Here is a 57,671-nt window from a genome sequence, read left to right on the forward strand (position 1 = left end):
GCTCAATCGTGAAAAACGGGAAATCATAACTGCCGCTCAGCAAGAATTGAACAAAGAAATTACCAAGCTGGAACGAAAATTGACGACTGATCTCTCCAAAGAAGAACGTCAAAGAATAACAGCAAAGCTGGAAGCGCACCGCGAATCGTCCAAGCATTTTCAGCAAATCGAAGTCAATTCGCTTCGTAATGAGCAAAAAGCGCGAGAAAATCAAGCAGATGCAATTATAGACAACTACAAAAAAATGCTGAACAAGCGCAAAGAGCTTGAACTGAAAGCCCTTCAAGAACGCGAAAACATGCTTGACGAGGCTCATCGCAACAATATGCAGCGTCTTGATGATGAGCTTAAAAAATTCGAACAAGCGACGGCCGATCAGCTAAAAACCATTGACCGTCAAGACGAAGAAGATACATTTGAGAAAGAACGCGGTAAAAAACAGAATGAAAAACAGGATATCGAACGTAAAATTTCCGAAATATCTCTCGACGATTCTATTGAAGCGAAGGAAAAAAGAAAAGAACTTGAAAAAGAACTCGCCGACAAAGTCTTGGAAATCGAAGAGTTCAATCATCAAAGAATTAAACAACTTCGTAAAGATGCCCTGAATGACAAGCTGGAAGAAAAACGGCGGGAAATTGAGCTTGAAAAAGAAACGGCCAATACCAACCATGAAAACATGAAAAAGGCCTTTGAACAAGCTCGAGAATATATTAACACCACTTACGAAGAGATGCTCAATGATGAACAGAAATTTCATCAAATGAAGCAAGATCTAATGAGCGGCGATCTGAATGTTGTTAAAACTGTTATCGGTGATATCAAAGGCGAGTATGAAAAACTATTTGAGTTTGTAAGAAACAACCAGGATGTTTTAAAAATTGGCGAAAAAACGTTAAGCAACTGGCAATATGATTTTAATCAGGATCAAAGCAAGTTGGATGACCACTTAACTTCCACTCCTTTTTTCCAACAGCAAGAGCAGCAGAAGCAAACAAGAGAAGATGCCTGGAAGACCTATCTTGACAACAAAAAAGAAGCAGAAGCGATTAAAAATAATAAAGATCCGCGTTTTAACGAACTGAAAAAAGCGAATGATGGGCTCAGGAAAATTTGGGGCTTTCAAGACGGATCTTATAACACTTTGAAAGACCTGCAAAAATTCAACACAGGCGGCTACACTGGTGATTCACAAGGATTGGCCTGGCTGGACAAGAAAGAGCTGGTACTTAATGACAAGCAGACGGCCGATGCCCTTAGCATTTTTAATATTGCAAGCAATATTATCGACAAAATCAGAACCTTTGACCTGAATAATCTGTTCAAAAAAACGGATTTTGAAAGCCGCTCCAGCCAAACGCTGCAGTTCAACAAACTGATTCATATCGACAAAATAGAAAAAAACGCCGACGTCGACTATTTGCTCGACAAAATCAATACACAATTTAAACAATGGGGCTTCGTTTTAAAATAAGCTCCCTTCGCGATCAGGTGGTGATAACATGTCTTTTAACAGTATGAACTTCTCTTATGACGGGATTCGCAACGATGTGATGGGCGTATCGCTTATTAGTATGTCTTCCGGGTTTATCGAAAAGTCCTTCTTTGGCGACCGCGAGATTATATCCGCCTCTGTTCCCGGCAACCATACTCCTTATATTTATGGGGAAAGGATTCAGCCCTTTCGGATCAAATTGCAGCTCTCTCCATTGGACGGCTGCTGGACAAGCGAATTAAAATCGAAAATAGCCCGCTGGTTAAACAACGGGAAATTTAATGAGTTCTATTCAACCGATGATATCAACCGGCGCTACTTTGTAACCTATGTCGGCTCCCCTGCCCTATTTACGACCGCGCTGAATCAAGGCTATATCGAAGTTGAATTTTCCAATATAGATTGCTACGTAAGAAGCCCTGTTATGGAAAAAATTTATCATAATACAACGGGCGCCATAGAAGTTGAAATAACTAATCTGGGCGATACAACAATCTTTCCCAATCTTCACATCCATAAAGTCGGCACCGGAAAGATTGAAATCAGAAATCGCTCCAACGGCAATAGCTTAAGTTCCATTAACGGCTTATTGGACAAAGAACTGCTTTATATCAATGGCAAAGAAAAATATATAGAATCATCAATTTCCAATACGTACCGTTACAAAGACTTCAACGGCAACTACCCTTCGCTGGTTTACGGCGTAAACCGCATCCAAATTAACGGTGCATGCAAAATCAAATTTGATTATCGCTATGAATTCCTGTCGCAATAATCAAGGTCTTTTAGGGGGAGAAATCATTGTATGAAATAAATTTTAATGACCTTTCTTATAAAGACACTCGTTTTTTTCTGTGCAAGCCGAATCGGGAGCCAATCGCTCAATTGCATTTCACGCTGAATGAAAAAATCATTATGAACTATGGCGGAGTCAATGAATTGCAGCTGACCATCCCCTACTCGATCACCACAGAGACAGGCCAGAGCAAACGCAATCCAATTATCGATCTGATTACCGGCGACTATTTGGTCCGGCATGATTTTAAAGGAAAAACCATCGATTATTACATCATAACCAATCCTGAAGATCATGCCTCCGAAGATGATCAGCAAGATAAGACGATTACCTGCTACCAGCTTCATTATGAGTGGAAAAACAAGCTCGTCCGCATTTTGAAAGGCACCATGCCCCTGTACGATCCGGTCGGAGACAATGGTGTACTCAACAAGACCTTGTTGTATAAAACAGACTGGACCATCGACTATATGGATGGCTCCCTGCTTACCAAATACCGCACATTCGATACTGGCGAAAAAGATTTGCTCTCTTTCATCTTCGAAGCCATCGATACTTACGGCTTCTACATTCCGGTTGTCGATACGGTCAACAAACGTCTTTCGATTTATTTGGACGAGAATTACGGACGAGATGAAGGACTCACGATCGAATACGGAAAATATTTAAAATCAATCAACGGCAAAGAAAACTTTGACGATGTCGTGACCCGCCTGTATGTCTACGGCAAAGATGAAATTTCAATTAATCGGCTTACTCCGGCCGGAACTGACTATATCGAGTCATTGGATTATTACATGCATCCCTACGCTCAAGATGCGAACGGCAACACTTTTCAGCATTCCCGCTACTTGAGTGACGAACTATGCGAAGCGTTAATGAAATATAACAAGCTGCTGGATGAGAAATCAAAACAATTCCAGTCGCTGCTCGCCGACGAAGAAGCTCAGGTCAACGAGCGCACAAAGCGGGAAAATGAACTGACAGCACTGCAAACGGAGCTTTACAAGCTGCAAGACAGAAAAGATGTCCTGGTCAGTTTGGGCGAAGACCTTACTCAAATTAACCTGCAAATCACAGCGCAGCAAGCGCAAATTGACAGCAAAAACAAGGAAATTACCGCGATCCAAAACAAGCTCGCATCGATTGATTCCCAAAAACAATCGCTAAGAAAGCAAATTGCGATCGAGAACAATTTTACTTCCGTGCAAATCAAAGAACGCAACTACTATATTCGCGAGCGCGTCTGGCGCGATGCCAACTACTCCTCGCCCGAAGATTTGCTGGAGCAGGCCAAAAAGAATTTGCTGCTGTGGAGTCAGCCGCAAGTCGCTTATGAAATCAATGCCATCGACATTATCAATCAGCTTAATCTTACCTACGATCGCGATCGTCTTAAATTGGGGAGCATCATTACAATCCGTTATCCGGATTTTGGAATTGACATTCAAGCCAAAATCATCGTCATCGATCACGATATTCGCAACAACGGCCTGACCCTTACCATCGCCAATTCCAAGGACATCAAATCCGGTTTCCATAAAATCAAAGACCTGCTCAATCGCAGCGTCAATACAAGCACACAAGTCGACATGTCGCGCTACAAATGGGATCTATCCGAAGAAAACAACACCGAAATCGATAAAATATTGAACAACGCCTGGAACGCCAACAAAAACGCCATCGAAGGCGGCGACAACCTCCAATACTTGCTCGACCGCAGAGGCCTGACCATCAAAAAGCCTGACGATCCACTCAAGTTTCTGAGGGCTGTAAACTCTGTCTTAGCGATCACCAATGATGGCGGGAATACTTATAAGAATGCCATTACTTCGAATGGTATTACTGGTGAATTGATTATAGGTAAAATTATCGCTGGCGAACTGTTGGTTATTCAGAATAAAGCAGGTTCAGTCAAGATAGATAATGACGGTTTAACTGTTACAAATATGGATCTTACCATAACGCGAGATGATAAGAAATCACGAATCGTTATAAATGCTAAAAATGATGCCACAACAGGTGGATTTAGGATTCAAAGTTCTAGTAATGGCACAACCTGGACAGATAAGCTGTATGCAGATACTACAGGAAACCTGATAATGACTGGTAATATCTCTATTGGTACAGGAAATGAGATTTTTAAGGCTGATGATAAGGGGATTTACTTAGGAAGTCCTTCATTTGCAAATGCTCCTTTTTCTGTTTCTCCAGCGGGATTCTTGAAAGCAACAAATGGATCATTTGAAGGTAATATAACTGCTAAAGGAACAATAACAGGTGGTAAATACAAGGATGGAGAAATAGTAGGTAGCTCAATTAATGTTAACGATGGTGTATTCAAAGTTGAAAAAGATGGTAGTATGACTGCTACATCTGGAAGATTTACAGGAACTATTTCAGGTTCAACAATAAGTGGCTCATTGTTCATTACTTCTCCAATACCTGTTGGACGAAGAATTGAAATGGATTCAAATGGATTTAGGACATTTGATTCTGGGAATAAATTAAGAGTTAGTATTAATACTAGTGATGATAAAGGGATATCTGGGATTACTTTTTATGACCAGCTTGGCAACTTTGCGGGTGAGATCAATACGTACACAGAAAATAATTACCAGAGACTTGGTATTGGAGCGACTAAATTCCATCTCTCATCAAACGAGATTTTTATGGGTTCAAATGACACCACAAACCCTATAACTTTACAAGGGACAACTAAAATGATGGGTAATGCAAGTGTACAGTTTGATTTGACCGTTCGTAAAAGAGATCTGTTGAAAGAATTAGATGGACTTGATACAAGAATTTCCGCTGTTGAGAGAAAGTTAGATACCAAGGCAAGCAACACTCACAAGCACACAGTTAAAACAAATGACCACAATCACGGCAATACACAAAACTCGAACAGTGGCGGTGGCACTTGGACATCATCAGAACCAATTTAATGTTCTACCATCATCATTTCCAATATGATACAATTATAATTGAATCATAATAGGAGGGATTTAAATGAAAAAAATTGGATATCTAGTGACTGGTGTTGCTATTGGATGTGTATTAAGTATTGGTGTTTCAGTATCAGCGGCAAGTATTAAATCTATGATTGGACAGAAAATTCAAGCAGAGGTGCCTGTTACAATCAATAATAAAGCATTATCTCAGGATGCTATTATTGTGAATAACACATCTTACATTCCTTTAAGAGTTGCTTCTAATGAAGTTGGATTAAAGGTTAATAGTGCGAACAATAAAGGAATTTCACTTTCAGGTGATAGTGGAGCGAAAGGAGGAACTAGTGTGACTACAACAATGGATAAAACACAAGCTAAAACTGAATTGAATAAAGTAAACTCGGAAATAGATAAGTTAAATAAAGCTCTTGCGGAAGAGACAGAAATACTTGAATTAACGAAAGAGAATTTGAAAGGTGTGAAGGAAAATTATGAGCAGGCTAAAAAGTATCATGAAGAGAATTACCCAAATCAGCCGTTTGAGGAAAGTGATAGATATAAAGTTACTAGTGGATCAGTAAAATCAGTAGAAGGATTAGCTAAAAGTACTGAAAACGACATAAAATCAATCCAAAACCAACTTGCCGAACTCGAAAAGAAAAAAGCTGAACTTGAGAAAATTGTGAATTCATAAGACTCGCTTATGCGGGTCTTTTTTGTCGAGCAAAATGTATACAATTTTTGACTTTGATCCGACTCCCGAACTTGACATGTATACGTTCTTGTCGATATTGGAAAAAGTGCTATTATGAATGTATACAAATTGGTATTTTTCCAAACTTGCGTTTTATCCATTTCGATGAAAGTGTATACATGAGAATTTACTTGTGATCATATACTACCACTAGAATAGTTCTAGGAGGTGGAGATGATGAACAAGAGGAGAGTGAAGAAGATGGCAGTTAACATGAGAGAAAGACCAAAACTGCAAGGTAAAGATTTGGAGAGATTCTTATATAATGCTAAAAAAAATGAAGAGTTTATGAAAAATTTTGCCGCCAAAAAGGTTAAAGAATATAATGACCGTTTCTCTAAGTCCTAGTATCGACCCACAGAGATTGATCTATAAAATTATTTCGATTGACGACATAGGCGCAATTAAGCAATTTAGATGTGGCAATGGTTCTATGGAGACATTCCTGCATACCGAGCCTATCCATCTCATATAGAACGTGAATCAAGTACAACGCTAGTATACTATGAAGATGTGTTAGCCGGTTATTTTACCATTAAACATGAGGAAACGAATTATCCACCTTGGTTAGACGGAAGCAGCTACAGCTCCTCGCTTGACATAGCCAGACTGGCTGTTTGTAGTGATTTTCAGAATAATAGATTAGGGACTTACATTATTAAATATATCATTAATATGGCCATCCAAGTAAATGAACGCTTTATTACACTTGACTCGCTATACGAGCGTTGGGAATGGTATAAAAGATTCGGGTTCAACTACCTTTTCGAAGAGGATGTTCGTAAACCGTCAGAGATTGTTACAATGATTTTGGATTTATATGATGAAGATTTAGTCATGCATATTACAATCAGTAGCCCTTTTCTTTCTAGGAACGTCTTTTGCTATTCTTAAATGACTCGCTTATGAAATAGTATTTCTAACAAAACAATCTTCACCAAAGACATCAACTACTTGATGTCTTTTTTGCATTTACTAAAAAGAAAGGCGGGAATAAATTGTCCAATATATTCGAGTATAAAGATCCCATCATCTACAATTTACGGGCTGGCACATCAAACGATCAGTTCAGACCATTTACCAACTACCCTTATAAAGTGGTCGACAATGTATGTTTACTCGAAGAGCTACCTGATCCTGTAAATCGCGTACAAATCCACGATCCTGCAACAAATCAAACCTACTATGAAGTGGAGTATGATGATGTTGGTCAATATGAATTTAAAGTAAACTATACGATTGGTTTCGTGAGATTCAATCCCGCGGCTAACGGAAAAACACTCTCCGTCTCCTATTTTGGCCGTGGGCAGGCTTTAATTCCAGCCGCACGAATTTGGCTTAAGGAAGTCGGGGGCACAGTTACTGAAAATCTCCAAGATATTATAAATAACGTCATTGAATTCAAATACGTCGGCGAGTACGCTTCCAATCAACAGTACAAGCGTTATAACATCGTGTCTTACCAAGGCGCCGCTTACATCGCCAAAAGAGACGCTACCGCCCTCCCTACTCACACCGGATTTTGGGGCAGACTTTCCGGCTTCAAAATGACTGGCCAATATAATGCCGCTACCTCCTATCTTGCCGGCGACATCGTGAGCAATGAGGGTAACAATAGCTTATACTATTCGTTAATCAGCAATAACAAGGGCAACCCCTTATCCGACTCAACTAAATGGATGCTCTTGATTGATGCCCAGCCTGCAATTGACAATGCTAACCGCGCCGCGGAACATGCGGACGAACGCGCTGAATTAGCCCATCAGGCAGCGATTAGGGCAGATGAAGCAACTGAACGCGCTAATGCAGCCACAGCTAATGCCGACTTGGCCACTGAAGCGGCTAATACTGCTACTAGAAATGCAAATACCGCTGCTGATAACGCTAATAATAAAGCCGAATTCGCTCAAACTCAAGGTGATTACGCCAAGACTCAAGGAGACTATGCAAAAGAACAAGGTGATTATGCAAAGAGTAAAGCTGAAGAAGCTATCGAAGCTAAAGAGAACGCTGATCTAGCTACAGAAGATGCAATAAAAGCAACAATAGATGCTATTGCTGCAACTGAGAATGCAAACAAAGCTGCTGATAGCGCGAATATGTCTGCCGATAATGCTGACGTTGCAACTGATCATGCAAATACTGCCGCTGATAACGCACAGAACAAGGCTGACAGTTTCGAGTATATGGGTGATTATGATCCCTCGAAAGAATATAAGGTGAATAATCAAGTCACATACAATGGAACTACATGGATTTGTGTTCAGGATTCTGTAGGTAATGAGCCAGGTACCGCTTCATCCTATTGGAGACCATTTGCTTTAGGTGGGGAAGCAAAATTAATGCGTTACATAAATACTGTAACTCTTAGTGATTCTGCAAACACTGTGAATATAGCAATCCCACAATTTAATCAACTATCAGATTTATTATTGGTCTATCAGAACTCAGTGTTTATTGCAGAGGGTGCAGACTACACAATATCTCAAAATAATCAGTCTATAACTCGCACTGAGAAATGGGAAACAGGTACGATATTTAACTTCGTGGTACTTAAAAATGTACCTGAAATTGAGGTTGGAGAAGTTGATGGAGCGTTTATTCTAGATAACTCAATCACAAATAATAAATTGTCAACTGACATTAAAATCGGTTCCCTTGGAGGACTTCAGACATCAAATAAAGATAGTGTTGTCAGTGCAATTAATGAAATCAACGCCACCCTTCTAGACACAGCCAATACATTAGAAGCACATAGAAGTGCAACAGCTGCTCATAGCGCTACCGCTGAAGCAACTCCAAATCGAATTGTGCGGCGGGATACAAATGGGCAGATTAAAGTGGGGGTACCGACAGAGGATGAACATGTTGCACGACTTGTCGATCTTAATACTGTCTTAGCAGTAGCACAGTCTACAAAATCAGATTTAGACTCTCATAAAAGCGATACTAACGTACATGGTTCAACAAGTGATGCTACTTCCAATCGGATACCTATCCGAGATACAAATGGACAGTTTAAGGTAGGCGTGCCGACTGAGGATGAACATGTTGCCCGAAAAGTTGATATTACTAGCGCGGTGGATGGGGTATTCTTGCCACTGGACGGAAGCAAGGCGATGACTGGAACACTTACTGTAGACAAGAATGACACTCATGTGATTTTGCGCGCAAAGGACAATACAAACCAGAATATAACAGGGATCGTTTACCAAAACCAAGATGTTCGAAAATGGAGCATGGGAGTACATCCACCTAGCGATCAATTTAGACTCTACGACTATACTAAGGGACAAACAGCGTTTGACGTAATTCCTAACGGAGATATGTGGATTAATCGCTGGCTTAACATTTCCGGTTCATATGGTGGCATGTTGAAACTTAGAGGAAACTCTACTGATCAACACGCTTACATGGAGTTTTACAATGATGGTAATAACCGCTCTGCATGGGTGGGGTATGGTCAGAAATCAGATAATATGAACTTTACGATTAACAATGCCGCCGGAGGCGATATTAGGCTTCAGACGGCTGGTACTGTTACAACTAGTGGTCATATGCGTGTTGGTGGTAATTTCATTGCTACAAAATACGATCTTCCATCTTTTAACGGTGAAGTTGCCTTTAAAAAAGGAAATGCTGACGCTGCATCTTTTACACAACATAACACCATCTTTAAAGGTTGGTGGGGGTTGGGGATGCAGTCTTATGATGATTCCATTAACGGGGTATACGATTTTAGAGCGGGACGCTGGGCAACTCGTGGTGGGTATCGTGTAAATAACGGTTCGAGGGATGTCGCGGATATCGACGAAAATGGTGCTGCAAGATTTGATGGTGACGTTACCGCCAGATTCCTCGGTGTGAGCAGAGGCGTGGATTTGGAGGCAAATGCTGTGCCCGGAGCGAAGAAAGGACGAATGTATGCTAACGGAGCAAATGGACTCTTGTATTACCACGACTTATCTGGTTGGCAAGAGGTTCTTCATACAGGTAGTAACGCTAGAACACGAGTGAACAACGGACAACTTGAATATTATGATGGATCAACATGGAAAGGAGCTGGTATTTCATTGATCGGATCAAGTAACACTGTACGATATTCGTACAACGCTGAGAAGATTTATTCGTCTGAATCAGGGTACTACTTATTTTTGAAAATACCATTAAACTCTGTAGGCGAGCTGACTATAAGCGCGGATATAGCAGTACTATCTTCTATCTCGGACAGCGAATCCTATATCAGGTTAAATACATCTATCTCTGGATCAGCTGATAAAACTTTAAGCGCTAGTTCAACTTCTTTGGATTGGAGAACCCCAATAGGTACACGCCTATACAGTATCGACGGATGGGGAGGGGGCTCTGGAGCGCAGATCGGTTCCGCGTCTTCTCAAGGAGGTTCCGTGCCTTACAAAAATGTATCAAGTGTTGTACGAGTGACGGAGCCGGGTATTCTTTATGTGTATATAGAAGCACGTCCTTGGGGTGACGGTTCTCGGGTAGCTCATAAAAATATTCAAGTGAAGTTCGATTACATTTAAGGTGGCGATTTTGTTGTTAAAAGTTATGATGGTAAACAACACTTACGTTGTTGGAACTATTGAAGTGGAGGAGTTGTCCGAGCTGGAGGATACAGGGTATGAATTAGTTGTATTTGGCGAATACCCACCCGAAGTTTCACACCCACGTTCAGGATACTACCTTAATTATATAGATGGCGAATTCTCTTATGAACAGATACCTACACCAACCAAATCGCCGCAGGAACGACTGGAAGCATTGGAAGAAGAATCAACTGTGACAATGTTGGGATTGGCACAAGTATATGAGGAAAAAGAAACTGAGGTCACAAACGCAATGCTGGCAACAGCAGAAGTGTATGAATTATTATTGCAGCAACAAGCAGTAATCGAGCAAATGCAAGTTGAAATAGATCAATTGAAGGCAGCAGCCAATGGTGGTTAATATCTTCATTCGGCTGCTTTTGTTTTTCTTGAAGGGAGGCGAAGAGACTATGGTCACTGTATATGTTACTTTGATTATCAAAGGTGCTAAGACTTATGAACAAGTACCAGCTAACTTGAAACCTGCTGTAAAAGCTGAGTTGGAAGTTATGGAACTCGACACTAACGGTAAGCCGCTGGCTGCTTGATATTTGTTCTATAGCCTCGCTTAATGCGGGGCTTTCTTTATAATTACCTAACATGAAAGGAGAACAGAAAGTGGCAGGTAAAATAAAAAAGCAAGAACTAGATCAGTCGCTCATAAAGAATTTCGATGAAATTGGAGATTTAAGCGAACTTGAAACGACATCAAAAGATAATTTAGTTGATGCAATCAATGAGGTATATTCAGATTCGGGTTCAAAGAATGTGATAGTTGATAATTTTCCAGCGGTGCAGAAGGTGGAAGTGCAGAACTTCCCAAGTGGTAACTTGAGGATTATCCTGGAAACCATAAACGTGAAGATGAAGAACAATACTTCTCAGTCCTACACAGTCCCTGCTAAGGGGTATTATATGATTCAAGCTAGTCCATCAAATGTCGGACATATAAAATATGCAGTGACAGGTGGTTCGAGTAGTAATCATGGTGGATGGCTGTTGCCTGGGATGGTTGTTTACATCGATGGTGCATGTAGGCTGAACCTCAGCAACCCCACTTTAGATAATAGTAACGAGGCTGAATACTCAATATCGGGGTGGGGCGTTTAATGAATAACAGAAATCCAGTAATACCTCCACAGGGTAACGCAACAAAATATGACGTTGTGAAGGGCGCTAAATTTACTAGCGCCCGTACAGGGTATGTTGCCCAAGAAGGCAATATAAAAGATAAGCGCGAGGATCAAATGGTTATCGACTCCGATGAAGCTGCTAATGGAAAAGCAACCTTTAAGTATACGGATGGCGATAGCGTTTTAGACGAGACAACTAAGCTCGTTGCGATGGATGAGAATTTTATTCCCGGCAATATTAAAAAAGATGTAACAATATTTGGCATGAAGGGAACAGCAGACGTTGGAGGCGGCGGTGGCACAGGTGGTAATGCGCAGCCTGGGGATGTTATACAGGGGAAGACATTCACGAATGATGAGGGACAACAGTCGGGTCGTATGGTCAATTATTCCGATGAGCGTATTGGTCCGTGGAGTGTTACGCCTGATGATAGAAACCCAGGACTAATTGTAACACCGGAAACGGGATATTACGACGATCGTTCGGGGATTATTTTGACCGAGCTAAATTTCAAACCTGAGAATATTAAGAAAGGAGTATCCCTTTTTGGGATGTCAGGAACAGCGGAAACGGGTATGGTCTATCGCAAGGTGGGTATTTCTCCTATATCCGTAGTGGACAATTTCACACAGTTTAATGTGACCAAACAGGAAGTTGGTTTTGTGCCCAAACGTTTCGTATTCACTAGAAATAGTGGCTTTGATATTGTTATAGAGAACAGATACGAAACCGATCAAGGGGTAAATAATACCATCGTACCCAGTTCGATTAGCGGGATTCTAGGGAAAAATACCGACCCTTGGACAGTCCACTTTTCTTCTAAGGCAATAGCAAATAATCAAATCAACGTTGCGCGGGCTGCATGGGGAATGATTGAGACTCGCTTTTATGAAAGCGGAAACTACTATGTTCTAGACATCCGATGTGAAGTGGCTGGGGGTGTCTTAAAAGCTCCCATATCTACAGACTTCACCGCAAACATTGATTTTATATCTATTTAAACACGGGGGTATAAGCATATGCTTTATACAGGAAAATGGTTAATTAACAAGAGTATGCTAGAACAGGTAGTAGAGTAATGACCTTGGTCATGGATTAACGAAATAACCAATGGCTCCGCTTAAACGCGGGGTCTTTTTATTTTATTTGGGGGTGTATTAATTGTTTGAAATAAAAACTTTCATTTTACGGCCTTTTTGCTTCTATTGGGAGCATCATTTGACATGCATTTGGAGGTTGGTCGCCAGGACACTTCTAATTATTCTTATGGCGGCAGACTATTTAACAGGAATCCTCGTTAGTTTAAAAGAGAAAAAAGGAATAAGTAGCAATATTAGTTTTAGTTTAGGGTTTACTTAAAGAGTTAGCATAGCAATGTCTTTATAATGATATCATTTACTCATTAAGTCTATTGAGTACGTATCCCCTTATTTTTCTTCAATTTCCTGTTCTAACCAACAACAAATCACACCACCTAAGCCCTCAGCATGGTTAAATAGCACTTGTATAGTCTTATTAAGATTCGCCCAAAAATTGCAATCGCAATATTGTTGATTTTCTTTTCAGCTTAGGAAACAAAAGGAAGTTTTAAGTGAAGTTTTGTTTGGTTCCCAATGAGCTCCTACTTGCAGAACTTACGGATTAAAGATCATCCACAGACGCAGACTCTTTAGAGGAAATAGCCATACTTATAAGGCATTTACGAGCATTCATGTTTGCCAACCTGACCAAACAATATTCGCCCCTTCTCCCCCTCCCCGCCGCGGCAAACAAAACAGCAAAAAAACGGTTTCGGACAATCATACAACTGCACAAGTACAACGCATGATGAGAAGAAACGGCTGATGCCGTTCCTTGGCGCGAGGCAAGTTTCTTCCCCTTAAATTTTATATAATTTATCCGGCGAACTTATAAATTCTATAAAATCAGGTTTCTACCTAATAAATTTTGTCCAAAACCGTCTCCTATATATACTTCACCAGCAAAAGCTGCGAAATTGGCTGAAGCTGGCTGTACTGCAGTCCGCTTCGGCTGTTCTTTTTTCCTTAATCCTGCTGTTTTGCTAATCCTGCTTTTTCGCTTAATCCTGCTGTTTCCCTTAATCCCGCTGTTTCGCTTAATCTGGCGCCTAATCCTGCCGTTTCGCCTAATCCTGCTGTTTCGGACTCGCCAACGAATCTTTGGACAGCAAGTGATTCAATTCCTTCATAAACATATCGATATCTTTGAACTGGCGATATACGGATGCAAAGCGCACATAGGCCACTTCGTCCACCGGATAAAGCACGGCCATGACGAATTCGCCGATTTCGCGGCTCTCGACTTCAGCGACCGCCGTCGTGCGCAGTTCCTTTTCCACTTCGGATACAATAACCTCAAGGCGCTCGACCGAGACGGGGCGTTTTTCACATGCCCGTATAAGTCCGCGCAATATCTTGTCTCGGCTGAATTCCTCACGGCTTCCATCCTTCTTGATGACGATCAGCGGCGTTTCTTCAATCATTTCAAAGGTTGTGAAGCGGCGGCTGCACTTTTCGCATTCGCGACGTCGGCGAATGGACTTGTTCTCGTTAGCAGGGCGTGAATCAAGCACTTTCGTTCCCGAATAATCGCAATATGGACATTTCATCCCGTTGGTAACCTCCATCTTGGTGCTTTATTTTGATAAATAGATGACGTGATTGTCAGTAATGACGCGGCTTCTCCTATCCGGCAAAAAGAGGAAAAAATTTCTACATCTTTTTTGTTATGAAACTCGCTTAAACGCACATAATACAGTTACCAACCGCAAGGAGGTGAAAGACATGAGCCAAAATCGCAGCAGCAACCAACTGGTTGTCCCTCAAGCCAATGCAGCACTTGATCAAATGAAATATGAAGTAGCTCAAGAGCTGGGTATCGCTATCCCTCAAGATGGATACTACGGTAACATGGCAACGCGTGACACTGGTCACCTTGGGGGTCAAATCACTCGCCGCCTGGTACAAATCGCTGAGCAATCTCTCGCCGGACAATTTAAATAATACGGCCATAACTGAAGCTTCGATCAGTTCCTAACCGGAACTGATCGGGGCTTCTTCCCATTATGTATCAAAATCCGGGTATAAGTCCATGTACTTATTATAGTAATAAATGACTTTTTGTATATAGTGTCTGGTTTCCCCGTACGGAATATTCGATACCGTATCCTGCTTGCCGTCCCATTGCCCCTCGGAGAGCCATCTTTTTACTGTCCCGGGCCCGGCATTGTAAGCGGCGATAACCGCTATTTTATTATTTTTGAACTGCTGATTTAATTTTTGCAAATACCAGCTTCCCAGTTCAATCCCAATATCTGCCCGGTTATGCAGCTTGTCCATTGTAACACCGGTAAACTTCCCCTGCTCGACGATCCATTCTGCCGTATCTGGCATCACTTGCATAATGCCTAATGCGCCTTTCTTTGAAACCTTCCCTGTCTGGTAATTTGATTCCGCTCTGATGATCGCAGCTATTAATTGCGGTTCGACCCCGTAATTCTTCGCGCTAATTCGGATGTCCTCCTTGTACTGCACCGGATACATCCATCGCCCCATCCAGTCTGACCGCCAAAACATAACGGCCAGCAAAGCGATAACGAGCACGAGAAAAACCCGCTTCTTTAATAAGCGTCTCATGAAAAACCTTTTCCCTGCCAAAATTGTTCGACTTGCTGTCTTGTTTGCTCAAGCGTACCGCTGTTATCAATCAAATAATCGGCTTTTCTTTTTTTCTCTTCCATATCCATTTGCAGATCGATACGCATTTCAGCTTCTTCCCTTGTTATCCCCTGTCTGGCCATCAGACGCTCAATTTGCACCGCCCGCGGCACATAGACGACCATGACGGCCTCATACTGTTCAGCTTGTCCGGTCTCATACAGCAGCGGAATATCCGCTACTATGAGCGATTTTGGCGACGCGGCCGCATACGCCTTTATTTGCTGCTGCATTCGCTTGCGGATTGCGGGATGCATAATAGCTTCCAATTCTTTCAGCTTGCCCTTGTCCGGTGTAAATACAATTTGTCCGAGTGCAGCGCGATTCAAAGTCCCGTCCTCATGCAAAATCGCGCTGCCGAATCGTTCGACCAGCTCCGCCAGCGCAGGCTCGCCGGGAAGCACAACTTCCCGGGCCACCTGATCGGCATCGACGAGCTTCGCGCCCAGCTCTGCAAGCATGGTTGACACCGTGCTTTTGCCGCTGGCGATTCCGCCCGTTAATCCAAGTATCATGGTACCTCACCTCATTTATTCCATGCTCATTTAAAACAGTTTTAATATCCCCATCACAATCAACATCATGCCAGGCAAAATCGATAAAGACTGCATAACGCGAAAGGTAGAAAATCGAAAGCCCAGCTTCATCCCCGCCAGCAAAAACAGTCCGCTCGCTATGGAAATCAGCAATGCGGTCGGCAGCGGCGTGTATCCCACCATTGCCGCGCCAAAACCTGCTCCAAAGCTGTCCAGCGAAAGCGCAAAGCCGAGCAAGAGCGCTTCCGAAGCGGTAATGATGCCTGAACGGTCCACGTCGGCAATTTGCGGCTTGCGCAAAATTTGAATGACAAGGCCGAAGGAGCGCAATTCAAAGCTGAAGCTGACAATGGCATTTGTATCGGGCTCTTTCTCCTGCTCTTCTGCTTGCATAGCTGCTGGCGGCGGCTCCTGGCCCTCATCCTCCGGGCGCCGCTGCCTGCCCCGCCAATATTGCACCAAAGCCCACATTCCAATCAATATCAGCAGCGCAGCGCCAACCCAGCTTCCTATATCAGCCGACATAAAACGGGAAAGCAGAGCGCCTACCTGCATGGCCAGCCAAACAATAAAGCCTGAACATAGTGAAATTATCGCAATCGATAACAGCGGAATGCGAATCCGCCGCAAACCGTAAGTAACGCCTACCCCAAATCCGTCCAGACTGACGGCGAAAGCTAGCAATAATAATGAAGCCAGATGTGCGAGCAACAGATGTCCCTCCATTTGCAAGCGAAGTCCATTCAACGTACATTCGCCTATAATGGTACATCATATGCAGCACACTGGCTGTGGCGTGCATTAAGGCTGGCATTTGCCGCAATAATGCGTGCCTCTCCCGCCTACCACGATTTTGACGATCGGCGCGCCGCATGTATGGCACGGCTCATTTTTGCGGCCATAGACGAGCAACTCATGCTGAAACATGCCCATTTCGCCTTGGCCGTTAACATAAGACTTGACTGAAGATCCGCCTGCTTCTACAGCCCGCTGCAAAGTTATGCGTACAGCCGAATGAAGCTTTTCCCACTCCTCTGGCTGCAGGGAATCCGCTGCCCGTTCAGGATGCACGCCTGCTGTGAACAGCGCTTCATCCACATAGATATTCCCCAATCCGACGACATACGACTGATTCAACAGCAATGGCTTGATCTTGGTCGTTCTGCGGGCCAGCAAGCCCGTTAGCCGTTCCAGTGTAAAATCGTCCGCGAGTGGCTCAATGCCAAGCTTGTTCAGCGGCGGCAGCGCCCCTTCCTCACCGTCAGCAAACACATGCATCGTACCGAATTGCCGCACATCCTTGTAACGCAGCTCCATACCGTCCGTAAAATGAAAAATGACATGTGTATGCTTTTCTACCGGCTCGTCCCCCGGAAAGACGCCATAGCGCCCTTCCATGCGCAAATGCGAGACAAGCACAAGCCCGTCCAGCATCAGCTTCAAAAACTTGCCGCGGCGCTCCACCCGCTGGATCGTATGACCGGCAAGCGCATCGGCGAACTGCTCCGGCTCTGCCGGACGCTGAATAATCCGCGGCAGCATCACCGAGACGCTTGCAATTGTTTTACCCGCTACCAGTTCGTTCAGCGTCCGCCGAACGGTTTCCACCTCCGGTAATTCCGGCATATCTCTACACTCCTCTATTTCGCTTCATACCAATTGACGCCAAAATTGACATCGGCCTTTAACGGCACATCGAGATGCAAGGCCTGCTCCATTACTTCCGGCACCAGCGTCTTCATCGTCTCCAGCTCTTCCTCCGGCACTTCAAATACCAATTCGTCATGCACCTGCAGCAGCATTCGGCTGCGCAAGCCGCGCTCTCGCAATTGCTGGTCCATTTTGACCATGGCGAGCTTAATAATATCCGCCGCGGTACCCTGGATCGGCGTATTCATCGCTGTCCGTTCGGCAAATGACCGCAAATTGAAGTTTGACGCCTTGATTTCCGGCAAATAACGCCGGCGTTCCAACAATGTCGTTACATAGCCGTCGCGGCGCGCTTGCTCGACAATGTTTTCCATGTAGCTGCGCACCCCTTGGAACGTATCGAGATACTGCTCGATAAACCGGGCCGCATCGCGGCGCGTAATGCCCAAATTGTTGGATAAGCCAAAATCGCTAATGCCATAGACGATACCGAAATTGACCGCTTTTGCCTGGCGGCGCATTTCTGCATCTACAGCTTCAGGGCCGACGCCGAACACATCCATCGCCGTTTTGGTATGGATATCCATATTGTTAACGAAAGCTTCCTTCATCTTCTCGTCGCCGGAAATATGAGCCAGCACGCGAAGCTCAATTTGCGAATAGTCTGCGGCCAATATAATCCAACCCGGCTCCGACGGAACGAATGCATTACGAATCCGCCGTCCTTCCTCCAGCCGGATCGGAATATTTTGCAGATTCGGAAATTGACTGGATAAACGTCCTGTAGCCGCAATCGTCTGGCGGTAATACGTGTGCACTTTGCCCGTCGATTGTCTGATCTCTTTAAGCAGCCCTTCCACATAGGTCGACTGCAGCTTGGACAACTGGCGGTAGTGCAAAATCAGCTTGACGATGTCATGATATGGCTCCAGCTTTTCGAGGACGTCCGCATCGGTCGAATAGCCGGTTTTCGTCTTTTTCACGACTGGCAGTTCCAGCTTTTCAAACAAAATCTCGCCAAGCTGCTTCGGTGAATTAATATTGAATTCTACACCGGCAAGCATATAAATTTGATTCATGCTTTGCGTCAGATTATGCTCCAGCTCGGCGCCAAGCTGCTCCAATTTTTCCGGCAGCACCGTAATGCCTCTTTTCTCCATGCCTGCAAGGACAAAAGAGAGCGGCTGCTCCAGCTCGTAATAGAGCGCATGCATGCCGTTCGTTTCCAGCTCGCGCTTCTGCAATGGCGCAATTGTCCGCACCATTTGGGCTTTTGCTGCCAAGTGCTTGTACAATATTTCGGCTTCCGGCACTTTGAACTTCGCCCCTTTGCCGTATACAGCTTCGTCTGAAGCAGCTCCCGGCAGCGAGTAGCGCGCCGCCAGCATCGGCAGCGTCTGCCCGGATTCGGTAGGGTCGAGCAAATAAGCGGCAAGCAGCACATCGAATTCAACCCCTTGCAGCTCAATGCCCGCCCAGCTCAAAGCTAGCTCTGCCTTATGCCAGTCATAGCCCTGCTTTAGCGCCTCGGGGTCGGCCAGCCAGCGGCGCAGCACAGCTTGTACGGCTGGCAATTCCTCGTTTCCTCCACCGCCAAGCAATTGCTGTTCGCCTATGACGTAGACGCGCTCTCCGCTCGCGACCGCCATTCCGATGATCATAGCATGATGCGGATTTTCGCCAATCGCTTCAATATATACGCCGTCACTGCTGTATAAGGCGGCTTCGAGCTCCTTGGCATCCGTAGCGCTTCCTACTTCAATCAGCTCATAGGTAACTTCCATTTCTACGGCCGCCGCCGCACTGCCAGCTGCATCGAGCTCCAGCCGGTCGATCAGCGAGCGGAATTCCAGCTTGCGGAACGCTTCAGCCAGTGCTGCAGGGTCATACCCATTGTAGGTCAGCTCTGTTTTTTCATTTTCCAGCGGTACCTCGCGATAAATGGTCGCCAGCTTTTTGCTCATCGTTGCATCTTCTTGGTGATTTTCCACACGCTCCCGCATTTTGCCCTTCAATTGGCCGGCATTTGCCAGCACATTCTCTACCGAACCATATTCATGCAGCAGCTTGAGCGCCGTTTTCTCGCCGACGCCGGGAATGCCGGGGATATTGTCAGAGGTATCGCCCATTAATCCTTTCAGATCAATAATTTGCAGCGGCGACAATCCGTACTTGTCCATAATCGCCGCTGGCGAAAAACGTTCAATTTCAGTTACGCCTTTGCGGGTAAGCGCAATTGTAACGTTGTCGGAGGCCAGCTGCAGCATATCCTTGTCTCCGCTTACGACAACCGTCTCCACACCCCGCTCGTCAGCGATGCGCGTCCATGTGCCGATGATATCGTCAGCCTCATATCCGGCAAGCTCATATTGAGCAATGCTGAATGAACGAAGCAAATCCTTCAATACCGGGAACTGCTCGGACAGCTCTGGCGGCGTTTTCTCGCGGCCGCCTTTATATTCTTCATATCCTTCATGACGGAAGGTTGTTTTGCCTGCATCAAAGGCGACCAATATATGCGTCGGCTTTTCTTCCTCTAACAGCTTAAGCAGCATCGTTGTAAAGCCAAATACCGCATTCGTATGCAAGCCCGCTGAATTCGTCAGCTGCGGCATAGCAAAGAATGCCCGATATATAATGCTATTGCCGTCGATTAAGATCCATTTGTCCATCCGCTGCACCTCGCCCTTGCTTTCTTTTTTCCTTATATATAGGATACCATTAATTACGCCCAATCGGAATGTGGAAAAAAACGCATAACCAAAAACCCCGCTTCCTGCACATCATGTACAAGCTTCGGGGTTGTTCAACAGAGAACCATCCACAATATTCCATATCATCCAAACCGTCCGGTAATATAATCATCCGTTGCCTTTTCCACAGGATTGGTGAAAATTTGCTCCGTATTGCCGGTCTCGATCAGTTTGCCCATGTAAAAGAAGGCGGTTTTGTCAGACACGCGTGCGGCCTGATGCATATTATGCGTCACAATGACGATGCAATACTCCTGCTTCAATTCGGCGATCAATTCTTCGATCTTCGCCGTCGATACCGGATCAAGCGCCGAGGCCGGTTCATCCATCAAAATGATGGACGGGCTCACCGCAATTGAACGGGCGATGCACAGCCGCTGCTGCTGGCCGCCGGACAAAGCCAGTGCTGAGCGATGCAGCCGGTCTTTGGTTTCCTCCCATAGCGCCGCTTTGCGCAGGCTGTCCTCGACGATGGCATCAAGCTCGCGCTTGTCGCGCACGCCGTGATAGCGCGGGCCAAAAGCGATATTTTCATAGATCGATTTATGAAAAGGATTCGGCCGCTGCCACACCATGCCGATCTTTTGCCGCAGCAGCACGACATCGACGCCGGGATCGTTAACGTTGACGCCGTCGAGCCAAATCTCTCCCTTAGTTCGTACACTGTCGATCGTATCATTCATCCGGTTCAAGCTGCGCAAAAAGGTCGATTTGCCACACCCTGAAGGGCCGATCAAGGCGGTTACTTCACTAGGCGCAAAGTCGAGCGATACACTTTTGACCGCTTCCTTCTCTCCATAAAAAACACTCAAGTTTTTCACCGACAAGCGATTGTTCTTTTCCACTATTATTCCACCCTTTCTTACTTCGTCGCCGTAAACTTGCGATAAAGCAATCTGCCCAGCCAGCGTGCGCCAAAGTTAAACAGCAGTACCGTTATCACCAGCACAGCTGACGCTCCTGCAGCAATTTCGGCCGCATCCGGCGCAAGTCCTTCGCTGTTGATTTTCCAGATGTGCACAGCCAGCGTTTCCGCAGGACGGAACGGATTAAGCGGTGAAAAAGGACTGAACGGATTCCAGTCGGTGAAATCCAGCCGCGGCGAGCTCATCCCTGCCGTGAACATCAGCGCTGCCGCCTCGCCAAATACTCTGCCCGCTGCCAGAATGGTGCCGGTAATAATGGCAGGAAGAGCAATAGGCAGCATGACTGAAGTAATCGTCTTCCAGCGCGACAAGCCAAGCGCCAGCGATGCTTCCTTTTGTTCGCGCGGCACGCCGGCGAATGCTTGCTCAGTAATCCGTACCATTAGCGGCAAGTTGAACACCGTAAGGGCAATTGCGCCTGCAAACAGGGAGAAGCCGAAGCCAAACAGGTTAACGAAGACCAACAGACCAAACAAGCCGACTACAACGGACGGGAAGGAAGATAAGACTTCCACCACAAGGCGAATGGAATCGGTCACTCGTCCTGGCTTTGCATATTGGCTCATGTAAATGCCCGCGCCAAGACCAAGCGGAATCGTAATCAGCATTGTAAGAACAAGCAGAAACAGCGAGTTGAACAGCTGCGGGCCAATTCCGCCTCCTGCTTTAATCGTCTGTGGAGCAGAAGTGAGAAAATCCCAGCTAATATGACTCAAACCGCGGAACAGGATGAAGCCGAGCAGCCCGGCGAGGACCAACACAATAAAGGCGGCAACAGCAACGATGACAATTGTAGCAATCCGGTCGACCAGCTTTGCATTCATTTCGGCTTCCTCCTTTCCAAAAATCGTACAATAAAGACAAAGATGAACGTCATAGCCAGCAAGATTAAGGCCAGCGACCATAATGCATTGTTATGAGCCGACCCTGCGATCGTGTTGCCCATACTTAAAGTAATGACGCTCGTTAAAGTCGAAGCCGATTCAAACAATGAATGCGGCATATGCGGCGCATTGCCGATGACCATCTGCACCGCCAGCGCCTCGCCAAAGGCGCGCGCCATGCCGAGCACGACACCTGTAAGTAAGGCAGGCAGCACGGTCGGAAGCACGATTCTCGAGATCGTTTGCCAGCGGGTAGCTCCGAGCGCAAATGATCCTTCTTTCAATCCATTAGGGAGAGAGGAGAGCGCGTCTGCCGCAATCGTCGTAATCGTCGGCAAAATCATAATCGACAAGACGATTGCCCCGGCTGCCAGGCCGAACCCTTGGCCCGGAAAGATGCTGCGCATGAACGGCACAATGATACTAAGCCCGAAAAAACCGTAGACGACCGAAGGGATGCCGGCCAGCAGCTCGATGACAGGCTGCATATATTTCTTTCCGGCTCCAGGCATAATTTGCGTCATAAAGATGGCGGCGCAGCAGCTAAGCGGCGCAGCGATCAAGGCTGCAAGCAGCGAAGTGCTGAAAGAGCCGACGATAAACGGCAATGCGCCGAAAAAGGCGGGTTCGCCCTCTGGCGCCCATTTTAATCCCGTCAACAGCTCCCCGATGCTGACACCATTTTGCATAAAGGTAGCAAATCCGCGTGAGGCAACAAAGTAGACAATCGCAATAATAGTCGCAATCAGTACAATAATACAGAGCGCCGTATATATACGACCGATCCATTCCTCCCGAATATGCTGCTTGCCGGATGATCGCGTAATTGGTGCTGCGGCTTTTTTACTTACGGCCGATCGTTCCATATGACCTCTCCTCAACCCATTAATAAAGCGCGTCGGTGCCAAAGGGGCGGCTTGCCGACTCATACTCCCGGTGCCGCCATTTTAGCAACGCGCGCCTTTATTGCCTTCTATTTTGTCACATTGCCATCAACGTCGCGTTTTACTTGCATTTTGTTGACTGGAATGTAGCCAAGCTCAACAACATCGCCTTTGTCATTTTGCACTTCTTCGGATACCATGTAGTCCAGGAACGCTTTAGTTGCTGCGTCAGGCTCGCCTTTTGTGTACATATGCTGGTAAGCCCATACTGGATAGCTGCCGTCGATTACAGTTGCTTCTGTTGCTTCAGTACCTTCATATTTCAATGTTTTGATCGAATCATCGAGGTAAGAGAATGCCAGATAACCGATTGCGCCTGGCGTTTCGCCTACAAGCTTTTTAACTGTACCGGACGATTCCTCTTGAATCGAACCTTGCAGATCTTCTGTTTTAGTTCCCAATGCATATTTTTCAAAAGTTTTACGTGTACCGGAGCTCGCTGGACGGTTTACAATTGTAATTTTCTCGTCTGCACCGCCAACGTCTTTCCAGTTCGTTACTTTACCTGTAAAAATATCAGCCAGTTGCTGCTTCGTTAAGTTATCAACTGTTACATCTTTGTTAACGACTGCTGCCATCGCTACGACTGCCACTTGATGATCGACAAGCTCTTTAGCTTTAGGCGCGTCTCCGTCTGTAAACTTCTCTTCGGCAAAAATATCGGAGTTGCCGATTTGCGCTTGACCTTCCGATACTTGAGTCAGACCTGTACCGCTGCCGCCGCCTTGAACAAGAATGTTCACTTTAGGATTTTTGTCCATAAACTTTTTCGACACTTGCTCGACAAGCGGCTGCAATGCTGTGGAGCCTACAGCCAAAATCGATCCGGACAGATCGCTGCTGTCGCCTTCTGTTTTGCCGCCTTGCGTCGTATTGTTTTGCTTCGTTCCTTCATTAGTGCCGCTGTTTTTACCCGAATCAGACCCACTGGAACCGCATGCTGCCAAACTAATGGATAACATCAAAGCTACAACAACCAACAACATCTTTTTCATGTTTCTGGTTTCTCCTTCCGTATTCACGGTGTTTTATGTTTACATTTGTTATTGTAAGGGCATGTTATTAATCTGATATTTTCTTAATGTTAACGGAATAATAAACATACATAGATTTATTAAATAAAAACAGCTATCATTATAGAAAAAATAGATACTTCTCTCTATAAGGAGCTGTATTATTATGAATTTGTTAAAAATCAAAATCATTGTGCTGCTGGAACGGTTAAAAAAGGTCACCCTTGTTGCCGAGGAGCTTGGCCTTAAACAGCCGACAGTGAGCTTTCATATGCGCAAAATGGAGGAAGAATGGGAGCTTCCGCTCTTTGAAATCAAAACCGGTAAGGTCATCCTGACCGAGGCTGGTAAAACATTGCATCATTACGCAGTGCGGATAGAGCGGCTATATGAGGAAGCGGAATCGCGGCTGGCGGTCATGCGCAGCGGCGGCAGCAAACGCAAATTTACAATTGGCTTGTCCGCAATGGCTGGCAGCCTGCTGCTGCACGATTCGCAGCTTTTCGCCGCAGCGGCCGAACAGCAGCTGCAGCTCGCCTTTATTTCCGGCAAGGACCGGGAGCTGCAGCAAAGCTTGCTTGACGGCCATACCGATCTGATCGTTACAGGAGATGACGCCGCGTTGCCAGGCTGCATAACGCAAAAGATCGGTGAGGAGCAGCTTGTTCTGCTGCTTGCCGGCAGCCATCCGGCAGCTGTGCCCAATTTGTCGTCCTACCGTCTTGCGCAATATCCGCTCATTATGCTGGACGACGATTGTGTTGCAGCAGCGGTCAGCAGGTGGAAACAGCGCGAGGATACCCAACTGTCGACAAGCTGGAGCTCGGACAGGATCGAACCGATCGTTAGAGCTGTCGCAGACGGGCAAGGCGTAAGCATAATCCCCGGGCGCTATCCAGTTGACTCGGCCGCGGGCTTAATTACAATTCCGCTTCCCGGCACACCGGCGGTCTGCCCGCTATATGCGTTATGGCGCGGCGATACCCCGGAGCAGGCGTTTATTGAACGTTTTGTGCGAATCGCAAAGTCCGGATTCGGGAATAATTCGTAGTGTAGAGAAGCGGGTGGGGATTTATTCATATTGGTCGACTAAATGGATTTTCTACAGTTCGTTTTTTGTTTTGTTCGCTAGATAGTCGGACTAGATGGAAAACCTACAGTTAGAATGGGAGATCGAGATGGATAGACTCGATTTGGCCCGAACTAGCTGGATGATTTCCAGTTAGACTGCAAAAATCGCCTGTTCCGGGTATTCTACCTGCATAAAATCCAGATAGTTGTGGGGAAAGGAAATCAAGCACAGATTTTAAGGTTGAGCCCTATGTATTACTTTTTCTGCATAATCAACAGACGTGCATTTCATACAACAACTCCGGTAAATACAAACGATCCGCCATGGATTTATTGCGCAAACTGCAACATTGGAGCTACTTTTTCGCAATCGGACGGTTAATATAAATAGCCGCCCCCTTCAGCAACTGCTGCGGAGACGGCTTTATTGCCCACAATTGTTAGCTATTCAAATCGGGACGGGTTCCCGTTACCAGGTACACGACGCTTTCACCGATATTTGTCGCATGATCGGCAATCCGTTCGATATACCGGCCGACGAAGCTGAGCTGGTTGGCCTGCGCAATCGTTTGCGGCTGCTCCATCATCAGCGCAAACAACTCGCGAATAATTTGGCTGTACAGCGCGTCGACCAGATCATCGTCCTTGGCCATTTTGTAGGCGAGATCTACATTTTCCTGCACAAACGACTGGATCGATTCATAGATCATCGCTTGACAAATCTCGCCCATGCGAGGCAAATCGATCAGCGGCTTGATCAAAGTTTGGCCATCCAAACGCAGAACCACCTTGGCCACATCGACCGACAGATCGCCCATACGCTCCAGATCGCTGGCTATTTTGAAGGCGACAAGAATACGGCGCAAATCTTTGGCGACAGGCTGCTGGGTGGCAATCAGCCGCGAACCGATATCAAAAATATGTTCCTCCAGCCGATTAAGCTGTGTATCCTCGGCAATAATCCGCTTTGCTTCGGCAGTATCAAGCTTTTGCAAAGCCTTCATTGCATCGCCCAGCGCAACCTCAACCCGCTTGCCCATATCGACGATTAAATCATCCAGTTCGGCCAAACCTTGATCGAATTCTTTGCGTATCGTCATAGCTATTAGAACCTCCTCTAATTTATCCGAAGCGACCGCTAATATAGTCTTCTGTTCGCTGATCGCGCGGGTTGGAGAATAATTGCTCTGTTTCAGCATATTCCACCATTTCGCCATTTAAGAAAAACACTGTCTGATCCGATATGCGCGCCGCTTGATGCATATTGTGGGTAACCATGACGATTGTATAGCGCTCCTTCAGCTGCTGAGCCAGCTCTTCGATTTTGAGTGTCGAAATCGGATCAAGCGCCGATGTTGCTTCGTCCATCAGCAGCACGTCCGGGTCGACGGACAGCGCCCGGGCGATGCACAGCCGCTGCTGCTGTCCGCCTGACAGGCTGAGCGCAGAGCGCTTCAAATAATCTTTCACTTCTTCCCACAACGCCGCAGAGCGCAGGCTTGACTCAACCAGCTCATCCAGCTTCTGCTTGCTGCGGATACCGTGAAGGCGCGGCCCGTAAGCAACATTATCATAAATCGATTTTGGAAAAGGATTGGGCTGTTGAAACACCATGCCGACTTTTTTCCGCAGCGTTTCAACGTCAACTTCTTTGGAATAAATATTCGCGCCGCCAATCACGATCTTGCCTTCGATTCGCGTCCCGGGAATCATATCGTTCATCCGGTTGAGCGTACGCAGCAAGGTGGATTTTCCGCAGCCTGACGGACCGATAAAAGCGGTAATCGCTTTTTCCGGAATGTTCATCGATACATTTTTCAGGGCATGGAACGTGCCATAATAAAGGTTCAGCTTGTCGATCTCGATCAACGTTTTCGCTTGCGTCATTTGTGCTTGCATGGCGTTCTCCTCCGAATCCGTGAACATATGATGGTTCACTCTGCTTTTCATATATTAAGACGTCAATGTAAACTGCAAGCATGCAAATTGTTAAGGCAGTGTTAAAAAAAATTCTCATGTAACCTTTCCCGGTACTGTCTGATCTAATATTCGAACAGCAATTGAAGATTGCTAGTGTCAAGGTTAAGAAGAAAGGTGGATATATACATTGGATTCGACAGAAGCGTGTGTGCTTAAGGCCCAAGCCGGTGACAGTGAAGCCTTCATTATGTTAATGAAAGAGTTCGAGCTGCACTTGTACCGGATGGCCTGGTCCATGCTGAGGCATGATGCAGATTGTGCCGACGCCGTCCAGGAAGCGATTTTGAAAGCCTACCAATCGCTACACACATTAAGAGAGCCTGCTTTTTTTAAAACATGGATATTCCGGATTCTGATCAATGAGTGCAACAAACTATTGAACAAGCGAACGCCCTCTTTTGCCGGTGCGGAACTGCAAAGCAGCCCGTCGGGATTAGTAGAGTATGAAAATATCGATTTGCGGGAGCTGGTTGATCATTTGGAGGAAAGCTTGCGGATCGTTATTATTCTTCACTATTTCCATGATCTTCCCCTTGTTCAGATTGCCGATGTACTCGGCATTTCAAACGGGGCCGTAAAAACCCGGCTGCACAGGGGCAGAAAACAATTATTTTCCTGGTTAAAAAACACCCCCGAAAGGACGATGCGTTGTGGCACATAACGATTTGGACAATCATTTGCGCGAGTGCGGGAAGCTGCTTCCGGACCAAATAACACCAATCATGCGTTCCCGGTTCGATGAAACCTATGATCTGATCCGTCGAGAGCATCAAGCAGCGGCAACGCCGGAAATAGCAGCCGCCAATAACAGCAAAGGCACAAAAAAATTAAAGCCGCTGCAGAAAGCGGGTATAACCGCCGCAGCCGCAGTCATTCTCGGAGTAGCAGCTGCCAGTTCCGCCCTGATTTCCCCAACGATGGCCGAATCCCTTCAGAAAATGCCGATTATCGGCAACATCTTCAAGCTGGCCGGCGATTTCGGGCTGCAAAAGGCTGAAGAGCAGGGCTTGGCAACAACAGTCAATCAGAGCGCTTCCCATGACGGTTATACCATTACAGCTACAAAAGTATCTTATGACGGGATCCGAATCGCCCTGGAACTTACCCGTACAGCTCCGGAAGGAACAAAGGAGGCACTCTATCACCTGCGTTCCATTATGAATGACACAGCCGGCAAAGGTACCTTTAACAATATTGCGGTAGCACTGCCCTCTGGCCGTTACGGCAGCCTGTCATTAGGAACAGACCTGATTACTGAGCCGTCTGAATCTGTACTTGTACAAATTGAAAATTTATCGGGAGAGATCCCCGATCAATTCGATTTGTCGGTAAAAATGGGCTTGCGAGGCTACAAGCAGCCGTTTGAGTTAAAAGTGCCGGTAACAAAAATGGCTGGGAACGACGTGCTGACGGCAAATGAGACGAAAACGCATAACGGAATTGGACTGAAATTAACGACAATTGAAATGACACCCATCACAACCCGGATTACGGTGAAGCTCATGGACAAAAGTCTCCCATTAGACATGTCCCCTTATTTTGATATCGTGGACGATCAAGACAATTTTCCAAAACCGCTCAGCAGCATGCGCCATGAAGAGGAACATACCGTTGCGAGCACATATGAGGCTTTTCGCAGCAAACCTAAATCGATTACGGTTAAGCCATATATTTACGCTCCTGATAAAAAATATATCCCTGAACTGGAGTTCACGATTCCTGTTCCGTAAGTAGTAATCCCGACATTGCCGTTATGCTGGCAAATGATATAATCGCAATTAAGAGACGTCATCATTTGCTGTGCGATTTTGTGAGGTGATGAACATGAATGAGTTCATAGATGAGCGGAATAGAAGAGGCTGGTTCGAAAATATAAGAGGCCATTTACCGCAGCTCGTCATGTGCGGCGATTTTACGATCCGCGGCGGCTGGGAATTGGGGCCGCGAACAAATGACGATTACGAAATCGTTTATTTTCCGGCCGGGTCCGCTACGATTTATATCGCAGAAGACACTCCTTATGAGCTGGCCGATGCCTGTTTTATCTTCACACCTCGGGATACGGAGCATACTTACCGTTTTGCCGCGGGCAAGCCGGTCCGCCACCTGTTTGCGCACTTTACATGGCCGGAGGAGGCCAGTGCAGCCTGCAAACCTATTGCACCCGTTACCCTATTAACCGCAGCTCCGCAAATCGATCCGATGATCCGCCATTTAATCGGTTTGGCCGGCGAAATGCCGCCCGGCTGGCCGGAGCGGGCTGCTGCAATATTGTTCTCTCTATTACTGGAACTAAACGGGGCGTCGGCAGGGGGTACGAGCCAGAAGATATCTGCAACAAACGCTGTATCTCCAGCGGGGAAATCAGCTCTCCCTGCCCCAATGGCCAGGCAAGACATCCCTATACAAATCGCCCACTCCTTGCAATATATAGAAGAACATCTCCCGCAGCAATTGACCGTCAAGGAGCTGGCCGAGCTCGCCGGCTGGACGCATGAATATTTTACGCGCACTTTTGTCCGGCTCAAAGGACTTTCGCCGAAACGCTACATGCTGCAGCGACGAATAGAGCGCGCCTGCGATTTGCTTCGTTACCAAACGTCATCCGTCAAAGAAATCGCCTACCTCGCAGGCTTTCAGAGCGAGCAATATTTCAGCCGTGCATTTGTCAAAATCACCGGCATGAGCCCGGCCAAATTTCGCGAGCGTCATATGGACTTGCGGCTGTACAATTTGCATCTTGCGCCGCCGGCTGACATGATGACCTCTTATCCGCTGAACCGTTACTTTTTCGGTGCAAATACAGCAAATGCGGAACCCGCGGGCAATGCCGGCGAGGTCTAATGCGGCGGTCCAGTCACGCAGTATCGGACAAGGCCGATAAGGCCGATTCGGGCCGCGAGATCAAATTTGTACAATAGATGCACGGCTTATTCCATTTCCCGCGCCTTCTCCTTTTGCCATAATAAAGTCAGCAACGATTAATCGGACCTTTTTGGGGGAGGCTGGAAAATGATCAAATTTACCGGAATTGCCAGGCCGTATGAGCTGGGTAAATACAGCATCAGCGAAAACAGCGCTGCGCTGCAGCGGTACCGCTATATCCACGACGGGTTGCTGCGCGCTGCAGCCGGTCAGCTGCCGCGACGGGAAAATTGGGATTTGCGGCTGGCCATGTGCCGGCATATGTATGAGGATGCTGAAGCCGTAGAGTCATTCCGCTCGCGCATTCCTGAGCTGCGGACCTCCTCGGCCATCCTGTCGAAGGAGCCGGACCCGCGGCTATCGCTCATGTTCGATGAACTGGTGCACGCCCGGACGGATCTGGAATGGGCGGCTGCCGTCTATGAAGTAATCAAGCCTGCGCTGCTTGACACGTACCGGCTGCATGCAGCCAAGACTCAGCAGATTGTCGATCAGCCTACCATTCGCATTTTGCGTACGATAATACTGGATTTGGAGGAACAGGTCGCCTGGGGAAAAAGGCTGCTCACTGAATTAAGGGCGGCAGCAACAGAGGATGAGCAGGGACACGAGCATGAGTTTACAGCAGCAATCGCTTCCTATTTGCATGCCGCCGGCGGCGTTGCCGGAGAACTGCCCCGCGCGAGCGACCTGCCCCAGCGCAATCGTTCGCATACCGCCTACAGCTTGCCGCTTCGCTCCAGCCGGGACCCGCGTAAGATGGGACCGACAACCTGGGCGCGCACAAGCATTGCCAACCCGCCCGAAGATCCGGTGCAGCGCAGGCTGGTAATGACGATGCGCGTGCGCCAAGAGGAGATGACAGCCTGCGATCTGATCGCCGGTGTGCTTTACAGCCAGAAAAACATGCCTTGGTCGTTTTATCGCGACCTTGCCCGTCACATTTGGGATGAAGCGCGCCATGCCATGTTCGGTCAGGCTGCGCTGGAAGCTGATGGCCATGAGTGGATGTCACGCCCCCAGTATACGTCGGACTACGACATAAACGCCGAAAAAATCCCCCCCGCGCAGTACACATGGCTTAGTATCGGAATTGAGGAAGGCGCGATGGTGAGTCTGGGCAAAAAGAAAGAGTTCGAATGGTGCAGGGATGAGGCAAAACATCCGTTAATGGCGCAGTTTCAAGACTATGACTGGGCTGACGAAGTCGTTCATGCGAATCTCGGCCGCAAATGGACACCGGATTTAATGGGGGAAGACCTGCCCTTCATTCGCGAAACGGCGAAAAAAGAACTGCACCATTTCTTCAGCGAAGTGGATAAAGCCCAGCAGCAATTCGCCGCTGAAGAAACCGGCGGAATAACGTCTGGGTAAAGATTATTAGAGTAAAAACAGACGCACCGTTCCCGGCCCTTTATGGACCGATTGGTGCGTCTTTCGTCTTTTTTGATCATTTCATTACTGCGACGATTGCCAGCTCCTTTTTGCTACAAGGGATGGAGAGGATTTCAATCCACGCATCCGCATAGGATGCGACAGCGAATTTGAAGCAAAAACGGGCAGATTGCCTCTTTTTTGCGAACAAGATCGCATTAAACTCAAATTGAAACACGAGAAAAGGGAATTTTTGATCGATTTTTCGGTGCGAATCTCCCGGGAAAATCATGTTCACTTCACATTCGCACCATCCATTCTACCATCCTACAGTCGATCAGCACATTTCACTTTCTATTCTACCATTATAAACTCCCCCTTCGCTACGAAACCTTCATCCGCAACTAAGCATAATCGCTCCCCCAAATTTGCTCACTTGTACATATAGACCACCGCCAGAAATAATCCAGCCAGAACGGCCAGTCCGCAGACCGTTCTATAGCCCTGCCGCCTGTGTGAACGCCGAAATCCAATGCAACGATGAGATCAAGGGAGCCAGCCCAGGCAGCTAACGAACCTGACAACTAAGCTTGACCCACATCGGTTCCATGAAATTCCAGCAGACTATTTGTGGAGTAGAACCTGCTATTTAGGCGCTTTTAGGCAAACCATATTCATTGAGTATTTCCAACGAAAAACTTAATGTGGAATAAAAATCCTTAAAAACTCCTTTTAAGGAACGTGTAGAAGAACCCTCTTCACTATAGAAATCAGCTTTTTCGAAACAAAACACCTGATGGTAATCGTTTTCATCACCTTATTGTTCCATTATTGGATCAATTATTTTATTTCCATTTAATTGGAAGCGTTGTGGGGCAAGCTTAGTCCCTGGATTCGTTAAAAATTTCAGAAGCCCCATTTTACCCAAATAGCAATTGCAGGGTTCGTAAGAAAGGAACATCGGCCGATATCGCTTGTTCCCGCTCGCCCTCCTATGACCGGCACTACTATGTGATCCAAGCAACGCAGCACAAAGCAAAGCAAAGCTACATACAAATTAGCCGATTTTTTCGCTTACCTCAACGCCTGCGATCACCACCCAATCACCATTGGTCGTCTTATCCGATTTAATGCCCCTGCTCGTATGATCAACGCGGCATTCCTCCCGTTTTGGAATAGCGTATTTTGACTACAAAAAAAAGCAGCTGCCCGTCGGCTAGCCGCTTCTCCCTCCTGCACGCATTTCCCCGATTAACCGCTGCATTTCTTCCATGACCTGTTCCGATTGATGAAAAGCCTGTTTGGCAAGCAGGCCGATCTGCTGAGCACTTTCCCGATTTCCGCCAGCCGCGTGAAACAACTCGCCGAAAACGCCGGAAGCCTCGTCCACCGATGCTGCGCTCGCGGCCGCGTCCTGCTGCCCTTCCGCTACCAGCTGCACCGTCTGCTCCACCGCTTCGGCAATCGAGCGCAGCAGGCCGTTGATATCTTCCGCGGACTGCTTCGTTTGTGCTGACAGCTTCCGGATCTCGGCCGCCACGACGGAAAAGCCGCTTCCGTGCTCGCCGGCGCGAGCGGCTTCGATCGAGGCATTCACTGCCAGCAAATTGCTCTGTTCGGCCAATTCCCGGATCAGTTTCGATACGCTGCTGATCGCATCCGCTCTTTTTTGCAGTTCCGCGATTTGCTGCTCCTGGCGAATCGTCTTTTCCGCCAGCCGTTTGAACGCTACAGTCACTTTTTCCAGCTCGTTTTTTCCTTTATGAGTCAGATCGACCATCCCTAACGACATCTGTTCCCCGAATTGCGCCGCTTCGTGAACATTGACAACCGCCTTGTCGATCTGCTGCATCAGCTCATCCGTCCCTTTGATCGTGCTTATTTGCGACTGCAGGCTTTGTTGCTGCAGCATCCGCGACATCCGAAGCAGATCGGACATCGTCAGAACGCCCGCTATCCGGCCATGTTCGGTTATGATGACGCAATCATAAAGCGTCGACTCGTCACGGCCCATCGCTTTGTCGATCAATTCATGCGCTGACTCTGACAGCTCGATGATGAGCGGCTCGCGGTCCATCAGTTTTGCGATGGAACGTTCATAGTAGAGTTCCCGGCCAAAGCGGTGCGTCTGCAGCAGCGAAAGCCGGGATTTCATGACCAGTCCGACCGGTATGTTGCCTGCCTCGCAGACAATGGCGCACTCGCCTTCGCTTTCTTTCATTGCCAGAAACTGCTCAATCACTTCACGGCAGGTTTGTGAAGGGCTCACGATGAGCGCTTTTCGCAGGAAGTGTTGAATTAGCAGCGGTTCGTTTCCATGTTCAGCCTGCGACGTCCCCGTCCTCTGCAATTTTGTTCCAGCTGTCTCCGCAGCTTCTGCCGATTCCGCTGCCGGTTCTGCAGCCACAACCTTTCCTCCGCCAGGCCGTACCTTCTTTTCATTCAATATCGCAGACATGGTCATGAGTCGTTCCCCTTCCCTTTCTAAAAGCCTATTTCCTACACTTAATTATAGGTCTTTAGAATCATCGGAAAGATAACGCAATGTTAACGGAACGTTAGAAATGACGCAAATTGACAAAGAAACGAGGCTACTGCTTTGTTTTCCGTCTACTAAGCCAGAGCGGCAGACGGAAACACACATTGATCAAAAGGACGACAAAAACGAGCACAGCCGCCGCTTTCTCAGCAATTTCCGTTGCATCCGGGACGATCGCCTCCGATTGGACGTACCAGAGGTGAACCGCAAGCGTAGCTCCTGGAGAAAATAGATCGAAGTCCCACATTTCGCCTGAGGTCGAGACGCCGGCCGTCAAAATAATGACCGCACTTTCCCCAAACGCCCGGCCTGCTACCAGACAGATCCCGGTAATAATGCTGCTGGACGCCACCGGGATCAACACCCGGCGGATCGTTTGCAGATGAGTGCCGCCTAGGGCAAACGAAGCATGCTTCATCTCTTGCGGAACCGCCCGGATCGCTTCTTCAGTGACGCGTGTAAGCACAGGAAGATTGAGGAAGGCAAGGCTGACTGCGCCGCCAAGAATCGTAAGCCCGATTTCAAATGCCTCTACGAATATGGCAATTCCGAACAAACCGAAAATAATCGACGGCACCGAAGCCAAAGCTTCAACGCAAATTCGAATAAAAGCGATCAGCTTGTTGTCCGGAGCAAATTCGGCCAAGTAGATCCCTGCTGCCATGCCAAGCGGAATCGAAATAATTAGAGAAAGGATCAGCATATAAAAAGAGTTGAATAGCGTCGGACCAATCCCCCCTCCTTCCTCGATCTCGCTGGGCAGACCGTACAAGAAGCCGAAATCCAGCTTGGGCAATCCTTTTTCCAAAATAATAAACAACAGATAGCAAATCAGCAGAATGGCACAGATGCCAATCCCCCAGACAACTCCCGTAAACAGACGGTCATTCAGGCGGTTCAAGCTGCGGTTAGCTGCAAACATATTGACCGTTTGGTTGGCTTTGTTACTCATGAGGCCGCCCCTTTTCGTTGCAGGATTCGAATCAGCACGATCATCAACAGCGAGATGACCAGCAGCAAAAAGCCCATCATATACAGCGCATAGTTCCATGTGGAATCAAACGGCACATTGGCAATTTGCATGACGATATTGCTCGTCAGAACCGCAGTCGGCTTGAACAGCTCATCCGCAAGCTGGGGTGTATTGCCGATTACCATGACGACAGCCATCGTTTCGCCTATTGCCCGGGCCATGCCGAGTATGCCCGCATATAGAATCCCGCTGCGCGCAGCCGGCAGCACGACCTTGACAATGGTTTGGAACCGGCTTGCGCCGAGAGCATAGGAGGCGTCACGGTATTTTTTCGGCACGGCCGTAATCGCATCGTCGCTAATGCGGCTTATCGTCGGCAGTACCATGATCGTGAGGACAATGGCGGCAGCGAGCAGCCCGTCCCCCATGCTCGTTCCGGTTATATCCCGCAGCAGAGGGATCAGAATGGTCATTCCCAAAAAGCCGTATACAACTGAAGGAATGCCGACGAGCAAATCAAGCACCGGCCGCAGCATTGTCTTCAGCCAGGACGGCGTCATTTCGGCGAGAAAGACCGCGATCAGCACAGAAATCGGCACGGAGATGAGCATCTTGAGCGCCGTCAGCACAAACGTGCCAAAGATGAAAACCAGCGCCCCGTACTGATCGTTTTCCGGTACCCATTCTGTGGATAGAAAAAATTCAGACAAAGAGACTTCATTGAAAGTTAAGAGACCGGTTCTGCCCATAAAGAACAAGATCGAGAACAAGATGAGGCAGACGAAAACGGCACTCGACACACATACAATCCGAAAAGTCCGGTTATAAAAGGATAGTCTGGCCCTGCGGTCCAACGCTTTGCCGGAACGGGAATCAAGGCTTCTCCCCAGTTCTCCGGCCGCTGCCGCTCCGCCGGACGTTTGCGCCTCCAGCATGGCAAATCCCCCTCCAGAAAATATAAAAATACACACTTCAGTATCCGTTTCCCGCAAAAAAGCCAGCTTCGCGCCGGGTGCGCCGAGGCTGGCTATGCTCGCATTCCTGCTCCAAATTACTTATTTTTCATAGCGGAGATCGGAATAAATTTAAGCTTTTTCAGGGAACCGTTCTGGAACTCTTTGCTTTGGACATACTCGATAAAAGCTTTTACTGCGCCTTGCGGCTTGCCTTTGGTCATGTAATAGCCGTATGCCCATACTTTATATTTGCCGTTAATGACATTGTCTTCAGTCGGTGCATTGCCGTCAATGCTAACCGCACGCATTTTGTCCGTCACATAGACAAGGTCCATATAGCCGATCGCATTCGGAGTCGTTTCGATCGCTGTTTTCATGTCGCCGCTCGACTTCACTTCTTTGTAATTATCGCCTTTGCTCATAAAATCAGTGCCATTCAGTGCTTTCATTTGGAAGTTGACGCGCGTACCCGATCCGAATGCCCGGTTAACTACTACGATGTCCGCATCTTCGCCGCCAACGTCTTTCCAGTTTTTAACTTTGCCAGAGAAAATGTCTTGCAGCTGCTTTGTCGTCAGATTAGTGGCTTTAACATTTTTGTTGACGACAGCCGCGAACGGAATGACGGCTACTTTATTTGCTACCTGGCCGTCGAATGCTTTGAAGCCTGGTACATCGGTTGAAGCGTCCCAGTCGCAGGCGCCGATGTCTGCGATCCCTTTACGGACGGATTGCGGGCCGGTTACGGAACCTGCTGCAGAAGCGGAGATTTTCACTTTCGGGTTTTGTTTCTTGAACTCTTTGGCTGCTTGCAGTGTCAGCGGGAGCAAAGCAGAAGAACCATTAATTGTGATTTTGCCGCTCAGCTTGCTTGCGGCGCTCGCTCCGGAAATACTGCCAAATGCAACCGTAGCGGTCAGGACAGCGATAGTAGCCATTTTTAACCATTTCATATTGATCATGATCTCCTCTCGGATTATATAAGTTTAAAAATACAATGTAGTGATTCAACTTGCTTTACTTCGTCAGTTTTTTCCATTTGCCGTTGTTGTTGACCAACACCTGTCCATCCTGTACAATGGCGATCTGTTCAGCCGAAGTTGCAATTACATCCGTAACATCGGCGGAGACGCTGTACAGCTTTTTGACCGAGCCCGCTGCCGCATCCACTTCATAAATTGCCTGCCCGGCCCCTTCTTCCGCCAGCACGAACAGTTTGTCGCCAGCCATGACGGCTTGAGCCACGTCCTTGTCGCCAATGATCGTTTTGGCCGATTGGTCTTTCGCGACAGAAACGAGGGAAGAAGGCTTATTATCTTCAATATTGATAAAGAATGCCTTGCTGCCATCGGCAGCTGCGCCTACGAAAACTTTGTCATCCGAAGTTGAAGTCAGTTTGACCGGCTTGGCATCCTTTTCGGATGAATTGTAGGTATACACCTGCGGCTCCGTCCCCGACATGTCGATTGTTACATCATCCATGTCCACCGGCTGGTTGCTGTCGGCCGTTACGGCACCCGGTTTGATTACGGTATAGTAGAATTGCTTGCCGTCCGCCGATACGGCCAGATCTGCTTTGTAGTCCACTTTGTCTTCCAGCACCTTCGAGATTTTCCGCTCTCCCAGATCAAGCTTGGCAATTACACTCCCTTTATCGCCTTGCAGGAAATAGATTGCGGATTCATCCGCCGCCCAAACCAGTTCCGGCTTGATCGAGCTGTCTGCAGACACTTGAGTGGAAGATTTGCTCTCCAGATCGAGAACATAGATCGAACCGCTCTCATCCGTGTAGGCCGCTTTGCTGCCGCCCGGAGCGATAACCAGATCGGAAGCGCCTTCTGTGCGGAACAATTCGGCAAATTCTCCGGTAGCCGCATTCAGTTTGTAATCGATACGCCCTTCATCTGTAAGCGTGCTGACGATCAGCGAGCCGCCCTTTATCCAGTGCGGATTTTCCACATCCAGCAGTCTCTTCCCCGCATCGACCCATACTTGGCCTTGGCTGTCAATTTCTTGTTCGACACCGAGCGCTTCCAGAAATCCGTCGAGTTCAATGAAGAAGCTATTTTTCACATTGACGACTGGGGACTGCAGCTGCAGCGCCTCGCCGTCCACAATTGCCACGTTGGATGAATCCGTCAGTTGGATGGTACGGTCCTCAAAGTAGACGTTAATGCTGCCGTTCGCTTCCACTCCAAACATGGCGCCGGCCGCTCTGCCAACATCGCGCACTGAGACAAGTTTGGCACCGTTATAGTTGATAACGCGCACCGTTTTGGACTCGTCATTGACAAACAATGTGAATGATTGGATCTGAACGTTGGCAGACTTTGCTTCAGCGGCAGATACGGTGCTGGACACAGATACAGCCGCGGATGTGCTTAGTGCTGCTGCAAGTACGGAAAGCATTACCGTTTTCTTCATGGACATGGCATTAAGCCACCTTTCTCCTATTTTTCTTTTAGAGATTATGCAAAACATCTTTGATCTATCGCCCGGTCCGCTCCGTACCGGACTGCTTCCCTCCCATTGATGACCCGTGTTATGTACAAAACCGATTATAGAGCAGATTTGTAAACCGACTATAAAGGTATTATGTAAATATTGTTAATTCGGCTGGAAGCCGCTGGAATATAAATAGGCCGGAAGCGTTCTTCACGCTCCCGGCCTATTTGTCATCCAGCCATATCCTCGCTGCGAATTTCGGGGATTTTTAAACGCACAGCAGTTCCTTTATCAAGGCGACTGCTGATTTCCAGTCCGTATTGTTCGCCAAACACTAATTTAAGTCTTTGATTAACATTGGTTAACCCGATATGCTCCCCTATTTCCAAAAAATCAAATTCCATTGTTTGGTTCAGTTGATTCACCTGCTCTATAGAGATGCCCGATCCGTTGTCTTCAATTTGGATATACAGCACCTTGTCAATTAAGCGGCTGGAAAGGTAAATAAAGCCTTCTCCCCCAGCTGCGGCGGCTCCTTTTTTAAAGGCATGCTGCAAAATGTTCTCGATAAGCGGCTGCAGCCAACCCAGGAGTTGGTAGCCTCCTGATGCATAAACGAGCGGTAACGGAAGTCACGGCCGCTATTTTCGAATATTCGACCGATCTGAAATTGTAACGGAACTGTGCGCCGCTATTTGATGATGATGAGCACGATTTCGCAAGAAAACGCCCAATTAAGGTCGCTCAGATCCGTTAGATTTTCAAAAACGGGGGTTATTGGCGAAATAACGTCTGTGGCTTCCGTCTAGCTCTACATTAGGGCGATTCTGGAACCGAAAATCGTCCCGTTATGGATGACTTGTTAAAAAATCAAGCGCCATAACGGGACGATCCCGGCAAATTACCTACAACTCCACCATCGCCTTTATCACACCGGCATCCGGCTGCAACAGCTGCTCAAACCTCTCGGCCAGCGCATTCATTGGCACGCGATGAGTAATATAGCGCTCCGCATCAAGTGCACCTTCCTGCATAGCGGCGATTACTGCGGCAAAATCCTCAACCGTCGCATTGCGGCTCGCCAGCAAAGTCATTTCCCGCTTATGGAACTCAGGATCGTGAAAGGAAATATCCGCCTTGACCAAGCCGACGAATACGAGCTTGCCGCCATGCGCCACCCAGCGGAACGACTCCGACATCGACTCGGCATTGCCGGTCGCCTCAAACACAACTGTAGGCATCTCGCCGTCCGTCAGTTCTGCAAGCCGCGCCTGCGGGTCCTCTGCCGCTGCGTTGATCGTCGCGTCTACCCCCGCCCACTCGCGGCAAAAGGCAAGGCGGCTGTCCTTCACTTCCATCGCAATGACCCGTGCGCCCTGCCGCTTCGCCAGCGCCATCACGCCGAGGCCGATCGGGCCGCCGCCGATGACCAGCACATGATCGCCCTTGTCGATCTCTGCCCGCCTTACCGCATGAGCGCCGATACTGAACGGCTCCAGCAATGCCATCTGATCGAGCGTCATCCCGTTCGTGCAGATCAGATGGCTGGCCGGAACGATCATGCGCTCGCGCATGCCGCCATCAATATGGACGCCGAGCACCTGCATTTGCGTGCAGCAATTCGTTTTGCCTTTCCGGCAAGCGACGCATTGTCCGCAGGCCATGTAGGGAATAACGCTAACCTGGTCCCCAGCCTTGATCTTAAGGTCCTGAAGGCCAGCCGCCTCATCGCCGACAGCTTCAACGATCCCCGCCAGCTCATGGCCGAGTATACGTGGATAAGTGAAAAAGGGCTGATTGCCTTTGAAGGCATGAATATCCGTACCGCAAATGCCGACCCGGCGGACCCGGATCAGCGCCTCTTCTCCTGTCGGAGCGGGCGGCTCGTCAAGCAGCACATGCTCGAATGTGCCGATCTCCCGGCAGACGATCCCTCTCATGCTTATCCCCCCTGTTCCAGCCAGCTATAAAATGACGCCATCCTTGAAAATGGCAATTTCTCGAAAGTTGTTGCGCTCATTTTTCGTTTCATGCTCGCCTGAGGCAATCGCAATAAGCTGCTCCCACAGCTCGTCGGTAAGCTGCTCCATCTGTTTGCTTTCCACCAGCTCGCCAGCATTGAAATCGATCCAGTTCTTTTTTCGTCCTGCCAGCTCGCTGTTCGTCGATATTTTCACTGTCGGCACCGGCCCGCCGAACGGCGTCCCCCGTCCGGTCGTAAACAAGACGATGTGGGCGCCCGCCGCACTTAACGCCGTGACCGATACAAGGTCATTGCCCGGCGCTTCAAGCAGATTGAGCCCCTGCTTATGAACACGCATCCCATAAGGCACGACATCCACAACCGCAGCATGTCCGCCCTTTTGCGTACAGCCAAGCGACTTTTCCTCCAAGGTGCTGATGCCGCCATCCTTGTTGCCCGGAGACGGATTTTCGTAAATTTCCTGATCATGACGGATAAAATATTGCTTAAAATCGTTGATCAAATGGACGATTTGGCCGAACACCGCTTCATCTGCCGCCCGATTCATCAGAATCGTTTCCGCGCCGAACATTTCCGGCACTTCAGTTAAGATAGCCGTCCCGCTGGCGCCGATCAGCCGGTCGGATACCGAGCCGACAAGCGGATTGGCCGTAATGCCGGAAAAGCCGTCCGAGCCGCCGCATTTGAGACCCAGCTTCAGCCTGCTTACCGGCAGCGGCTGCCGCTTGAACTGCTGCGCATATTCGACCAGTTCGCCAAGCAGCTCCAGGCCGGTCTCCAGCTCATCCTCAACCGCCTGCGATTTCATAAAAAGAACGCGCTGCGGATCGTAGTCGCCCAACACTTCTTTAAACAGCTCAATCTGATTGTTCTCGCAGCCAAGGCCGACGATCAGCACGCCGGCTGCGTTCGGATGCTGTACCAGCGAAGCGAGCAGCTTCTGCGTATACTGCAAATCGTCGCCCAACTGCGAGCATCCGAACGGATGGGCAAAATGGTGAATCCCGTCCACCTTGCCGCCATACATCATGCTGCCACGCCTCGCCAGTGTATCGCAGGTTTTATTAATGCAGCCGACCGTATTAATAATCCAGATTTCATTGCGGATGCCCACTTCGCCACTAGCGCGGACATAGCCTTGAAAGGTGCGTCCAGCGAGCGGGCCCGCCGGCGGCAATACAGGATCAACCGGCTCATACGTATAATCGAGCAAGCCTTTCAGCCCGGTCCGCAAATTGTGGGTATGCACCCAACTGCCGCAGGGCAAATCCTGCTTCGCTCTACCGATGGAGTAGCCGAACTTCAAAATGTCCTCGCCTTGACGCACAGGACGAACGGCGATTTTATGCCCTTTCGGCACATCTTCGAGGAGCTCGATCGCCTCGGCAGCCGCACCTTCCAGCAGCTCGCCCTTCCGAAACGGGCGCAAAGCGATGATCACATGATCGCGTTCGTGCAGTCTGATCCACTCATTCATCTTGTCATCTCCTTCTCAAGCGCTGCCAGCTGATCCGCTACAGCCGCGACTAATCCGGCCTCAGCCGCCAAATCTCTGCCCCACACCTCGGAGCAGCCAAGCAGCTTCTCTGCAGCCACTCTATAATCAGGCGCGGCGGCTCCAGAACATGCAAAGGCCTCATGCCATGCCGAGCGCAGCCGCTCAATTGCGGCCGCATCGTCCTTCACCTGATAAGATGCGCCTCCCTGCAGCGCTGACCCGTAATAGCCGCCATCCGCAGCCTGTTCAACCTTATAGTAGCGCAGCAAGCCGGCAAAGCCGCGAACAAGCCGCTCAGGCACCGGCGCTCCTTGATCGAGATAGGCTGCAATCGCCGGAAGCAGCCGCACCGTAAATTTGCTCAGGCTGTTCATCGCAATATCGGACAGGCGATGGCGGATATACGGATTGCGGAACCGCTCGAATACGTCGGCCGCATACGCCCGCAGCTGTTCGGCCGGAAGCGGGAGCTGCGGAATAATGTCCTGTTCGACCGTATCGCGGATAAAAGCGCCGAGCTGCTCATCCTCCATCACTTCCCGCACTTGCTCCTTGCCGAGCAAAATGCCGAGCGGCGTCATTAGCGTATGAGCGCCGTTCAAAATCCGCACCTTGCGGAGCTGGTAGGGCTGCAGCTTCTCCACCCACTGCACGTTAAGCCCCGCCTTGCGGAACGGCAAGATGTCATCCAGCGCCGGCTCGCCTTCAATTGCCCAAAAGTGATACGGCTCGGCCGTATTGAGCAGCGCATCGCGATAGCCCCATTCCTCGAACCACGCCTCGGCCTCATCATCGGGATAGCCTGTTACGATGCGGTCAACCAGCGAATTCAGAAAGCGGTTATGGCGGACGACCCACTCCCGAAAAGCTTCCGGCAGCTGCCAATCGGCACAATATTGCAGCACGCAGCGCTGCAGTTCATCGCCGTTACGCTCCAACAGCTCGCAGGGAAGCAGCAGCAGCCCGGCATCTGCAGCGCCATTGAAGGTTTTATAGCGGCGGTACAGCAATAATGTTATTTTTCCGGGGAATGAAGCGACCGGCTCGCCCTCACGCAGCTCCTCCGGCTGATAGCTTAGGCCAGCCTCTGTCGTATTGGAGACGATCACCTGCAATTCCGGACGTTCGGCGATTTGCAGAAAAGCCTGCCACTGCTCGTACGGATCGATCATTTCCGAAAAGACCGAAATAATTTCGCTGCGCTCTACCTGCTTGCCCAGCTCCATACCGCGGGTAACAAGCGTGTACAGCCCATCCTGCGCGCGCAGCGCATCCAGCTTCTTTTTGCCTGAAGGACGGGGCTGCGATACCGCAATGCTGCCTTCATACAGCCCCTGCCGCCGGCATTCATGAATCATCCAATCGACAAATCCGCGCAAAAAATTGCCTTCGCCGATTTGCAGCACTGTAACGGGCCCGGCTCCAGCCTGCGCCGCCGGCAGCTGATTGCGGTTCAATAGCTCCTTCATGCCAATTCCCCTCCCTCTCCCTTGCCCTAAAGAGGCTCTATAATTTGTAAAAGGTTTTTGCATTCAAGCCATAAACGGCCGCCTTCTCCTCCGCAGTCCATGAAGCCGGGAGCAGCTGATCCAGCAGCGCCACAACCTCGCTGTATTCCGCGGCCAGCAGACATACCGGCCAGTCGCTGCCAAACAGCAGCCGCTTCGCGCCGAACAAGTGAATGACATGCCGGACATACGGAATAAAGTCGGCCGCCTGCCAGCTGTCATGATCCGCCTCTGTCACCATGCCGGACAGCTTGCAATAAACATTCGGATGACTGGCGATTTTCGCCATTTGCGTCATCCACGGCTCCAGCGTCCCTGCTGCAATTTGCGGCTTGGCAATATGATCGATCACAGCCCGCAGCCCAGGGACCTGCTCCAGCAGTTGGACAACAACGTCAAGCTGATCTGAACGCATCAGCAGATCGACCGGCACATCAAGCCCGGCAAAATAAGTAAGCGCTTCAGTCACATGCGGCTGCAGCACCTCGCGCGCGTCCGTCATCTCTTGAATCATGACGCGAAAGCCGACAAACTTCGGGTGGCTGCTGAATTGCTCGTAATGCCCCCGATAGTCCGGATCGTGCAAATCCAGCCAGCCGACTACGCCGATAATCGATTCCTCCGCATCGCTCAGTTCCAGCATATATGCCGTTTCCTCGTGCGTTGCTGCCGCCTGCACGACGATCGTGCCGTCCATTTGCTGCTCCCGCAGACGAGGGAGCAGATCCGCCGGCAAGTAATCGCGATACAATACGCCGGAATCGGGCGTCAGCCATCCGTAATCGCCGCGGGCGAGCTTCCAGTAATGCTGGTGTGCATCAATTCTCATCGCAGGCTAGCCCTCCTTGATAACGCCTTTTTTCAAAATAATATTGGCATACTGGGTGCTCTCCCCTGTCGCTACAACCGCATAAGCCTTGCTTGCCCGCTCATAGAAGGCAAAGCGCTCCTCGAACTCGAAAGGCTCGGCGACATCGGAATGCTTGGCTATAATCGCTCTATATTCCTCCCAGATCGGCGTTTCGACCTGATCGCCGGGAACACGCTCCATCAGAGCGGCCGGATGCGCTACATATTGATCCAGCGGGAACAACTGCATAATCCCCTCCAGCAGCACCGGAATCGGGTGCCCGTCGCAGCGGACCAGCCGCCGCGCAGTGCTCGCTGCCGGGAAATTAGCGTCAGCGAGCACAATTTCATCGCCATGCCCCATTTCCATCAAAATTTTCAACAGCTCCGGCGATATATATTTTGAAATCCCAATTAACATGGTGATTCTCATCCTCTCATTTACTATTGCTTCTATTGTATCAACACAATATCAATCTTTAAAATAGCGTAATCATGCAATTTTATACTCTATTTTGATATAATGAAACAAATACTCAATATCAAAGGAAGCGATTCACTTGAATCCTGTACGCAAACATTTTGAGGCGGATTCCCCCTTCCCGCTCGCTTTCGTCTACAAAGATACAAAAAGCTCGCAAAGCGAGCTTCCGGACCATTTGCATGACTGGTATGAGCTTGTGTATGTATACCGCGGCAAAGGCACCTTTTTTATCGATCAAACGCTGTACAGCATGGAGGCCGGCAATCTGTTTTTTATTCCCGGCAATACGATTCACCGCGCTTTTCCCGATGCGATCGACCCGGTAACCTCCACCGCCCTTTTTTTCAGCCCGTCCGTGATGCAGCAAACTTATCTCGGCGAGTCCGTTACGCTGCTGGGCTGCTTCGAGATGGCCAAGATCAGCAAAAATTACAAGCTTCCAGCCGACGCCGCAGAGCGGCAATTTGCCGAGGCGGCGCTTGACAGCGTGCAGGAGGAGCTGCAGCGCGCGCAAGCCGGCCACCGGCTGGCCGTACTCCTGCAGGTTCAGCAGCTGCTGCTGCGGCTGACCCGCACCATGCTGCCCGGCAGCAGCTCCGCCATCGCCGCCGGGACAATCGGGCCGCAATGGATGAAGGCGATGCTCGCCAATCTCGACAAGCGGCTGGAGGAGCAGCTGAGCCTTGCCGCGCTGGCGCAGCAGGCGAATGTGACGCCGGCTCATTTTTCCCGCGTCTTCAAGCAATTGACCGGAATGACGGTGACCGAATATGTGACGACGAAGCGCATTATACGCGCCAAGGAATTGCTGCTGGAATCCGACGATTATATCAGTCAGATCGCTGAGCGGTGCGGCTTCGAAAGCTTGCCGCATTTTCACCGCATGTTCAAAAAAATTGCCGGCACGACGCCGGCCGCCTTCAAAAAGAGCTTCAGCCGTTAAGCGCCGGCATTCATCGCCCCTTGCGAATGCAAATAAAGCTGCTCGTAATAGCCGTGCATGCCAAGCAATTGCGGATGCGAGCCCTCCTCGACAACCGCCCCCTGCCGCATGACCAAAATGCGGTCGGCCTGCATAATCGTCGAAAGCCGGTGGGCGATGACCAGCGTCGTCCGCCCCTTGGAGACGATATGCAGCGCGCTCTGAATCAGCTGCTCCGTCTGTGAATCCAGGTTGGCAGTCGCTTCGTCCAATATAAGAATTTGCGGCTGGAACACGATGATCCGCGCAAAGGAAATCAGCTGGCGCTCGCCGGCCGACAGGCCGCTGCCCCGCTCCGACAAACGGGTATCGTAGCCGTCCTTCAAGTTCCGGATGAGCGCATCGGCCCCGACGAAGGCGCAGGCGCGTTCCACCTCCTCGCGCGAAATCGCCGGATCGAACAGCCTGACATTGTCAAGGATGCTGCCGGAATACAAGTACGGCTCCTGCTGCACCAGTCCAACCAGACGCTGCAACTCTGCCTGCGCAAGCTCGCGGATATCGACGCCGTCGATCATGACCGCTCCCTGCTGCACATCATAAAAGCGGCAGAGCAGGCTGATCAGCGTGCTTTTGCCCGCGCCGGTCGTGCCGACAATGCCGACCATCTCCCCTGGACGGATATGCACATTCAGGCCGGTCAGAATCGGCTGCTGCGGATCATAGCCGAAGGTGACATCGCGAAAATCGATTTGCCCGTGCACCTGATCGGCCGCCAGGACGACAGGCTCCTCCGGGTCGCGCACCTCCGGCTTCAAGGCGAAGATCGCCCAAATGCGCTGGACGGAAACGTTGGTAGCCTGCAGCGTGTTCCACTGCTGCGTAATGGCATTGATTGGCTGGAAAAACAAGCGGATATACGTAATAAAAGCATACAGCACGCCAAACTCCATCGTCGTGTCGAAGACCGCCATTCCGCCGATCCAGGTCACAAAGGCGATCGACAAATTGCCCAGCAGATCAAACGAGCGGTTGAACAGCACATTCGTGCGGATTTCGCGCAAATTGGCCCGAAAATAAGAATCGTTGCGGTCGGCAAACTGCCGCTGCTGCTCCTTCTCCTGGTGAAACACCTGAATCAGATTCATGCCCGCCAGATTTTCTGCGACAAAAGCGACAAGCCGGGACAGCTGCGTCCGCGACATTTGATACGTTTTGCGCATATAAGTTCGAAAGCTGACCGCAATGATCGCGATAACCGGCAGCAGGATCATGCAGTAGCCCGCAAGCTCGGCATCCAGATGGAACATCAGCGCAATAATGAAAAGCAGCGTGAGGCCGTCACGAACGACGCTAAGCAGCACCTGGGTAAAAAACTGGCTGACAGTCTCTGTATCGCTTGAAACATTCGTAATGAGACTGCCGCTCGGCACCCGGTCAAAATAAGACATCGACAGCTTGGAAATATGTTCAAACAGCTCCTTGCGCAGGCGGGCCACGATGCTTTGCCCGGCATACTGCAGCAAATTGTTTTGCCAATAGCTGAACAGCAAACCGCTAACCGAAAGCAGCAGGAACGCGCCGCAGATGAGCAGAATAGTGCCAAAGTCGTTTTTTCCGGCCATCAAATTGTCATCGATGGCGATTTTCATCAAATAAGGCTGCAGCAGATCAGCGGCGATCGCGATAACAGCACAGCAGACTACCAGCAAAAAGGTACGGCGGTGCGGCCGCGCATAGCGCAGCAAGGTGCCGAACTGCTGCTGCTCATTATGCTTCTTCGGCATATGCGCTCCCCTCCTCCTGTATGGAATGAAGCGTGTGGTAAATTCCGTCGCAGGCGAGCAGCTCCTCATGCGTCCCGCGCTGCACAATCTCCCCTTTATCGAGCACAATAATGAGATCCGCATGCTTCAGCGCACTGATCCGATGCGCGATGATCAGCGTTGTCTTGCCGCGGCGCTTCTGGCGGATGGTGCGGATAATATCGGTTTCCGTCACCGCATCGACCGCGCTTACACTATCGTCGAGGATAAGCACAGGCGCATCCTTAATAAGACCGCGCGCGAGCGATGTCCGCTGGCGCTGCCCGCCGGACAGCGTAATGCCCCGCTCTCCCAGCTTCGTCTCGAATTGATCGGGAAAGCTGACGATGCTCCCGTAAATTTGCGCCTGCCGCGCGGCGTCCTCCACCTTCTTCAGCTCGGAATCCCGGCGGTAAAAGGCAATATTGTCGCGGATTGTCGTACTGAACAAAAAGCCGTCCTGCGGCACATACGCCACCTGGCTGCGCAAGCTTTCCAGCGACAGATCGCGAATGTCGGCATCGCCGAACTTGATGGCACCTGCCGGCGGATCGTAAATGCGAAGCAGCAGCTTGACGAGCGTCGTTTTGCCGCTGCCGGTTTTCCCGACAATGCCAACCGTCTGTCCCGGCTCAATATGCAGGTCGATATGATGCAAAGCCTCATCAGCCGCACCGGGATAAGCGAAGGACAGATCGCGAATATGCAGGCCGCGCTGATGCAAATTGACCGACCTTGCATTTGCAGCCTCCTGAATGTCGCCTTGCCGGCCCAGCAGCTTGTTGATTCGCTCCAGGGAAGCGCGGGAGCGCTGCATCGTATTGATCACATTGCCGATTTGCTGCAGCGGCCCGACCATCATCCTGATGTACAGCGTCAAAGCGACAAATTGCCCGAGCGACAGCTGAGCGCGGATCGTCAAATAGCCGCCAAATAACAAGGTCACGATAATCGAAATGGCGCCAAGAAAAGGAATCATCGCTTGAAAAAAGGAAGATATTTTGACCAGCAGCAATTGATCGTCGCGTATCCGGTCAACCGTCTCGCCAAACCGCCGGCGCATAATCGGTTCAACCGCAAATTTCTTGGTCACCCGGATACCGCCGAATTGTTCCTCCGCCGATTCCGTCATTTTTCCGAGCGATTCCTGCACCACGCGCGAGCGCTGGCGGATAATGGGGCCGACGCGGGTCACTACAAAGGGAATAATCAATAGTGGAGCCATACAGATGGCGATCAAATAGAGTGGAATATTACTGACTAACATCATAATAAGCGAAGAGAAAATGAGCATGCCGGCATTTACGGTCTGATTGATCCCCATCGAGATCGATTCCCGTACAGCCTTGACATCATTCATCACGAAGCTGAGCAGCTTGCCGACTCCATGCTTGGAGTAATATTGCTCATCCAACGTCGTAAAATGGACGAACAATCTGTTGCGTGTGTAGTACTCGAAGCGTCTGCCGAGACGCATAATCATATACTGCCCGACCCCGGCCAGCAGGCCAAACCCTAGCCCAATGCCCAGCAGCCACACACTGTAATCGATAATTGCCTGCCTCGTCAGCTGCTCCCGCTGCAGCTCATCCGTAAAGCGGCCAATCACCTGCGGAAAATAAGACTGAATAACATTGGCCGTCATCGTCAATAGAACAGCACCTAAGTACCAAAACTGATTTTTTCTCACATAATTGTAAAGCAGACGCTGTGATTGCAATCCGATCACTTCCTATTTTTAACATTTCATTCTCCTTAATCCATCCGTCCTCCCTTCAATGTAAACGTTTCAACCTCTACCTTATCAGCTTAGCTTGATTTGCCGGCGCATACAACCCCTTTAGCGGGAAAAAATGATCCGCCTGCTTAGAACAGACGGACCATTTCCTCCGGCGGCAGCGGCTTGCTAAAATAGTAACCCTGCACCTCATCGCATTGCCGTTCCTCCAGAAACGCCAATTGCTCCGCAGTTTCCACACCCTCGGCAATGACCAGCAAGCCAAGCTGATGGGCCATCGCAATAATCGAACCGACGATATCCGCATCATGACTGCCCGAATCAATATCGCTTATAAACGATTTATCAATTTTTAATCTATGTAGGCCAAAACGCTTCAGATGATTAAAGGAGCTGTAGCCTGTGCCGAAATCGTCCATCGCGATCTGTACGCCAAGCGCGCGCAAGCCATGCAGCGCCTCAACCGTCGCCGCAACGTCCATCGTCATCGACTCAGTAATTTCCACTTCCAAATATTTGGCTTCCAGCTTCGTTTCCGCCAGCACCTTCTTGATTGAATCAATCAAATGGCTCTGGGCAAATTGTGCAGCCGACAAATTAATCGAAATGCGCACAGGCGGATAGCCGGCATCCTGCCATGTTTTATTTTGCCGGCACGCTTCGCGCAGCACCCATTCGCCAATAGGCAAAATCAGTCCTGTATCTTCAGCAACCGGAATAAAGCGGCTGGGCGCAATGTCGCCCATCGTCGGGTGATGCCAGCGGACGAGCGCCTCGATCCCCGTCAGCTTGCCTGTGCCGATCTGGATTTGCGGCTGATAGTGCAAGCTGAATTCTCCCCGGTCCAGCGCCTTGCGAATCGCCTTCTCCAGCTCCAGTTGCTCATTGGTCACTTTGCGCATATCCGGTTCAAAAAACGTAAAGCGGTTTTTGCCGCCCGACTTTGCCTGATACATCGCGCTGTCAGCATGAATCATTAACGTTTCGATATCGCGGCCATGCTCGGGATAAAGCGCAACTCCGAGGCTGCTCGACATATAAAACTCGCTGCCGCCTACTGTAAACGGTTTCTCGAAGGAGCGCAATATGTAAGATACCCGCTGCTTCACCTGTTCCCGGCTGCTCACTCCCTTGAACAGAAACATAAATTCGTCTCCGCCCATGCGGGCAACGAGATCCTGTCCCTGCACGCATCTTTTCAAACGATCGGACACCTGCATCAGCAGCTGATCGCCCTCGGAATGCCCAAGCGAATCGTTGACAATTTTGAAGCGGTCCATATCGAGAAACACAACGGCCAACTGCTCGCTCTCGCCCCGCTCTTCGCGCTTCAGCTCGTTTTTGGCGACTTGGATGAACATCCGGCGGTTCGGCAAGGTCGTCAGCTCATCGTGATAAGCCATGTAGTTCACTTTCGCCTCGGCCTCATAACGCTCCGTAATATCGCGAAATTGACCGAACGCCCCGATAATTTTGCCGCCGCGGTCGACGATCGGGCTAGCGTCAAATACGACAACGAGATGATAACGGTCGAGACTGATTTCGATGTCTTCATAATGCTTGCCGGCATGCAGCACCTCTTGAAAATAAGGTCCCAAATAAGGCAGCCGGAACACCGATTTGCCCAGCAGCTCCGGACGCTCGCATAAAAATGTGGCCGCAGCAGGACGATTCAATTCGGTAATAAAGCCTTCATTGTCGATCATGATGGCGGCATTTTTTTTCGTCTCCATAATGATCTGGTTCAAAATATGAAGCCGCTTATTTTGCCGGCGCAGCGTCAATTCCCGCTCAATCGAATCGGCAGTCGTTTGCAGCATCGTTATAAAAAGCGGGTTGTGCAGCTCTGCCGCTGTCATCACTGCAATCGAACCAATAATCGTCTTCTCATCCTGGTATTTGATCGGAACCGCATAGCACGACGATCCATGAAAAATCGTATGGAAATGATCGTCGCCGATCAATTGGATCGGAGACTGAAGACGCAGAGACAGAGTTACGACATTCGTCCCGCTCAGCTTTTCAGAAACGCCGCCCCCTACTCTGAAGCCAACCTCGTCCAGCATACTGACCATGCTTTTCTCGCCGGCAATTTGCAAAATGGTTGCCTCATGATCGCACACAGCGACCAGCAGCGGATATTGTTCGGGAAGAGATTCCAGCAACTTGTCCATAAAGTATTGCGTCACCTTAAGCACTTCTTCATACTCTACTACTTTCGCTTGCAGCTCTTCAGCGGATAATTGATTATACATAGGCATGACATCCGGTTCAAGGTTATATTTTTTACACAGTTCATGCGATTGGGTCACATAGCTGGGCTTTGGCTCTGGTGTCATACCTGGCAGTCTCCTCTTTCTCACATTAAACCTTCTTCCCGCTCCTTTCCTCTTAACTGGAATAAACTGTGCTTTTACTATTATAATCGTTTTGATTCAGCTATCAAACTCCTTTTCTACAATTTCATTCCATATTGGCAAATCTCCGTTTATGAGAAGAAATATAGACAACAGTTTAATGTGATGACTAAAGGGATTTTTTGCATTTACTTTCCCTGTATGTCAGGAATCACGAGGACCTACATGCATTTTCTCACTTTAGTTTGCAGCAAAATCACGAATCCCGTTCAAATTAGCCTAAACGAAGTACAGGTTTTCCATTTAGAACGCGAATCATCTGCTCGTCCCCAGCAACTAACGACATAAAATGCAGTTCGTTGCTACTCGATGCTTCATCCTCCCTATGTTGACGATTAGGCTAACGAACCTGAGACACGCTATTGGCCGAAAAATCGGCTTGCTCCGCGTGTAACGAACCTCAGACACGCTATTGACGGAAAAAAGGCAGGGAAGCGGCCGATTTTCGGTGAATAACAATCGGTAGATTCGTTACAGCCCGCAAGTCCCCATTTTGAGCCGAATAAGGGTTGTCCGGTTCGTTAGCGGCCATCCAAATCGAATCGGGCCAAGCAAACAGGCAAAAAAATAGCCGGTGCAGCATCCACCTCGTCAGAACAAAGGTAAGGGCAACATCGATCGAGTCACCGGGAAGAGCCGCGGCTGCGCCGGCTTCTTATGATTACAGCAGATACTGTGAACAGCAGCACGAACAGCAGGAGAGAGAACACCAGCACCTGCTGCCAATCATAGCGATTTCCTGCGTATTTTCCATTGTAAAGAGCCTTCCGGTATGTCCCCGCCTTCTCCTTAATCGCGATAGCATCCTTTTCTTTTGTTTCATTTATTTCATAATATTCGGTGCCTTTAGGATACGTATTGGAAAAATTCCCGCTATAGGTCCCTTCCCGATCTGAATACCTCGTAACCTCGCCAAGCTTCGATCCAATTTTCCCCGGGTCAACTTGCTCTTCAGAAATGACATAGATGTTCCCGTCATACACCACAAACGCATGTGCCCAATCGGCATGAACTGCGCCGCTCATGAATAACACCATAGCGATGAGCATGAGGCAGCTGCTTTTAAATCCCTTTATAAGTCCGCCCATTCCATTCCCCTCTCCCCTCATTCACTTATAGCGCAAAATGCACATGCTGCTTATGAAATGTAAAGTGGTTTCAACATCCATTTTACATAATTTCGGAAATTTAGTAAAAAGATTTGTATCGCACAAAGGCGGGCTCAATCAACGCCTGGGCTACCTCAGATAGCGTAAGAAAAACGCCTGACGGCGTCCTTGGCACTATCGCCAAGTTTTTTCTTCTAACACCGGAGTTCAGGGGCAAAAGCTCTGAAAGATGATCACCTGCAACGCGATTTCATCTAGACGGAAGCCACGGACCTTATTTCGTCAATTTCCTTCCTTTTTGAATTCTGACGGAAGTGAGCGATCTTAATTCGACGTTTTCTTGCGAAATCGGGCTCATCATCATCAAATAAGGGCTCACAGTTCCGTTACAATTTCAAATCGGTCGAATTTCCGCAAATAGCGGCTGTGGCATCCGTTAGATTAGGCCACACCAGCCGAAAATTTATAAAAAAGCCTGGCAAACAATATTCGCCAGACTCCCTTCTCCATATTTTATTTTACATAGAATCTTCCGGTTTCTTCCCAGATTTCTCCCGGTTCTAGGCTGAACAAGCCCACTTCCTCCGCCGGCTGCCCGGCCTTTGGCGCATTGACCAAATTAATTTGCGGCTCCGGGCAGAAGAAGCCCTCCGTCGCAAAATTGTTCCAGATCATCCACTGCTTATAGGAGGTGCCGACATCATACACGAGTGTTACGCCGTGCTTCGTATCCGTCAACTCCATCCGGTTGCGCCCATTTTGCGCCACTGCCGTATAATGGTTGTCCATTGCCGCATAGAACGGATAAACGCCCTCGCCGCGCAGCTGCTCTTCCTCCGAAGCAAGCGGCAAATAATTGCCCGTCGGCAGCATCCGCTCGTTCAATTCCCAGCGCTTACCGATCGTCAGCTTGACCCGGTAATCCTTGGCATCGCCGTTTGACACGAAAGGCGCGTTGACAGCTGTGTGGAAGGCTAGCAGGCATGGCATCGCGTCCTCGCCGTTGTTGCGGATAAATACCTGCTGGGACAGACCGTCGGCACTTAGTGCGTAGCGCAGACGAATTGTAAATTTATGAGGCAAATACGTGTATACTTCGTGCCGCTCGTCAACATTGACGGCTACCGTAACGAAGCTCTCTGCCTCCGTCTGCCCGAAGGACTCCACTGACCAAGGCGTATTCGCCACAAAGCCGTGCAGATGGTTGCCCGTCTTCTCTTCATTAATCGGAAATTGATAGGTTTTTCCGTTCCAAGGGAATTGCCCGTCCTCATAGCGGTTCGGCGGGAAAAGCACCGGAATGCCGTGAATAATCGGCCGCTCCTTGAAGGATGGCATCTCCTCCAGCGTCGGCTCATGCAAAAAGCGGTAACCGTTCTCTACATCGCGGAAAGCGATCAGATTGCCGCCAATTTCCGGCAAAATTGCCGCTTCATACCGGCCGGCCTTCAGCCATATCGCATTTTCGCCTTGATATTCACCTTTATAAGCAGAAAATTGACTCATTTATGTCGACTCCTTCTTTCATTCTTCTACTCTCTTAGATTATCATAGAGAGAGGGCATTAGAGAATGCCCAATTACAAACCCTACTAATCCGGAGGAAAGCAAATGTTCTTACACCTCTTGCTAGCCATCGTTACATTTTCAATGTCGATGTTTTCTAGCGTGGCGGATAAGACCGACCTGCCGCCCGCATGGACACAATATGAGCTCGTCGCCCACGGACTTGGCGCGATCGATTCACATACCTATACCAACACATTGGAAGCCTTTGAGCTGAACTACAAACTGGGCCACCGCCTGTTTGAGGTCGATCTTGTGCTCACCTCGGACAACTATCTTGTCACCCGCAACAATTGGCAGCCTTATCTGTACAAACGCTTTAATCAAATAGCTCCGCCCGCCGGGCAGAAAGGCAAGCCGCTGCCGCTGCAGGAAATTAAAAGCATGAAAGTGCTGGACAGCTATCAGATTCTCGATTTTAGGGACCTGCTTGACCTGCTGCGCAAATATCCGGATATCTACTTTATTACAGATACGAAGGACGGCGATCAAAAACGAGTCGAGCAGCAGTTCAGCGCCATGCTGCGCGCGGCGGGCGATGATGTGCAGCTGCTGGATCGCATTATTCCGCAGGTGTACAATCAGCTTATGTTCCAGCAGGTAGACGAGATTTATCCGTTCTCTTCCTATGTATACACGCTGTCGAAGTCTCCGGACACGCCCAGCCAGGTGCTCAGCTTTGTACGGGAAAACCCGCGGATTCAAGCCGTCACCATGCCGGAGACAATAGCGAGTGCCCGATTTTTAAAACAGCTCAAACGGGCAGGCGTCAAAACCTATATCAATACAATCAATGACACGGAAAAAATGGAGCATTACTTGCAGCAGGGCGGCTACGGCTTCTATACGGACTCTGTCACTTATACCGAATTTGAGGCTGTACGGCCCAAGCCGCGCAATAAACATCTGTGGTTCGAAGGCATCAAAAATGTACTGCTGCTGCCTACCATTATTCCGATGCTGGACTGGAGCTGACAGGGTATCCTTTACTTGCCGGAAAGACGGAGGCTGTATAGCAGCCTCCTCGGCTCACGCAGAAAAAGGATGGAGCGCAACCCGTTTGCTCCATCCTTCGCTTTCCTCTATTTGCTGGCGGCGGCAAATTGATAACGTGCCAGCCACAAGGCGCATACGGCCGTCCAGCTGGCTACATGCGGATCTTCCTCAGCCAGCCCCAGCCCGTGGCGCCCTTTTTCATAGACGTGAAGGTCAAACGGCACGCCGTTTTTGCGCAGGGCAGAAGCAAACTGCAAGCTGTTCTCCACATCGACAGCCTCGTCGTCAGATGTATGCCACAAAAAGGTCGGCGGCGTGTCCGCCGTTACCTGCAGCTCATTGCTCAGCAGCTCTACCTTGGCCGGATCAGGCTCCGCGCCCAGCAAATTGTGCTGCGAGCCTTGATGCGTATACGGCTGCTTCATCGTAATAACCGGGTAACAGAGCATCAGCAAATCCGGACGGCTGGACTGCCGCTCAATCGGATCGGCAGCTTCTGCATCGCCGCGATCGTAATGCGTGCCTGCAGTCGAGGTCAAATGGCCGCCGGCCGAGAAACCGAGCACGCCGATCTTCCGCTGATCAATTCCCCACTCGCCTGCATGATGGCGCACATAGCGGACTGCCCGCTGCACATCCAACAGCGCACAAGGATATTGGTAAGGCGCGACCCGGTAACGCAGCACAAAGGCGTGAATGCCAATGCTGTTCAGCCAGCGCGCGATCGGTTCACCCTCATGATCCGCACGCATACCGTAGCCTCCGCCCGGGCATACGATGACCGCGCCCGGTCCGCCACCCGCTGCAAGATACGGGGTAATGGCAGGACGATCCTCATCGTCATTGCCTTGGGCCAGCGGCGCTCCCTCCGGCCACAATTCTATCCATTCTACTTCGTTCTCAAATCCAGCCATCTAATTTCCTCCTGAGTCAACTCAATCGTTGCCGCCTCCTGACAGGAACGCATCTCCGCCTCGTTTCTTGCCCCCACGATCGCCGCGGTCGGAAACGACTGGTTAAGCACATAGGCAAGCGCGATCTGAATCGTCGAAAAACCTTTTTCCTTGCCCAGCTTCTCCGCACGGTAATAGCGCTCCCAGTTGGCGTCATTATAAAATACGCGCACCAAATCGGCATCCGAGTGATCCTCCGGTGTAAAGCGGCCGGTGAAGAAGCCGCGCGCCTGTGCCGACCAGGAAAAGATCGGCAGCTTGGAGCGCTCGTGCCATGCCAGGATTTCATCGTCCACGCTGACGCAGTCCGCCCAGTAAGGCTCCTTCGCTTTGGCCAGACTCAAATTAGGGCTGCTGAAAGCAAAGCCGCGCAAGCCGTGCTCTGCCGCATAGCGGTTCGCTTCCTCAAGACGTGCCGACGACCAGTTCGATGCGCCAAAGGCAAGAATGCGCCCTGCTTCAACATGCTCATTCAGCCATTCCAAAATTTGACCGACCGGCACACGCTCATCGTCCCGATGCAGCGCATACAAATCGATATAATCGGTGCGCAGGCGCTCCAGGCTTATTTTCAGCTCTTCCTCAATTGCCGCTTTGTACATCCGGGAGCCGTCCTGATTCGGATGAGCGCCTTTGGTCCAAACATTAAATTCACTGCGGTTTTTCCGGTCTTCCATCCACATGCCGATCGCCTTCTCGCTATCGCCGCCGCTGTAGATGTATCCGGTATCGACTGTATTGCCGCCAATCGCCGTAAAGGTATCAAGATTCGTACATACCAGTTCATATACATTAGGCGAAAAATAGTCCGAACCGATGATTAATCTGGAAACTCCTTGTTTTAAGCCAGGTAATTGGATCGTATCCATCATGTTTGTTATTCTCCCTTCTATATGAGTACACGTTGGCGCGTTTCGGCAGAAGCCAGGCAAGCGTCAATAATTTTCATATTGGCAACAGCATCATCCGGCGAGAAACGGGCTGCCTGCTCCCCCCAAGCGACACGGGCAAAATCATCCGCCTGCAGCGCATATTGGTTCAGCTGCGGCTGCTCCTCCACGCGGCGGCCTTCTGAAGTAAAAACATAGAAGCTGGCATCGCCGACAAAAGCATTCGGCACTTCGATCCGGCCTTTTGTGCCGACAACCTCCAGATTATTGCGCGAAGCCGCCCACATGCCGCAATCGAAGGAAAGCGCTACACCGTCAGCAAATTCCAAAATGCCCGCCGCCATCATATCAACGCCATCATGCTCCGGCGATAACAAGGCATGGACAGTCGCCGCCTCCGGCTCTTGCTCCAGCAGCAAGCGCGCGGCTGTTATCGGGTAGCAGCCTACATCATAGATGGAACCCCCGCCCCAATCTTTGCGGTAACGGACATTGGCGCTGTCCGCC

At 49.2% G+C, this 57,671-nt stretch carries 51 protein-coding genes (2 of these 51 running past the window's edge); 20 read left to right on the top strand and 31 right to left on the bottom strand.

Annotated elements, in window-relative coordinates:
- From ACFQ0N_RS10345 to ACFQ0N_RS10400, 12 genes are all read left to right on the top strand, one after another.
- Positions 1–1,474: the end of a phage tail tape measure protein gene (locus tag ACFQ0N_RS10345; RefSeq protein WP_379325573.1), read on the top strand. It extends 3,401 nt beyond the left edge of the window; 1,474 of the gene's 4,875 nt are visible here — the last part of the coding sequence; its start codon lies off the left edge, out of view; its stop codon occupies positions 1,472–1,474.
- Between the two features lie 28 nt (positions 1,475–1,502).
- On the top strand, positions 1,503–2,270 hold the full coding sequence (locus tag ACFQ0N_RS10350; RefSeq protein ID WP_379325575.1) for a hypothetical protein: 768 nt from the start codon (positions 1,503–1,505) through the stop codon (positions 2,268–2,270).
- A 26-nt stretch (positions 2,271–2,296) separates the two neighbouring features.
- Positions 2,297–5,239, top strand: a complete 2,943-nt coding sequence (locus ACFQ0N_RS10355; RefSeq protein ID WP_379325578.1) for a phage tail spike protein — start codon at positions 2,297–2,299, stop codon at positions 5,237–5,239.
- A gap of 64 nt (positions 5,240–5,303) precedes the next feature.
- Complete coding sequence (locus tag ACFQ0N_RS10360; RefSeq protein WP_379325580.1) at positions 5,304–5,939, top strand: hypothetical protein; 636 nt, start codon at positions 5,304–5,306, stop codon at positions 5,937–5,939.
- 261 nt (positions 5,940–6,200) lie between these two features.
- On the top strand, positions 6,201–6,347 hold the full coding sequence (locus tag ACFQ0N_RS10365; protein ID WP_379325582.1) for a hypothetical protein: 147 nt from the start codon (positions 6,201–6,203) through the stop codon (positions 6,345–6,347).
- A gap of 69 nt (positions 6,348–6,416) precedes the next feature.
- Positions 6,417–6,893, top strand: a complete 477-nt coding sequence (locus ACFQ0N_RS10370) for a GNAT family N-acetyltransferase (RefSeq protein WP_379325584.1) — start codon at positions 6,417–6,419, stop codon at positions 6,891–6,893.
- A 104-nt stretch (positions 6,894–6,997) separates the two neighbouring features.
- Positions 6,998–10,543: a hypothetical protein gene (locus tag ACFQ0N_RS10375; protein ID WP_379325586.1), complete on the top strand. Its 3,546-nt coding sequence runs from the start codon at positions 6,998–7,000 to the stop codon at positions 10,541–10,543.
- Between the two features lie 13 nt (positions 10,544–10,556).
- On the top strand, positions 10,557–10,967 hold the full coding sequence (locus ACFQ0N_RS10380; RefSeq protein WP_379325588.1) for a hypothetical protein: 411 nt from the start codon (positions 10,557–10,559) through the stop codon (positions 10,965–10,967).
- Positions 10,957–11,154, top strand: a complete 198-nt coding sequence (locus tag ACFQ0N_RS10385; RefSeq protein ID WP_379325590.1) for a CD1375 family protein — start codon at positions 10,957–10,959, stop codon at positions 11,152–11,154. The genes ACFQ0N_RS10380 and ACFQ0N_RS10385 overlap by 11 nt, the downstream gene beginning before the upstream one ends.
- Before the next feature lie 70 nt (positions 11,155–11,224).
- Positions 11,225–11,716, top strand: a complete 492-nt coding sequence (locus ACFQ0N_RS10390) for a hypothetical protein (protein ID WP_379325592.1) — start codon at positions 11,225–11,227, stop codon at positions 11,714–11,716.
- On the top strand, positions 11,716–12,741 hold the full coding sequence (locus tag ACFQ0N_RS10395) for a hypothetical protein (protein WP_379325594.1): 1,026 nt from the start codon (positions 11,716–11,718) through the stop codon (positions 12,739–12,741). The genes ACFQ0N_RS10390 and ACFQ0N_RS10395 overlap by 1 nt, the downstream gene beginning before the upstream one ends.
- A gap of 235 nt (positions 12,742–12,976) precedes the next feature.
- Positions 12,977–13,099 (top strand): phage holin family protein, encoded by a 123-nt coding sequence (locus ACFQ0N_RS10400; protein ID WP_379326012.1) that lies wholly within the window; start codon positions 12,977–12,979, stop codon positions 13,097–13,099.
- A gap of 787 nt (positions 13,100–13,886) precedes the next feature.
- On the opposite strand, the gene nrdR is transcribed toward ACFQ0N_RS10400, so the two are convergent.
- Positions 13,887–14,369 carry a transcriptional regulator NrdR gene (gene nrdR / locus ACFQ0N_RS10405; protein ID WP_379325596.1) on the bottom strand — a complete coding sequence of 161 codons (483 nt, stop codon included), beginning with the start codon at positions 14,367–14,369 and terminating at the stop codon, positions 13,887–13,889.
- A 175-nt stretch (positions 14,370–14,544) separates the two neighbouring features.
- On the opposite strand from nrdR, the gene ACFQ0N_RS10410 reads away from it, so the two are divergent.
- Complete coding sequence (locus ACFQ0N_RS10410; RefSeq protein ID WP_379325598.1) at positions 14,545–14,763, top strand: alpha/beta-type small acid-soluble spore protein; 219 nt, start codon at positions 14,545–14,547, stop codon at positions 14,761–14,763.
- A gap of 60 nt (positions 14,764–14,823) precedes the next feature.
- Here the strand turns inward: ACFQ0N_RS10410 and ACFQ0N_RS10415 are convergent, their stop codons facing one another.
- The 9 genes from ACFQ0N_RS10415 to ACFQ0N_RS10455 form a co-directional block, all read right to left on the bottom strand.
- Positions 14,824–15,396 carry a lytic transglycosylase domain-containing protein gene (locus ACFQ0N_RS10415; protein WP_379325600.1) on the bottom strand — a complete coding sequence of 191 codons (573 nt, stop codon included), beginning with the start codon at positions 15,394–15,396 and terminating at the stop codon, positions 14,824–14,826.
- A complete protein-coding gene (gene coaE, locus ACFQ0N_RS10420) occupies positions 15,393–15,992 on the bottom strand; it encodes a dephospho-CoA kinase (RefSeq protein ID WP_379325602.1) in 600 nt (199 codons plus the stop codon). Before coaE ends, ACFQ0N_RS10415 begins: the two co-directional genes overlap by 4 nt.
- 30 nt (positions 15,993–16,022) lie before the next feature.
- Positions 16,023–16,739 carry a sporulation membrane protein YtaF gene (ytaF, locus tag ACFQ0N_RS10425; RefSeq protein WP_379326015.1) on the bottom strand — a complete coding sequence of 239 codons (717 nt, stop codon included), beginning with the start codon at positions 16,737–16,739 and terminating at the stop codon, positions 16,023–16,025.
- A 75-nt stretch (positions 16,740–16,814) separates the two neighbouring features.
- On the bottom strand, positions 16,815–17,639 hold the full coding sequence (mutM, locus tag ACFQ0N_RS10430) for a DNA-formamidopyrimidine glycosylase (protein WP_379325604.1): 825 nt from the start codon (positions 17,637–17,639) through the stop codon (positions 16,815–16,817).
- A gap of 14 nt (positions 17,640–17,653) precedes the next feature.
- A complete protein-coding gene (gene polA, locus ACFQ0N_RS10435) occupies positions 17,654–20,335 on the bottom strand; it encodes a DNA polymerase I (protein ID WP_379325606.1) in 2,682 nt (893 codons plus the stop codon).
- 164 nt (positions 20,336–20,499) lie between these two features.
- A complete protein-coding gene (gene pstB, locus ACFQ0N_RS10440; RefSeq protein ID WP_379326017.1) occupies positions 20,500–21,267 on the bottom strand; it encodes a phosphate ABC transporter ATP-binding protein PstB in 768 nt (255 codons plus the stop codon).
- 11 nt (positions 21,268–21,278) lie between these two features.
- Positions 21,279–22,166, bottom strand: coding sequence for a phosphate ABC transporter permease PstA (gene pstA, locus ACFQ0N_RS10445; protein ID WP_379325608.1), 888 nt, complete (start codon positions 22,164–22,166; stop codon positions 21,279–21,281).
- Positions 22,163–23,092: a phosphate ABC transporter permease subunit PstC gene (gene pstC / locus ACFQ0N_RS10450; protein WP_379325610.1), complete on the bottom strand. Its 930-nt coding sequence runs from the start codon at positions 23,090–23,092 to the stop codon at positions 22,163–22,165. The genes pstA (ACFQ0N_RS10445) and pstC (ACFQ0N_RS10450) overlap by 4 nt, the downstream gene beginning before the upstream one ends.
- Positions 23,093–23,199: 107 nt before the next feature.
- Positions 23,200–24,165, bottom strand: a complete 966-nt coding sequence (locus ACFQ0N_RS10455; protein ID WP_379325612.1) for a phosphate ABC transporter substrate-binding protein — start codon at positions 24,163–24,165, stop codon at positions 23,200–23,202.
- A 184-nt stretch (positions 24,166–24,349) separates the two neighbouring features.
- Here ACFQ0N_RS10455 and ACFQ0N_RS10460 point away from each other — a divergent pair, with 184 nt between their 5' ends.
- Complete coding sequence (locus ACFQ0N_RS10460; protein ID WP_379325614.1) at positions 24,350–25,234, top strand: LysR family transcriptional regulator; 885 nt, start codon at positions 24,350–24,352, stop codon at positions 25,232–25,234.
- 460 nt (positions 25,235–25,694) lie between these two features.
- Here the strand turns inward: ACFQ0N_RS10460 and phoU are convergent, their stop codons facing one another.
- Both phoU and pstB (ACFQ0N_RS10470) read right to left on the bottom strand, forming a co-directional pair.
- Positions 25,695–26,354 (bottom strand): phosphate signaling complex protein PhoU, encoded by a 660-nt coding sequence (gene phoU / locus ACFQ0N_RS10465; protein ID WP_379325616.1) that lies wholly within the window; start codon positions 26,352–26,354, stop codon positions 25,695–25,697.
- 22 nt (positions 26,355–26,376) lie between these two features.
- On the bottom strand, positions 26,377–27,153 hold the full coding sequence (gene pstB / locus ACFQ0N_RS10470; protein WP_379325618.1) for a phosphate ABC transporter ATP-binding protein PstB: 777 nt from the start codon (positions 27,151–27,153) through the stop codon (positions 26,377–26,379).
- Positions 27,154–27,421: 268 nt separating this feature from the next.
- On the opposite strand from pstB (ACFQ0N_RS10470), the gene ACFQ0N_RS10475 reads away from it, so the two are divergent.
- From ACFQ0N_RS10475 to ACFQ0N_RS10490, 4 genes are all read left to right on the top strand, one after another.
- Positions 27,422–27,895 carry a sigma-70 family RNA polymerase sigma factor gene (locus ACFQ0N_RS10475; protein WP_379326019.1) on the top strand — a complete coding sequence of 158 codons (474 nt, stop codon included), beginning with the start codon at positions 27,422–27,424 and terminating at the stop codon, positions 27,893–27,895.
- Complete coding sequence (locus ACFQ0N_RS10480; RefSeq protein WP_379325620.1) at positions 27,885–28,964, top strand: DUF4179 domain-containing protein; 1,080 nt, start codon at positions 27,885–27,887, stop codon at positions 28,962–28,964. Before ACFQ0N_RS10475 ends, ACFQ0N_RS10480 begins: the two co-directional genes overlap by 11 nt.
- 94 nt (positions 28,965–29,058) lie before the next feature.
- A complete protein-coding gene (locus ACFQ0N_RS10485; protein ID WP_379325622.1) occupies positions 29,059–30,078 on the top strand; it encodes a helix-turn-helix domain-containing protein in 1,020 nt (339 codons plus the stop codon).
- A gap of 168 nt (positions 30,079–30,246) precedes the next feature.
- Positions 30,247–31,533 carry a hypothetical protein gene (locus ACFQ0N_RS10490; protein ID WP_379325624.1) on the top strand — a complete coding sequence of 429 codons (1,287 nt, stop codon included), beginning with the start codon at positions 30,247–30,249 and terminating at the stop codon, positions 31,531–31,533.
- Positions 31,534–32,749: 1,216 nt separating this feature from the next.
- Here the strand turns inward: ACFQ0N_RS10490 and ACFQ0N_RS10495 are convergent.
- From ACFQ0N_RS10495 to ACFQ0N_RS10545, 11 genes are all read right to left on the bottom strand, one after another.
- On the bottom strand, positions 32,750–33,997 hold the full coding sequence (locus ACFQ0N_RS10495; protein WP_379325626.1) for a methyl-accepting chemotaxis protein: 1,248 nt from the start codon (positions 33,995–33,997) through the stop codon (positions 32,750–32,752).
- A 127-nt stretch (positions 33,998–34,124) separates the two neighbouring features.
- Positions 34,125–35,024 (bottom strand): phosphate ABC transporter permease PstA, encoded by a 900-nt coding sequence (gene pstA / locus ACFQ0N_RS10500; protein ID WP_379325628.1) that lies wholly within the window; start codon positions 35,022–35,024, stop codon positions 34,125–34,127.
- Positions 35,021–35,980 (bottom strand): phosphate ABC transporter permease subunit PstC, encoded by a 960-nt coding sequence (gene pstC, locus ACFQ0N_RS10505; protein WP_379325630.1) that lies wholly within the window; start codon positions 35,978–35,980, stop codon positions 35,021–35,023. The genes pstA (ACFQ0N_RS10500) and pstC (ACFQ0N_RS10505) overlap by 4 nt, the downstream gene beginning before the upstream one ends.
- 116 nt (positions 35,981–36,096) lie before the next feature.
- A complete protein-coding gene (locus ACFQ0N_RS10510; RefSeq protein WP_379325632.1) occupies positions 36,097–36,954 on the bottom strand; it encodes a phosphate ABC transporter substrate-binding protein in 858 nt (285 codons plus the stop codon).
- A gap of 64 nt (positions 36,955–37,018) precedes the next feature.
- On the bottom strand, positions 37,019–38,431 hold the full coding sequence (locus ACFQ0N_RS10515) for a stalk domain-containing protein (RefSeq protein WP_379325635.1): 1,413 nt from the start codon (positions 38,429–38,431) through the stop codon (positions 37,019–37,021).
- 245 nt (positions 38,432–38,676) lie between these two features.
- Positions 38,677–39,036 carry a sensor histidine kinase gene (locus ACFQ0N_RS10520; protein ID WP_379326021.1) on the bottom strand — a complete coding sequence of 120 codons (360 nt, stop codon included), beginning with the start codon at positions 39,034–39,036 and terminating at the stop codon, positions 38,677–38,679.
- A gap of 315 nt (positions 39,037–39,351) precedes the next feature.
- Entirely contained in the window at positions 39,352–40,386 is a 1,035-nt protein-coding gene (locus tag ACFQ0N_RS10525; RefSeq protein WP_379325637.1) for a zinc-binding alcohol dehydrogenase family protein, read from the bottom strand.
- Positions 40,387–40,410: 24 nt separating this feature from the next.
- The gene (locus ACFQ0N_RS10530) at positions 40,411–41,907 is read right to left on the bottom strand and encodes a UxaA family hydrolase (RefSeq protein WP_379325639.1); all 1,497 of its coding nucleotides are present in this window, start codon (positions 41,905–41,907) and stop codon (positions 40,411–40,413) included.
- The gene (locus ACFQ0N_RS10535) at positions 41,904–43,397 is read right to left on the bottom strand and encodes a tagaturonate reductase (RefSeq protein WP_379325641.1); all 1,494 of its coding nucleotides are present in this window, start codon (positions 43,395–43,397) and stop codon (positions 41,904–41,906) included. The genes ACFQ0N_RS10530 and ACFQ0N_RS10535 overlap by 4 nt, the downstream gene beginning before the upstream one ends.
- A 37-nt stretch (positions 43,398–43,434) precedes the next feature.
- Positions 43,435–44,265, bottom strand: coding sequence for an amidohydrolase family protein (locus ACFQ0N_RS10540; protein ID WP_379325643.1), 831 nt, complete (start codon positions 44,263–44,265; stop codon positions 43,435–43,437).
- 6 nt (positions 44,266–44,271) lie between these two features.
- The gene (locus tag ACFQ0N_RS10545; RefSeq protein ID WP_379325645.1) at positions 44,272–44,706 is read right to left on the bottom strand and encodes an RbsD/FucU family protein; all 435 of its coding nucleotides are present in this window, start codon (positions 44,704–44,706) and stop codon (positions 44,272–44,274) included.
- Between the two features lie 139 nt (positions 44,707–44,845).
- Here ACFQ0N_RS10545 and ACFQ0N_RS10550 point away from each other — a divergent pair, with 139 nt between their 5' ends.
- Complete coding sequence (locus ACFQ0N_RS10550; protein WP_379325647.1) at positions 44,846–45,712, top strand: helix-turn-helix domain-containing protein; 867 nt, start codon at positions 44,846–44,848, stop codon at positions 45,710–45,712.
- On the opposite strand, the gene ACFQ0N_RS10555 is transcribed toward ACFQ0N_RS10550, so the two are convergent.
- From ACFQ0N_RS10555 to ACFQ0N_RS10575, 5 genes are all read right to left on the bottom strand, one after another.
- Complete coding sequence (locus ACFQ0N_RS10555) at positions 45,709–47,478, bottom strand: ABC transporter ATP-binding protein (RefSeq protein ID WP_379325650.1); 1,770 nt, start codon at positions 47,476–47,478, stop codon at positions 45,709–45,711. The two genes, ACFQ0N_RS10550 and ACFQ0N_RS10555, sit on opposite strands and share 4 nt — an antisense overlap.
- A complete protein-coding gene (locus tag ACFQ0N_RS10560) occupies positions 47,462–49,216 on the bottom strand; it encodes an ABC transporter ATP-binding protein (protein ID WP_379325652.1) in 1,755 nt (584 codons plus the stop codon). Before ACFQ0N_RS10560 ends, ACFQ0N_RS10555 begins: the two co-directional genes overlap by 17 nt.
- 146 nt (positions 49,217–49,362) lie before the next feature.
- Positions 49,363–51,573 carry an EAL domain-containing protein gene (locus ACFQ0N_RS10565; protein ID WP_379325654.1) on the bottom strand — a complete coding sequence of 737 codons (2,211 nt, stop codon included), beginning with the start codon at positions 51,571–51,573 and terminating at the stop codon, positions 49,363–49,365.
- Positions 51,574–52,274: 701 nt separating this feature from the next.
- Positions 52,275–52,739 carry a hypothetical protein gene (locus ACFQ0N_RS10570; RefSeq protein WP_379325656.1) on the bottom strand — a complete coding sequence of 155 codons (465 nt, stop codon included), beginning with the start codon at positions 52,737–52,739 and terminating at the stop codon, positions 52,275–52,277.
- A gap of 534 nt (positions 52,740–53,273) precedes the next feature.
- Positions 53,274–54,266: an aldose 1-epimerase gene (locus ACFQ0N_RS10575; RefSeq protein WP_379325658.1), complete on the bottom strand. Its 993-nt coding sequence runs from the start codon at positions 54,264–54,266 to the stop codon at positions 53,274–53,276.
- A gap of 104 nt (positions 54,267–54,370) precedes the next feature.
- Between ACFQ0N_RS10575 and ACFQ0N_RS10580 the strand changes: the two genes are divergently transcribed.
- Positions 54,371–55,300, top strand: a complete 930-nt coding sequence (locus tag ACFQ0N_RS10580; protein WP_379325660.1) for a phosphatidylinositol-specific phospholipase C/glycerophosphodiester phosphodiesterase family protein — start codon at positions 54,371–54,373, stop codon at positions 55,298–55,300.
- A gap of 107 nt (positions 55,301–55,407) precedes the next feature.
- On the opposite strand, the gene ACFQ0N_RS10585 is transcribed toward ACFQ0N_RS10580, so the two are convergent.
- The 3 genes in view from ACFQ0N_RS10585 to ACFQ0N_RS10595 are tightly spaced (at most 20 nt apart) and all read right to left on the bottom strand, a layout consistent with a single transcriptional unit that may run on beyond the window.
- Positions 55,408–56,235, bottom strand: a complete 828-nt coding sequence (locus tag ACFQ0N_RS10585) for an alpha/beta hydrolase (RefSeq protein ID WP_379325662.1) — start codon at positions 56,233–56,235, stop codon at positions 55,408–55,410.
- On the bottom strand, positions 56,211–57,143 hold the full coding sequence (locus ACFQ0N_RS10590) for an aldo/keto reductase (protein ID WP_379326023.1): 933 nt from the start codon (positions 57,141–57,143) through the stop codon (positions 56,211–56,213). Before ACFQ0N_RS10590 ends, ACFQ0N_RS10585 begins: the two co-directional genes overlap by 25 nt.
- A gap of 20 nt (positions 57,144–57,163) precedes the next feature.
- On the bottom strand, positions 57,164–57,671 hold the 3' portion of the coding sequence (locus ACFQ0N_RS10595; protein WP_379325664.1) for a Gfo/Idh/MocA family protein. It continues 479 nt past the right edge of the window; 508 of the gene's 987 nt are visible here — the last part of the coding sequence; the start codon falls outside the window, past its right edge; the stop codon is at positions 57,164–57,166.

Origin of the sequence: Paenibacillus sp. GCM10027626, assembly GCF_042676285.1 — a bacterium.
Taxonomy (GTDB): domain Bacteria; phylum Bacillota; class Bacilli; order Paenibacillales; family Paenibacillaceae; genus Paenibacillus_Z.

Coding starts and splice junctions, on each gene's coding strand:
- ACFQ0N_RS10350 (WP_379325575.1), top strand. CDS start 1,503: ATGTCTTTTAACAGTATGAACTTCTCTTATGACGGGATTCGCAACGAT.
- ACFQ0N_RS10360 (WP_379325580.1), top strand. CDS start 5,304: ATGAAAAAAATTGGATATCTAGTGACTGGTGTTGCTATTGGATGTGTA.
- ACFQ0N_RS10365 (WP_379325582.1), top strand. CDS start 6,201: ATGGCAGTTAACATGAGAGAAAGACCAAAACTGCAAGGTAAAGATTTG.
- ACFQ0N_RS10370 (WP_379325584.1), top strand. CDS start 6,417: ATGTGGCAATGGTTCTATGGAGACATTCCTGCATACCGAGCCTATCCA.
- ACFQ0N_RS10385 (WP_379325590.1), top strand. CDS start 10,957: ATGGTGGTTAATATCTTCATTCGGCTGCTTTTGTTTTTCTTGAAGGGA.
- ACFQ0N_RS10395 (WP_379325594.1), top strand. CDS start 11,716: ATGAATAACAGAAATCCAGTAATACCTCCACAGGGTAACGCAACAAAA.
- nrdR (WP_379325596.1), bottom strand. CDS start 14,369: ATGAAATGTCCATATTGCGATTATTCGGGAACGAAAGTGCTTGATTCA.
- ACFQ0N_RS10410 (WP_379325598.1), top strand. CDS start 14,545: ATGAGCCAAAATCGCAGCAGCAACCAACTGGTTGTCCCTCAAGCCAAT.
- ACFQ0N_RS10415 (WP_379325600.1), bottom strand. CDS start 15,396: ATGAGACGCTTATTAAAGAAGCGGGTTTTTCTCGTGCTCGTTATCGCT.
- coaE (WP_379325602.1), bottom strand. CDS start 15,992: ATGATACTTGGATTAACGGGCGGAATCGCCAGCGGCAAAAGCACGGTG.
- ytaF (WP_379326015.1), bottom strand. CDS start 16,739: ATGGAGGGACATCTGTTGCTCGCACATCTGGCTTCATTATTATTGCTA.
- mutM (WP_379325604.1), bottom strand. CDS start 17,639: ATGCCGGAATTACCGGAGGTGGAAACCGTTCGGCGGACGCTGAACGAA.
- polA (WP_379325606.1), bottom strand. CDS start 20,335: ATGGACAAATGGATCTTAATCGACGGCAATAGCATTATATATCGGGCA.
- pstA (WP_379325608.1), bottom strand. CDS start 22,166: ATGAATGCAAAGCTGGTCGACCGGATTGCTACAATTGTCATCGTTGCT.
- pstC (WP_379325610.1), bottom strand. CDS start 23,092: ATGGAACGATCGGCCGTAAGTAAAAAAGCCGCAGCACCAATTACGCGA.
- ACFQ0N_RS10455 (WP_379325612.1), bottom strand. CDS start 24,165: ATGAAAAAGATGTTGTTGGTTGTTGTAGCTTTGATGTTATCCATTAGT.
- ACFQ0N_RS10460 (WP_379325614.1), top strand. CDS start 24,350: ATGAATTTGTTAAAAATCAAAATCATTGTGCTGCTGGAACGGTTAAAA.
- phoU (WP_379325616.1), bottom strand. CDS start 26,354: ATGACGATACGCAAAGAATTCGATCAAGGTTTGGCCGAACTGGATGAT.
- pstB (WP_379325618.1), bottom strand. CDS start 27,153: ATGCAAGCACAAATGACGCAAGCGAAAACGTTGATCGAGATCGACAAG.
- ACFQ0N_RS10475 (WP_379326019.1), top strand. CDS start 27,422: ATGTTAATGAAAGAGTTCGAGCTGCACTTGTACCGGATGGCCTGGTCC.
- ACFQ0N_RS10485 (WP_379325622.1), top strand. CDS start 29,059: ATGAATGAGTTCATAGATGAGCGGAATAGAAGAGGCTGGTTCGAAAAT.
- ACFQ0N_RS10490 (WP_379325624.1), top strand. CDS start 30,247: ATGATCAAATTTACCGGAATTGCCAGGCCGTATGAGCTGGGTAAATAC.
- ACFQ0N_RS10495 (WP_379325626.1), bottom strand. CDS start 33,997: ATGACCATGTCTGCGATATTGAATGAAAAGAAGGTACGGCCTGGCGGA.
- pstA (WP_379325628.1), bottom strand. CDS start 35,024: ATGAGTAACAAAGCCAACCAAACGGTCAATATGTTTGCAGCTAACCGC.
- pstC (WP_379325630.1), bottom strand. CDS start 35,980: ATGCTGGAGGCGCAAACGTCCGGCGGAGCGGCAGCGGCCGGAGAACTG.
- ACFQ0N_RS10510 (WP_379325632.1), bottom strand. CDS start 36,954: ATGAAATGGTTAAAAATGGCTACTATCGCTGTCCTGACCGCTACGGTT.
- ACFQ0N_RS10515 (WP_379325635.1), bottom strand. CDS start 38,431: ATGTCCATGAAGAAAACGGTAATGCTTTCCGTACTTGCAGCAGCACTA.
- ACFQ0N_RS10525 (WP_379325637.1), bottom strand. CDS start 40,386: ATGAGAGGGATCGTCTGCCGGGAGATCGGCACATTCGAGCATGTGCTG.
- ACFQ0N_RS10530 (WP_379325639.1), bottom strand. CDS start 41,907: ATGAATGAGTGGATCAGACTGCACGAACGCGATCATGTGATCATCGCT.
- ACFQ0N_RS10535 (WP_379325641.1), bottom strand. CDS start 43,397: ATGAAGGAGCTATTGAACCGCAATCAGCTGCCGGCGGCGCAGGCTGGA.
- ACFQ0N_RS10540 (WP_379325643.1), bottom strand. CDS start 44,265: ATGAGAATTGATGCACACCAGCATTACTGGAAGCTCGCCCGCGGCGAT.
- ACFQ0N_RS10545 (WP_379325645.1), bottom strand. CDS start 44,706: ATGTTAATTGGGATTTCAAAATATATATCGCCGGAGCTGTTGAAAATT.
- ACFQ0N_RS10555 (WP_379325650.1), bottom strand. CDS start 47,478: ATGCCGAAGAAGCATAATGAGCAGCAGCAGTTCGGCACCTTGCTGCGC.
- ACFQ0N_RS10565 (WP_379325654.1), bottom strand. CDS start 51,573: ATGACACCAGAGCCAAAGCCCAGCTATGTGACCCAATCGCATGAACTG.
- ACFQ0N_RS10570 (WP_379325656.1), bottom strand. CDS start 52,739: ATGGGCGGACTTATAAAGGGATTTAAAAGCAGCTGCCTCATGCTCATC.
- ACFQ0N_RS10575 (WP_379325658.1), bottom strand. CDS start 54,266: ATGAGTCAATTTTCTGCTTATAAAGGTGAATATCAAGGCGAAAATGCG.
- ACFQ0N_RS10580 (WP_379325660.1), top strand. CDS start 54,371: ATGTTCTTACACCTCTTGCTAGCCATCGTTACATTTTCAATGTCGATG.
- ACFQ0N_RS10585 (WP_379325662.1), bottom strand. CDS start 56,235: ATGGCTGGATTTGAGAACGAAGTAGAATGGATAGAATTGTGGCCGGAG.
- ACFQ0N_RS10590 (WP_379326023.1), bottom strand. CDS start 57,143: ATGGATACGATCCAATTACCTGGCTTAAAACAAGGAGTTTCCAGATTA.